Consider the following 55,521-nt stretch of genomic DNA (forward strand, 5'->3'; position numbering starts at 1 on the left):
TTCGATTGGTAATGGTTTCATTACTGCTACTGCTATACTTATTTTAAGTGTACTCTATTTACCTGCAATCTGCTGTAACTCAGTCAGGACTTACGCAGTGAGAATGATTTTTTGTCATTTCAATCCTTCACAAGGCTTCAGGACTGTGAAGAATTTCAAATCTTTATAATTTAGAGAGTATAGAGTAGAAAGAAGATCCCAGAGAAGTGGTTGATGAACTAATTTTTTTGGTAGCGAATGAAACAGTCAGTGACTTCAGGGAAAACTTGAATCTACATTAGTCCTCTTTCTACGAGAATCATGAATCGCAATCCGGTTTCAATACCTCCCTTGCCTCAGAGTCTTTCTTCACAAGAAACCTGGGGGTTTGGCTTTAGTGGGTTGCTTTTATGGTTAGGGACTGCGCCTGCGATGAATGCCGCACTAGGTCCGCAGGCGATCTGGGTTTGGTTGCCGGGAACAATCATTAGCATGATGCTCAACCTGCAAGTTAAGCGGTTAGGGACTTACTTCCCAGAGGTAGCTGGAGGCACCCCAAACTATACGACCCGCTTGCTCCACCGGTTGCCAAACTTGGCTCGCTATGGGGCGATTGGTTATATGTTCGGCTGGGCGTCTGTGCCAGCCATGAATGCGATCGTTCTGACCGATTTAATCAAAGCGAATCTGACGCCACTGGGGATTACCTGTCCAGAGATCCTATTCAGAATTGGGTTTACAGTGCTGCCGTTCATCGTTGCTTTTAGTGGAACTCGCACGCTAGGTATTTTGCACTCTTTCTTTATATTTCCAGCGATCGGGTTTCTTCTCACCTTCTGTATCCAAGGCATGGCTTGGTTAAGTTTTGCTCCCGCTAGCCCTGGGGTGCTGCCCGAGCTGGGAGCAGGCGTTTCTCCGATCGATTGGATGAAATGGTTCTTTATCGCCGTTTATGCGGTTTATGGCGGCGAAACGGCTTCTTCATTTGTGGCAGATAGCCGCCAACCCAGCGTTACCCTACGGTGCTTGCAAGTGACGACGGGATTGCTTCCGATCGTCTATCTCGGCGGATCGTGGGTTTTGATGCGGTTAGCCACAGATCCCGGCTTAGGGGATAGCGCCTACCTCAATCTAGTGGCAACAACCCAACCCTTCTGGGGCACATTCGCCCCCGCCCTCGTCACCTTTCTGATTGCGTCAGGATGTCTCCTCAGCTCTGCGACTGCTGTTTCTAACAGTCCCCGGATTTTGTATCAGTTAGCCAAAGATGGCTACTTACCACCCGTGTTTGCCGTGCTGTCTCGCCGGGGAGTGCTCGAACCCAGTTTGATTTCCACCCTCGGGCTGAGTCTCATTTGCCTGTGGTGGGGCGATGTCGCACGGGTTGTGATGGTGGGGGGCACCGGCTACCTGAGTTCGATGATGGCAATTCACTTAGGCGAGTGGGTCAGTCGGCGACGACCAGAAACCAGGTGGCCCTGGTGGTCGCTGGGCTTCTTTGGCCTTGAAGCGGCTGTTTTAGTAGTGGGTGGGTGGGCATGGAGCTGGCAGGACTTAGCCATTGGCTTACTGCTACCTTGGCTGATTGGCGTGGCAGGCACTCAATTACCGCGCCTGAACGTCCCCCTGTTCCATCCTGATGGGTGGATGCAACGGTATCACCAGCAACCCGATACCAGCAAAACAGATTGGTTGGCATTTCAGGTCACGATCTTAATTGGTTTAGTGTGCAGTGCGCTGAGTATTGGCTGGTGGGTGAGAGCGGGTTTAGAGCGGGTGGGTGTGGGGCAATATGTGGCGTTGTTTAGCATTTTGTTAGTGACGGTTGCCTTCGTGGGAGTGGCGATCGCCTGTTGGACCAGTTTGCCTCAAATTGCTGCCATTACTGAAGCCCGAGAGCAAGTCGAACGCACGCTGCTGGAGTTGCAACAGACCCAAACGCAACTCGTGCAGGCAGAAAAAATGTCAAGTTTAGGGCAATTAGTGGCAGGGGTCGCCCATGAAATCAATAACCCCGTTAATTTCATCCACGGCAATCTGACCCATTTGCGGGAGTACACGCAAAATCTGATGGATCTGATTGAACTTTACCAGCAGGAGAATCCTAATACGTCTCCAGATCTTCAAGCTATGGTGGATGACATCGATTTAGAATTTTTGCAGAAAGACCTACCGAAAACCCTGAATTCGATGGAGATTGGCACCGATCGCATTCGTCAGATCGTGCTGTCATTACGCAACTTTTCCCGTCTTGATGAAGCTGACTTTAAAACTGTCGATATTCACGCAGGGATTGACAGCACCCTCCTGATTTTGGGAAATCGCCTCAAAGCCAGAGCCGATTACCCAGAGATTAAAGTCACTAAGGACTACAGCCTCCTACACCACGTTGAGTGCTACCCCGGACAACTGAACCAGGTGGTGATGAATATTCTGGCAAATGCGATCGATGCGCTCGAAGAAAGCAGTAGCGGGAAAACCTATGCACAACTCCAAGCTAATCCGGGGCAGATTAGAATTCGCACGTCACCGATCGAAGCTGATTGGGTAGAAATTGCGATCGCTGACAACGGTGTTGGTATGTCCGAACAGATTCAGCAACGCATTTTCGATCCGTTCTTTACCACCAAGCCTGTGGGAAAAGGGACAGGCATGGGGATGTCCATAAGTTATCAAATCATCACGGAAAAACATCGTGGTAAGCTCAAGTGTTTTTCTACGATCGGGCAAGGAACTGAGTTCATAATTCAGATTCCCACCCGCCAACAATTTAGTAAAGCTGTATAGAAATAATTAATTTTGTACTCTCGGAGTGTTTAATGTCAGAAGAACAACCAAACGAATCAATTAGTTTTAGCCGCTTTGCCGACTGGTGCAGGCATATTGACAGTCTTTCAAAATCGGCAAGGCAAACAGTTAAAGTGTTGTTAAAAAAGGCTGGCACTTATGACCCACAAGCAGCCCAGCAGATACTTTCAAGCATGACAGAACTGGATCTCGGCCACAATGAAATTACCGACATCAGCGTCCTCGGCTCGCTCACCAATCTGACAACACTGTCTCTGCGCAGCAATCCAATTACCGACATCAGCGTCCTCGGCTCGCTCACCAATCTGACCACACTGGATCTGGGCTACAATAAAATTACCGACTTCAGCTTCCTCGGCTCGCTCACCAATCTGACCACACTGGATCTGTGCAGCAATCAAATTACCGACTTCAGCTCGCTCGGCTCGCTCACCAATCTGACCACACTGTCTCTGGACTACAATCACATTACCGACATCAGCTTCCTCGGCTCGCTCACCAATCTGACCACACTGGATCTGGGCAGAAATCAAATTACCGACTTCAGCTTCCTCGGCTCGCTCACCAATCTGACCACACTGTCTCTGCGCGACAATCACATTACCGACATCAGCTTCCTCGGCTCGCTCACCAATCTGACAACACTGTCTCTGCGCGGCAATGAAATTACCGACTTCAGCTTCCTCGGCTCGCTCACCAATCTGACAACACTGGATCTCCACTACAATAGAATTACCGACATCAGCTTCCTCGGCTCGCTCACCAATCTGACCACACTGTATCTCAACGACAATAAAATTACCGACATCAGCGCCTTGCGTGAGCTCACCAATCTGACAACACTGGATCTCGACATCAATCAAATTACCGACATCAGCTTCCTCGGCTCGCTCACCAATCTGACAACACTGGAGCTGGGTGGCAATCACATTCTCGACATCAGCTTCCTCGGCTCGCTCACCAATCTGACAACACTGGGTCTCGGCTACAGTCCAATTACCGACTTCAGCTCCCTCGGCTCGCTCACCAATCTGACAACACTGTCTCTCAACGACAATAGAATTACCGACATCAGCTTCCTCGGCTCGCTCACCAATCTGACAACACTGGGTCTGGGCGACAATCAAATTACCGACATCAGCTTCCTCGGCTCGCTCACCAATCTGACAGAACTGTATCTGTACGGCAATCAAATTACCGACATCAGCGCCTTGCGTGAGCTCACCAATCTGACAGAACTGGATCTGGGCGAAAATCAAATTACCGATATCAGCGCCTTGCGCGAGCTCACCAATCTGACAGAACTGGTTCTCCACTACAATCACATTACCGCTATGTGCGTGTTAGGCGAACTGGCACAGAAACGTCTTACTCTCTCAACTGGGCCAATTGATGGTCAAAAAGCCACAAAAGCCATCAAAGTTGCCTATGCCGCTATTGGTCTAGAAGAACCCTCCGTTATTATTTGCAGCAGTCCCCGCGACGCTTATCTCCAAATCTTCGACAGGCTCAAAGGCGACCATTCACAAAACTGCTCAGACGAATACAGCAATAGATTGGGGAAAAATCTAGACCACAAATGGAGGTCCCCTGTGGGAGAATTTGCAAGTCCGGCGGTGTGGAAGTATGAGCTCTCTTGCATGACGATGGAGCCCGAAGCAGACAGCACACTGAGTTCGCTAATGAACGAATTTGTTGACAGCTATGTGCGATCGGAACGAACGGTGGGGAAGGTTTTTCCCGATTATTTGGAGGGTCTGGAATACCCTAAAACTCCCACGACTTTGTTTAAGGAAATCTATTTGACCCAATGGTATATATCTTCATTAGGCATCAATCTTTCCCAAAAGGCACAAGAAATATTTCGCTGCCAAAAGCTGCTTTTCGAGCATTGCGGTTTGATATTTCCCTTTGAAAAGATTTGCCTGGTGTGCGATCGCCCCCGCCATCTTCGCTTTGAGAGTCAAAACCGCTTGCACGCTGAAGCAGAACCTGCGATCGAGTTTGCGGATGGATGGAATTTTTACTATTATCACGGCGTCAGATTGCCTGAAAAATACGGTCAAGTCCACCCAAATCAATGGCAATCCCAATGGCTTTTAACAGAAGACAATGCCGAACTGAGGCGAGTGTTAATTCAAGGAATTGGTTACGATCGCATTTGTCAAGAGTTGCAAGCAAAACAAATAGATAGTTGGCAGGAATATGCACTATTAACAATAGATAATGCCGATGTCGAGCTGATTTATTTGTTAAAAATGACTTGTCCGAGTACGGGATTCATTCACGCTTTGAGAGTGCCGCCTAACCTGACATCAGCTAGGGAGGCAATTCGCTGGGCAAATTGGGATATCGATCCAGAGGAATTTTCCGTGCAGACTTGATATAGCAGAAGGAAGAAGGAAGAGGGAAGAAGGAAGAAGGAAGAGTTAATATTAGCAAGGATTTCAGCGATCGATAATGTCTTTGTTTTAATTTCAGAAACGAGATGACAATTCCTGGAAGAACGAGCTAGGCTAGTTGTACACTTCTATTTCCATGCCAGGAATGCACCAATAAAACTTCATTCACCCTCCAAACATGGCAAAACAACTAGCAATAGAAACTCGCGGGCTGACGAAACAATTTGATCGCCATATAGCCCTCAATGACATCGATTTACAAGTAGCAGCCGGCGAAGTATGCGGACTCATCGGCCCCAACGGTGCCGGCAAAACTACTTTGCTGCGGATGTTGGCGGCGGCTGAGGAACCGACTACAGGGGAAATTTACATCAATGGAGATAGGTTGTTGCGCGATCGATCGCACCCGATTCTCAAACAGCGCATCGGCTTTCTTCCCGACGACTTTCCCCTCTACAACGACTTGACTGTTTGGGATTATTTAGACTATTTTGCCCGACTCTACAACCTCCAGCAACCGCGCCGCCGAGAGCGAATCAACTCCGTGTTAGAACTCGTGCAACTAACCAACAAGCGCAACAGCTTAATTTCCACCCTGTCGCGGGGGATGAAACAGCGCCTGAGTTTGGGGAGAACTATTATCCACGAACCGCTATTGTTGTTGTTAGACGAACCCGTTTCTGGCTTAGATCCGATCGCCCGAATGCAGTTCCGCGAAATTATCAAAGCTTTGCAAGAAGCCGGCATGACCGTAGTCATATCATCTCACGTCCTCAGCGACTTAGCCGAACTTTGTAGCTGGGTGGGTATCATGGAACTCGGATATCTGGTCGAAAGCGCACCCTTACAAGAACTTTACAAACGCCTCAGCCGCCAGCAAATTTTTATGTCGGTTGTAGGAAATAAATTAGAAGCGCTAACATCGGAATTAAAAAACTTTCCTTGGGTGGAAAATTGGGCAATAATCCCGGAAACTCAGCAGGTGTGCGTTGATTTTTCAGGAAGCCCGGAAGATGCGGCAAATTTATTACGCGAACTCGTCGCGGCCAACATTCCCCTAACCGAATTCCACTGCACTCAAGAAGACTTAGAAACCATCTTCCTCAAGATGGGACACCAGCAAGCATCTTAATTTGCTCGTTCCCTGTTTACCAGAATAAACAGTGAGTTATAACTGAGTCGTCACCCATTCCTCATCACCAATAACCAATGACACTCCACTTACTAGACAAAATAGGCAACTGGAATCCCCAGTTATTTCGAGAAATCAAAGGCCGCTTGAATACTGGCAATATGGCGATCGCCTCTGCCCTTTCCCTAAGCGGTCAACTGCTGCTATTGATGTATTTCAGCGCCCAGATACCCGTTCCCCCTGCTAATGGGGAGTACACTAACCCCATCTATCACAGATTTTGCACTTTAGATAATGCCAATTCCTATGAGACAAAGTGCGTCAGAGATGCCTTGGGCAACTTTGCCATTAACTGGCCGCAGTGGTGGCTGGAGATATTCATTTGGCTGAGCATATTGAGCGTGTTAGCTTTATTAGTAGCAGGGACTTATATGCTTGTCAGCGACTTAGACAAGGAGGAACGCCGCGGCACGCTCAACTTTATTCGCCTCAGTCCCCAGTCTGCCAAAACAATTTTTCTCGGCAAAATTCTGGGCGTCCCAATTTTACTGTATCTTGCAGCAATTCTGACCGTACCGCTGCACTTGTACGCTGGATTAGCTGCTCAAATACCTGTGAATGAAATTTTATGTTTCTACACAGCGGTTGCAGCTAGCTGTGCTTTATTTTACAGCGCTGCGATGCTATTTGGATTGACAACCAGTTGGTTGGGAGGATTTCAACCTTGGTTGGCTAGCGCTACGGTTTTTGTTGTGTTTGTGATGTCTGTGATCCAATTAACGCGAACTGCTTGGGATTTGCTAACATTTTTGTCTCCCATTTCTATCCTGAGATATCTCCTTTTTGGAGTTGTTGTTAATCCAAATCATGCTTTCCATTGGTTAGTTGCATCTTTAGACAATTTGCAATGGTTTTACTCGCCAGTGGGTACAAATATTGCGAGTGGTCTTGCTTTGTCTCTTTTGGTTTGTGGTACAGGAACCTATTGGATGTGGCAGGGATGGCAGCGCCGCTTTCCCAATCCCAGCGCTACAGTTTTGAGCAAGCGGCAAAGTTATTTGCTAGTTATCTGCTGTCAGACAATAATTTTAGGGTTTGCACTCCCATCAAACCCCATAGCAGGCAGTAGTCTCGCCGCCTTACTGCTCTTGAATTTGCTGATGTTCTTAGCTTTAATTGCAGCTTTAACATCTGACAGACAATCTTTGTACGATTGGGCGAGGTATCGTCAACAAATCGTTCCCAGCAGTCAGAAGTTGTGGCGGCGCTACCCGCTACTCGATTTAATTTGGAGCGAAAAAAGTCCTGCTGTAGTTGCGATTGCGATTAATCTCCTCAGCTCAGTCATAATTTTAACACCTTTTACGCTGTTTCAAAAAATTGAGGCAAAAGAATTTTGGGACGTAATTTGCTCCCTGAATCTCATCCTAATTTACGCAGCCATCACCCAACTATTCCTATTGACAAAAACCCGAAATCCGGAAATTTGGGCTGCAGGCACTGTCGGTAGCGCTATCTTGTTGCCGCCTCTGATTTTATCTATGCTCTTGCTAACCCCAGAAAAAGCTCCTATTTTCTGGTTGTCTTCAACATTTGTTAGCTTTTGGTCTTCGTCTTTCACAGCGTCAGGAAGTACGATTTTGTTCTCCATACTCAGTCAGTGGAGTGTCTTGGTGTTGTTGAACCTCAAATTGCGATCGCAACTGAGACTCGCAGGGCAATCAGCTTCTAAAGCACTGCTGAAAGCTTGAAAAAGCAGGGGTAGGGATCAAACGTGAAACTCCGATTCAGGCAGGGGCTTAAACCCCTGCCTGAAAACTTAAGTCGTCTTCAGACGACTGTTCGACTAACTTATTATGCCAATTCCGCATTTATACTCCACTTTATATTGAGCGCTGGTGGTCGCTGCTACACACAAAGCCCACCTTCGCAGGCTTTAAGATTAAATTTGAAAAATAATTTCTGACTGTACAGATCCAAAATTATAGAGTCAGCGTATATTACTAATGAACGCAGTACAAAGTTTCACAGGTTCGCACCGCTAAAAATTTCAGCTTGCCTGTTTTCAGTTGAGGTGCGATCGCGCTTGGCTACACACCAAACTATAAAATACGGCTAAGTGATATGTATTGAGGAGTGGGTTTATTTGAATCGGGGGGCAGGTTTATATATCGTTTTAGCTGCGTGTAATAGTTTTATGGCAACCCACCCCTAAAGCCGAAAATAATAAAAACTATCCTAAAAGTGCGAATTTGTGATATTTTGACTGAGAATACCGCCGCCGTTAGGCCACGAAAGTATCAAAATTAGAGGGTGATTAGAGCATGGCAGAAATTAGAGGCACCGCACAAGCAAACTTGCTAGCAGGAACTCCAGAAGATGACCTAATTTTTGGTTTGATGGGCAATGACACCATTGCGGGAATTTCCGGTAATGACAGCATTTTTGGAGGAAAGCAAAGCGATTTAATTGAGGGCAATTTAGGTCAAGATTCGATTTTTGGAGATTTAGAGAACGATACTATTAACGGCGGAGAAGGTAACGATTTTTTAGTGGGCGGGAAAGGCAGCGATTCCATATCGGGAAACTCCGGCAATGATGTTTTGTCGGGCGATCGAGATACTGATGTCCTGATAGGCGGAGACGGGGCAGACCTATTTGTTTTGAGGCGCTATGCTGATGCAGATCCTGGTCGTACCAGCGGCGGTGCTAATTTCGCAAATGCTGACGCGATCGCCGATTTTGCAGCCGGTACAGATTTAATCGGTTTGGCGGGAGGTCTTAGTTTTAGCGATTTGAATATTCAGGAAGCTGGAAACGATACTGTTATTCAAGACCGAGTGACTGGAGAATTTCTCGCTACTCTCAGAGGGGTGAGACAAAGTGCGATTAACCAGGCAAGTTTCACTAATAATATTGGCAGCGTTGTTCCCAATCCCCCGCCTCCAGCGCTGACAACGGCTTATGCTTTAACTGCTGCTAATCGGATTGTCGGTTTTAGTCTTTCCAATCCGGGAAGTGTGATCTCAGATTTCCCCGTGACAGGATTGCAAGCGGGAGAAAATTTGCTGGGAATTGATTATCGGCCGGCTAACGGTGTGCTTTACGGTGTGGGTTCTAGCAATCGCTTGTATACTATCAATCCGAGAACCGGGGAAGCCAGTCCAGTCGGTAGCGGGGAGTTTGCTGTTCCCCTAACTCCGGGGGCTGCGGGTTTTGATTTCAATCCGACGGTCGATCGAATTCGGTTTGTCAATGAAGCCGATCAAAACGCCCGCCTCAACCCGGATACGGGAGGAGTTGTCGATTCTGACACGCTGGCGGGGGGAATTCAACTCGACGGGAATTTGGCTTACCGGGCGGGCGATCGCAATTTTGGAAGTTCTCCAGGGGCTGCTGGGGCTGCGTATGTGAATAACTTTGCAGGGGGAACTTCGACAACGCTGTTTGTAATTGACAGCGATTTGGATGTTTTGGTGCGACAAGATCCGCCGAATAATGGAGTGTTGAATACGATCGGATCTTTGGGAGTTGATGCTACTAGCGTTCTCGGCTTTGATGTCAGGAGTATTGGCGGCCGCGAAGTGGCAGTGGCGGCACTGGAAGTTGGGGGCGTTTCGGGCTTGTACAATATCAATTTAAGTAGCGGTCAAGCTTCCTTTGTCGGTCAAATTGCCGACGGGAGACAGATTAACGGTTTGGCTTTGCCTTTGCCTACAGCTTACGCTTTAACTGTCAGAAATGGCGCCGAAACAATTGTCGGTTTTAATGAGGCGGCACCGCGGGCGATTCTCAGCGACGCAGCAGTTACGGGATTGCAGCAGGGAGAAAGTTTGCTGGGGATTGATTTTCGCCCCGCTAACGGTGTGCTTTACGGTGTGGGTTCTAGCAATCGCTTGTACGCCATCAATCCGGTGACTGGGGCTGCAACTGCTGTCGGTAGCGGGCAGTTTGCTGTTCCCCTAACTCCGGGGGCTGCGGGTTTTGATTTCAATCCGACAGTCGATCGAATTCGGTTTATCAATCAAGCCGGTCAAAACGCCCGCCTCAACCCAGATACCGGGGCAATTGTCGATTTTGACACGCTGACTGGGGGAATTCAACTCGACGGGAATTTGGCTTATGCTGCGGGCGATCGCAATTTTGGCAATCCTCCGGCGGGTGTGGGGGCTGCGTATGTGAATAACTTTGCAGGCGCAACTTCGACAAGGCTGTTTGCAATTGACACCAATTTAGACGTTCTGGTGCGGCAAGATCCGCCGAATAATGGGGTGTTGAATACGATCGGATCTTTGGGAATTGATGCTGGTACCGTTCTCGGCTTTGATGTCAGGAGTGTTGGCGGTAACGAGACGGCTTTGGCTGCGATCGAGGTTGGCGGAGTTTCGAGCCTGTACAATATCAATTTGACGACCGGTCAAGCTTCGATTGTCGGTCAAATTGGTGACGGGCGAGGGATTAAAGGCTTAGCACTGACTTTGATTTAACTGCTAGATTCCCAGGCATTTTAGATTGATTTTAGGCATCAATTATGTAGTTTTTAGGTAGAAAGTTGAAAAAAACTCAACTTTTCTACTATCTCAAATTGTCAGTCTAAAATCGTTTGGGCAATTCCCAATTCCCAATTTGAGGTAACATATTATTTTGACAACCAAGATAAGATGTTATCTCAAGTTTTTTACTTGCTACGTTCCCGCAGTGACGGCAAATATCTGTCCGCGAATCCCAATCCAGATGCGGCAGTGAGTTACCTGCTGATGTTTAGTGAAGACTATGACGCTTTGAGTTATCTCAACGCCCACGCTGCTGATGTTGCCGATCGATTCGGAGTAGAATCGATTTCCGGTTCTCAGGTAAAAAAGCTACTCGAACGTTGGGGATTTAACGGTGTGGGGGTTGTTCAAGACCCGCTGTTACCCAATATTGAGTTTTTATTGACAAAGGATTGACAATTCACAACATTTGCGCTTCACCCGGTTTCAAGAAGAAATCGGGTTTTTTGGTCAAGTTTTTAGGCGATAGCCCGATCGAGCTTGTAGAGTTATATGCCCCATATTTAGTGCAAATTGTCAAATATATTAACCTTTTACCCTAAATCTGAATCCTGTTGTATATTCGTAGTCTGTTGATTTATTCCGACACGTCAGTACACAACCTATGGTTCGAGAATTAGAGCGATCGAGTGCCAGCGAGAAACGCAACCTGTCCGATTTCCCCGAAACAGCACCCGCAGCCAATCCAGTTTTTTTCAGGACTTACAGTCGCCGTACCGAGACGGGAAGGGAGACTTGGGCCGAAGTGTGCGCAAGAACAGTCAAGGGGCTGCAAAAGCTTGGAAACCTCACCCCCGAAGAAACACAACTGCTGCACCGGATGCAAAACCAGCTCAAAACCCTCGCTTCAGGCCGCTGGCTGTGGGTAGGTGGCAGCAAATGGATTGAACAACCAGAGAATTTTTCCGGCGCATATAATTGCTCCTCAACAAATATTCTCGACTGGCGTTCCTTTGGTTTGTTGATGGATTTGGCAATGATGGGCTGCGGCACTGGGGCAGTCTTGGAACCACAATATATCAACCAACTGCCGCCGATTCGCAACCGCTTAACCCTAACCATGCAAGGCGAAATCGGCTCTACACCCGCCCAGTCGCGCCGTCAAGAAACCGAAATAAAAATAGCAGAAAAAACCGCAACTATTTATGTCGGAGATTCTCGCCAAGGTTGGGTAAACTCCTATCAAACTTTGCTGGAATTATCCACAGATGAAAGATTTGCAGGAGAAATTCAAGTATTCATCGATTTGAGCGACGTTCGCCCGGTGGGAGAACCTTTAAAAGGTTTTGGGGGAGTAGCAAATCCGGTGAAATTGCCAGATCTTTATCAGCGCTGCGCCGCAATTTTGAATAAAGCTTTAGGGCGGCAGTTAAATTCAGTTGAATGCTGCGTGTTGATAGATGAAGCTGCGGTGACAATTGTTGCGGGAAACATTAGAAGATCGGCCGGAATGCGTCAGTTTGATTCTGATGACGAACTAGGGGCAAATGCTAAAAATAATTTGTGGCAACAAGATGCAAGCGGCAACTGGAGAATAGATCCAGAACGCGATGCCCTTCGGATGGCCAACCATACGCGAGTTTTCCATACCAAACCTACACTAGAAGAATGTATTGATGCTGTCCGCAAACAGTATTACAGCGGCGAAGGTGCGATTCAATGGGCCGGCGAAGCTGTAGCTCGCTCTAACGTTGATTTACTTTCAACACCGAGTCTTAGAAGTGAGTTTTTGAAAGCTTACGACGAAGGAAAAGCTAAAGAGTGGTTGCAGGAACGCCATCCTAACATGACTGCTGGCGAGTTAGAGCATCGGTTAGTCCGTGTGGGCTTAAACCCGTGTGGTGAAATCATCGGCTCTAATTTTCATTGTGTCAGTGGCGACACTCTGCTAATTACTAGAGACGGACTGCATAAAATAAAGGACGTTCTTGGAACTGAAATTGAGATTTGGAATGGTAAAAGATGGAGCTGCGTCACACCATTTAAGACAGCGAGTGATAATTGTGGCGGGCGACGCAAACTTTATCGTGTAAAGTTTGGTGATGGTACTTATCTGGATGCCACAGAATATCATCGCTTTTTTGTCAAGGATCGCTTTGGTAAAGTTTACAGAGAAGTTCAAACCAAAGACTTGATGGATACAAGTCGGTATAGCATTCATACTGAACCTTTTACAATTCAGTATGAAGATGGCTTGAATATCGATTCAAGTTATGCTTACACTTTGGGAGTGGCTGTAGGAGATGGAACTACCGACAAAAATGACAATGCGAAAGTTCGACTTTACGAACACAAAATGGCATTATCATTAGCAGGAAATAAGTCTCCAGAAAGAAGCTATGACTATTTACCTGCTTTTACCGATGTAACTAACTTGAGCTTTTCTGGAGAGTTGCTGAAAAGTTTGAAAGTTAACCCAGAAGCACTAAATGTAATTGCGAGCTGGAATCGGCAAGCAATTTTACATTTTATTGCTGGATTAGCCGATACTGACGGCTCGAATACCCACAGTAATGGTATCAGAATTTATATTTCTGACCGCGATCGCGCTTTCAGAGTTCAGTTACTTTTGACCAAATGTGGTATTCGTTCGTCGCTAAATCTTTGCGCTCATCAAGGGTCAATTACTAATTACGGTGTCCGAAGTCGGGATTTGTACTACTTGCAAATTACTGACTGTGGTGAAATTCCTTGTCAGCGGTTAGATGTGAGCAAAGGGACGAATGCTAAACACAAAGGTAAATGGCAAGTGGTCAGAAGTGTCGAAGAATTACCAGGATTGCACGATACTTACTGCTTCAACGAACCAGAGTTTCATAAGGGAGTTTTCGGCAATACCCTAGCTGGAAACTGTAATCTTTCTGAGGTTCACCTCAATCAAATTGACCCTTACAATTTCAAAGAACAGGAGGAAGCTTTCAAGGCGGCGGCTCTATCTGTCGCGGTACTTCTCAATCACAAATTTCTTGAACCCCGCTATCAATACAGCCGCGAACTAGACCCGATTGTCGGCGTATCTTTCACCGGATTGTTCGATTTCTTCGTTCATGCTTTTGGCGTGGAGTGGCTGCGCTGGTGGGTGGAAGGTCGCCCGCAAACTCCGCAAGGAATCGCTTTTAAACAGCGGGAAGAAGAGTATTTGACTGGTTGGCGGGAGATTGTCAATCGGGTAGTTTGGGATTATTGCGATCGCCATTCCTTAAAACGCCCAAATCGCTGCACAACGGTTCAACCATCGGGTACTAAATCTCTGCTGACAGGTGCTTCTCCCGGCTGGCATCCGCCGAAAGCCCAGCGTTTCATTCGCCGAATCACTTTCGGCAAAAACGACCCCGTAGCCCTCGCCTGCATCGACTACGGATACAACGTGATTCCGTCTCAATCTGACAAGGATGAAAACGGCAATTTGCTGAACAATCCCTTCGATGAACGCTGCACAGAATGGCTGGTAGAAATACCTGTTGCAGTAAGTTGGGCTGATTTACCCGGTGCTGATGAAATTGACATCAACAAATTCTCGGCTGCGGCACAAATGGACTTTTATATGCAGGTGCAAAAGTTCTATGTCAGACATAACACTTCGGCCACGATTGAACTGCGCGAAAATGAAGTCGAAAGTTTGGGCACTCGGATTTATGAAGCCATTCGCGACGACGAAGGCTACATTTCCGCAGCGCTTTTAGCTCGGTTTGATGCTCTTGAAACTTTCCCGCGTCTGCCCTTTGAACCAGTGAGCAAGGAAACTTACACCAAGATGGTGGAAGAGACTTTAGCGCGTCGCCAAATAGATGTTTTTCATGCGGCACTGAGTCGCTATGATTTGGGTGAAATGATGGATTCGGGACCGGCAGGCTGCGATTCCGATAAGTGTTTGATGCCGGAAACTAAGGCTATGTAATAGCGTTGAATGAGATCCCCCAAACGGGGGATTTTTTTTATCTTTAAGTGCAGGTTCACCAAAAATATTAGGGGCGGGTTCACCAACCATAATTGCCTAAAATCAATAATCTCGTAAACCCGCCCCGGCCATATACTATATCCGTTGATTATTCGGCGGTTGAAACCGCGTCTTGTCAAACGATGTCCACCTGCGCGGACTAAGAAATGAGGGGGATATTTAAGCCGCATTTGGTTATCGTAGAGTAAAGTTGTGCTGAATTCAAAGGCAGAGGCTAAGGTTCAATGTCAAACCATCAAAAGGAACCTAGAGAATACGATGCCGTCCTCGGCGGTCAAAATTCAATTCCTGTCAATGTTGCGGTGCTTGGAGGCATTCCCGGCGTTAAAAGCCGCTTAGCCTCGCCCGCTGTCGAAGCTAGAATCGCCGCACTCTCTGAAGCGTTGAGATATGGAGAAGCAGGCTTAGATTTGATAATTAGAGGATTGCAAGATGAGTCAATGCAGGTGAAATTAGCTGCCTATTCACTGTTGAAAGATAGGGATGATTTAAAACTCAAACCACATTTCCCCCAAGACTATCTCCCTACATTTGACTTTGAGGTCATCACAGTAGATGTTACAGGAAAAGAAAACAGTCGCAGTAAGTCCTTTGCTCGCTTTTTTCCTGAAGACTTAGGTAACTCAATTGCACTGGAAATGGTTTACATTCCCGGTGGCACATTTATGATGGGTTCCCCCAACAGCGAAGCACATAGACGTGGTAGCGAAAGTCCGCAGCATCAAGTAACAGTACCCGCTTTTTATGCAGGAAAATACGCCATCACCCAAGCACAGTGGGAAGCAGTCATGGGAAACAACCCATCTTGGGCAAGAAAATACGCCATCGCCCAAGCACAGTGGGAAGCAGTCATGGGAAACAACCCATCCTATTACTTTGGTGAAAAACGTCCTGTAGAAAATGTATCGTGGAATGACGCAGTGGAATTCTGTAACAAACTATCGCAAAAAAGCTGTAAAAAATATCGCCTGCTGAGTGAAGCAGAATGGGAATACGCCTGTCGTGCGGGAACAACAACGCCATTTCATTTTGGAGAAACCATTACCCCAGAATTAGTCAACTACACAAAAACCCCATACGCCGAAGCCCACACAGGACTGTATCGCGAAGAAACAACCGATGTGGGAAGTTTTCCCCCCAATGCCTTTGGATTGTACGATATGCACGGGAATGTTTGGGAGTGGTGCAGCGATAAATGGCACGATAACTATAACGGCGCACCGACTGACGGAAGTTCCCGGGAAAGTGAAACATCTCATCATCGGCCGCTGCGCGGGGGTTCGTGGAAGTTCTTTCCGAGGAATTGCCGTTCGGCTTTTCGCAACTACTATGCGCCGGACTATCGCTTCGACGACCTTGGTTTTCGAGTGGTCTGTGTGGCTGCGTGAACTTCCTAGCACTTTACACTTTTGCCCTTTTGCCCTCTGCTGGGAAATCGCATTTACCTTACCAATACGAATTCCCAGCAGAGGGGGACGAAGAGAACACAACCATGTTCTGCGTTATTTAAAAATATCTTTCCGCTTCTGCAATAGCAAAGTTGCGGTCAAATAAACTGCTGCGTGCAAACCTAAAATTCCCCTATTCAAAGCCAAGTTTTGCCATGTTGTTTCGTAGACTGCACTTTTTTCAAATAGCTGCGGTAAGATTGTACGATCGCACAATCTTACCGCACTTCCCTCAACCGTTTATGTAATAATCCCGCGTTCCCTTCGCATTCATCGCTTCTCCGAGTCGATTTAACCCGTACACATAAGCAGCAGTTCTCATGGAAACTGACAATTCTTGAGATTTTTTCCAAATTGCCTCTGTTTCTTCGACCATTTTATGCTTCAACCGTTCGTTGACTTCCTCCAGCGTCCAATAAAGTCCGCTGCGGTTTTGCACCCACTCGAAATAACTAACCGTTACGCCTCCCGCATTGACTAAAATATCAGGAATTACGTGAATTCCCCGCGTTTCTAAAACCAAATCCGCAGCAGAATCAATCGGGCCGTTAGCTACTTCAAAAATAAACTTAGCCTTAACATCATTAACATTGGCTTCCGTTATTTGATTCTCCAAAGCGGCAGGAACTAGCACGTCTACATCTAATGCTAAAAGTTGCTCATTGGTCAAGATTTCGTGTTCTATAATATTGCAAACTGAACCTTCGCAGTAAATAGCTTTGATACCTTTGTTAGAGTCTTTAAAGCCTCGAATACTGGGGATGTCCAGACCTTGTTTAGCATAAATTCCCCCTTGGGAATCGCTGACAGCAACAACTTTGTAACCTGCTTTCCAGAGCAGTTCTGCTATTTCTGCACCGGCATTACCAAAACCTTGTACCGCTACAGTTGTATCTTGAGGAGTTAGCTCAAATTTGGGTAGAAGAGTTTGTACTACAAAAAAAGCACCCATTGCTGTTGCCGTATCTCTGCCCAAACTACCACCAATTGTCACTGGTTTACCAGTCACAACCGCTGGAGAAAGCTGCCGCTTAATAATATTGTACTGATCCATCATCCAACCCATAATCATGGGATTGGTGTAGACATCTGGCGCGGGAATATCGACATCGGGGCCGATGAAATCTGCGATCGCATCGACATAGCCCCGGCTCAACCGTTCCAATTCCAGTTTGGACAATTCCTTGGGATTGAGAGTAATTCCGCCCTTGGCTCCTCCAAAAGGCAAGTTCAAAACTGCACATTTAAAAGTCATCCAAAATGCTAAGGATTGCACTTCATCAAGGGATACTCCCGGATGATAGCGAACTCCTCCTTTAGACGGGCCTCTGGTATTGTCGTAGCGCACCCGATAACCTTGAAAAATTCGCAGGGAACCGTCGTCCATCCGCACGGGAATCGATACAATTAAACTGGATTTGGGGTGTTTCAGCCGTTCGATCGTATCCTCGGAAAGCGACACATATTTTAAGGCTCGTTCTAATCGGCGACTGGCATCGGCAAATAATGAATCAGACATAATAAGACGAAGGAAGAAGGAATAAGGAAGAGGTTGGAGGGAAGACAGGAGAAGAATTTGCCGGAAAGCTCTTGCTTAGCGGGCATCTTAAATTTAATTGTTTCGGATTACCTGCTGCTTTTGCGATACTTTCTAATTTAATCACAATCCCGCCTTAATTCTGCATAAGTGCCTTCTACATAAGTGCTCTCTACCTTGTGTCGATCGACAAGATCGCAGTGTCAAGCAGCGATTAAGCAGATACACTTACAATAGAAGGTGATATTTAAGCTGAAGCCGCAATTTGAGTTCGATCGCTCAAATCACAGCCAGCCATCAGGGGAATTAAATTCTGAAATAGATCGAGGCTTTAGCTGACGTTATCAACTGAATTATTATTATGGTTGGACTCCTAGCCGCACTCTCTGGGTCTGCGGCAGGGGGTATGAGAATTGCCCTGCCCCTGCTGTTAATTGGTTTGTTGCGGATTGATAAACTTTGGTCGGAAATACCTCTATTGTCGGGGGTTCACCCCCAAGTGGCTATCACCATCTTGGTGAGTTGGTCGCTGTTAGAATTATTTGCTTCTAAAACCTTTGTAGGACAGCGGGTACTGCAAGTTGTGCAAATTATTTTCAGTCCCATTGTAGGAGCAATTATGGGAATTGCGATCGCTCAGGTAAGTTCGATCGACGAAATTATTGTTCACCCTTGGATGCTGTGGATTATTGGTGTTGTCGGAGGTTTGTTGGCTTTAGTGCTGCAACTGGTACAAGCAGGATGGCTTTACCGACTGCGGGGTTTGCCGATTTGGGTGATTTTCCTCCAAGATGTTCTGTGCATTTCCTTGGTTTTGTTTGCCTTTGACGCTCCGCGGCAGGGAGGGCTAGTTGCTATGATGCTGCTGTGGCTGGCAATTCGCAGTTCTAAAGAGTGGTATCGCTGGTACAGAAGTCAGGGAATAACGGGCGATAGGGGAAATCCCCGCCGCCACAAGCGCGATCCAGATTAGTTAGTGATTAGTTATTTGTGATTAGTTATATCATTTACATTTGTTGCGGAATGATTTAAATGCAGAGACCGCAGAGGGCGCTGAGGAAGAGAACAGAGAGATGAATAATTCCGATCCCAACGGATTTGATATCATTAGTCATTTGTAACAGCGGTCAACAGTCAACTGTCAACAGTCAACTGTCAACTGTCAACTGTCAATTTAAAGCAATCCGATCGAGTGTAGCGGGCCCTGACCCGTAATTAACTCCAGCAATAGTGCCACAAAACCAATCATCGCCACACGACCGTTCCAGACTTCTGCCCCCGTGGTCAAACCCCACTCCCACTGCTCTTGAGGGTACATTTTCACTATCTTGGAAGGGCGTATAACATCAGAGAATTTAACGCTGGGAGATTCGATCGACTCGATGACTAAATCGGCCAAGGCTTCAATAAACACCGGATGAGTATTCAGGGCGGGCACTCGGTAGAAATTTTCAATCCCCGATTCTTCTGCTAATTCTCGATACTCCATGTCAATTTCTTGCAGAGTCTCGATGTGCTCGGAAACGAAACTAATCGGAACTACCAACAAATCTTGCACTCCATTTTCTGCCAATTCGGTAATGGCGTCTTCGGTGTAAGGCTTGAGCCATTCCACCGGGCCAACCCGACTTTGATAAGCTAGAGTGTGTTCGTTCGATCGGTTCAAATGTTCCATAATCAGACGAGTGCAATCTTGGATCTCGCGCTGATAGGGGTCTCCAGCCTCTTCTACATAGCTGAGGGGGACGCCGTGGGCGCTAAAAAAGATGTGAACTCGATCGGGATCGGGATTGTGGTCTAGTTCTTGGGCTATCAGTTCCGACATTGCCTGAATGTAGCCCGGCCGCTGATACCAAGAAGGAACAGCGGTATATTCTATATCTTTGAGGGCTGGATCTTTGCCCCACATTTCTTCTAGCTGCCGGAAGCTAGAACCGCTGGTGCTGATGGAAAATTGAGGATACAGCGGCAAGATTGTCAAGTGTTCGATGCGATCGCGCTTAATTTTGGCGATCGCCTCTTCAGTAAAAGGATGCCAGTAGCGCATCCCCACGTACACTCGAGCATCCTGTCCCTTTTTTTGCAAGAGTTCTTGCAGCGAAGCGGCTTGTTCCTCGGTAATCCGCCGCAAAGGAGAGCCGCCCCCGATTTGGCGGTAGTTTTCCTGGGATTTCTGAAAACGCAGGGTCGAAATCAACCAGGCGAGCGGTTTTTGCATCCACGGAAACGGAATGCGAATGATTTCCGGGTCAGCAAACAAGTTGAACAGGAAAGGACGGACATCCTCGATTTGATCTGGCCCGCCCAAGTTTAATAGCAATACTCCCACACGACCCATAGCGGTTACAGCTCTCCCATCGTCTCAGTTCTGTTATTTATCTTTATCATATAACTTAATAATCTCTTAAGTCGATAGCAAGGTATACATAATTTTGACTGTGGCAACAATTTTGAGAGATTTAAGTTATCGGTATCAGTGGCTCTACGATGCGATCGCGCGTCTTGCTGATTTGAGCGCAGGCGGCGAGGCTCGTTTGAGCCAACTAGCCTTGCAAAATTTGACCGTCAGCGCGGAAACTAAAGTTTTAGACCTTTGCAGCCGCAGCCGTCAAACTACGCAGTTTCTGGTGCAATATTCCCAGGCTCTTACAGGACTTGACGCTTCGCCATTATCTCTGCAACGGGCAAGAAAAAATGTACCATCAGCCAATTATGTAGAAGCTTTTGCTGAGTCGATGCCTTTTCCCTACAGTCTGTTTGACAGGAGTGCACAGCAGCATTGCGATGCACGAAATGCGATCGGCGCAGTTGCGAGAAATCTTTCTGGAAGTATACCGGGTGCTTAAGCCGGGTGGTCTATTCATTTTGGTAGATTTCCATCGACCCACAAATCCGGTAGTTCGGCCAAGGTTGGCTGTATTTTTGTGGTTGTTTGAGACTGAAACTGCTTGCAAGTTGCTCGAAACTGACTTGGGGAGTTTGTTGGCAGAGGTGGGATTGCGATCGTACAATTCCGAAGAAGCTCAGCAACCAAAACTTTATGCTGGCGACAGCATTCAAATAATCCAAGTTCAAAAGTCATTAGTCATTAGTCAGTAGTAGACAAGATTGCAAAACACACAAACAATGGGGAAAAGCATCTGCGTTTATCTATGTTTATCTGCAGTTTCCCTATCAATCAAAAAATCTGCAATAAGTCTACTAATGACTAATGACTAATGACTCCTAACTAAACAAACTTTTTCGCTTCTGCCAAAGCCGCCTCAAACTTGAGCAATACATCCTTTTCTGTGTGAATAACTTTCTCTTGTTCCAGCAGCGGGCGGCCAAAGCGAAAAATGCCGTCCTGTTCTACGTGCTCTACATAAGGTAGCGTTTCTGGATGCGGCAAAAATTTTCTGCCAATTGTGTACGGCGTGTGGAAAGAAAAACTAAAATCGGGGAACTTGTCGCTCTTGATTTCCAGGTAGTAAAGCGAGTAATAATCTTTGGTTTCGGAGTACACGCATTCGCGGCACTTATTTACCAATTTGCGGTTCTGATAGAAAAAATCCCACTTATCCCAATAGTAGCCATCTTTCATCATTTCCTCGTGGTCCTCGCACAGTTCGAGATATAATTTGTCAGCATCCGCCGGACGGTAGAAGTAAAGCATGGCGTAGGGCATTTCAATCAGTAACTTGACAGCTTGATTTTTTCGCTGATACCATTCTTGCTGGTGAGTTTCGTAGACTTCCTTATATTTAATTGCTTTAAAGCTGTTGAGCTGATTTTCTTTTGCCCACCGCGACGCCCAAACTGTCCAGTAAGCTAGCTGGAAGGTTGCTGAAATTTCCGCCGAACCTTGTTCTTTCCAGTCGGAAATGATTTTTTCCCACTCGGAACTAAAAGCTACTCGGGATTGTTCGTTTTCGGCGGGGTTTTCTGTATTGATTGGGGAGGCTGTTGGGCGATTATTTTGAATCAGCCCTTTGGGTTCTTGGCGCCAATTATTAATATCGGTTGGCGTTAAACTTAAGATGAATCTTCTTTCGTGAACGGGATATTCTAAATGGATTCCTGATTTGCGGAAAGAGCGGTATTCTAGAATAGGGAGTTTGCCTTGTTCAATCCACTGCTGGCGTTCTGCTGGCGAACACTTGAGTATTGCTTCTACTTCTACCGGATCGACGGCTAATTCACTTTTGAATGTCTCCCAAAATCTTTCTTGTTCCGCTGGGTTTACTTCCAGCACGGATACAATTCGGTTGACGAGGTGATCTGTTTTATCTTGGCAATTTTCGGGAAGTCCTAAAAAGTCGAGGAGTTTGGTCTTGAGTATGCGTCTGGCAGAGATTAGCTCGGCTAACATGAGAAGCTCCAGTAGAGTCATGACTTGCGCCCTTGAATTGGCAAGATTTGCACAAGTCTTATATATCTTAATAGATTCTCCTGGGTTGTTGACAATTGAAATGTCCGCGCCAGCGAAGCTATCCCGAACCCGCGTGCCTTCGAGAATGGTAGGGAATTGCCCAACCTCCGCTCCATGCTTAAGCCAAAATACTCAAAACAAGGCTAAAAGACCGATCGACCTTTTGGCCTTATTGGCTAAAATCGATAATTGCGATCGCGCACCCACAAACTCACAGGCACAGCATGGCCTGTTTTGTCAACCTTTACTTCTACCAAAAAAGATTGTCGCTGATTCCTTTGAGCTTCGCTAATCTCCTGATTGACTTTTTCCCTTTCATCCTCTGGCATATAATAAGTTTCTAAGCCGTATTCCATCCGCCAACTGTTATATTTGCCCTTAATTGCGATTTGATTGGCGGGCAAATTGGCGGGATTTTCCAGACTGACGCGGACGGGTTTCCAAGCTTGGGGGCGGCCGGGATTAGTCGCCGCTTTTGGCGCTTCTAAGATTACATAAAAACTGGTTTGTGGCTTGGGATTGTGCGTATTTTGCGGACAAGCAACCCCGGGCGGACAAGGTGTTTTTTCCGCAGGTAAATCTTTCCAGCCTGGGAGTTTTTCGAGATTTGTGCGATCGGAAATATCATAGCTCAAAACTTGGTAATATCCGCGCAGAAAATCGTAAGGATCTACTGGTGCTGTTTGCAGGACAACTGTTTTGCCAGTAATAAAAGTGTAAACTGCGGTGGCGGGTACGGCGGCAATTAGTCCGATTTGCAGGACCAAAGGAACCCACAGCCGCCACGCGGGAAGGCGTTTTGCCTCCCGAGGAAGGGTGAAGGATGGGGGATTAGCGCTGGTATCTGCTATTTCGGAACTTTGAGCTGTTAAATCTTGCTTTTCGGTGTTCATATTGGGAATTGGGAATTGGTTCGCAGAATAATATCGTTGACCTTTGAATCGGAATAATAATCTTCCGATTGCAGTGCAAGGGGGACGATCGCACTATAGTAGAATGCTCCTATTCATCGGGGATTTTTGCGAAGTGGCGCTCGAACCACAAACCCGCAGCAATTACGCCAATTCCGCACAAAACAAAGACAAAAGATTTGAGCAACAATCCTGTATTGTATTCAAACAGTCGGCTGATAATTTGCAGGGTGATTAATACCATGCCTCCCCAAAAAGTCTGGCGGTTTCCTAAAGCTAAACCTTCTCGGATTAAGCCGACAGCAAGCAAAAACAAGAAAACATTGAACAGAAAAGTCGCTAATTGAGGAATGGGAGTAAAACTCAGGTGAAAAAGCGGTATAAAGGCGCTGGCGAGGATTAAAATGCCGATCGCACCTGTGGTCAAATTCACTTTTTTTTGTTTCGGCCGCCGGAGTTCCAAACGTCCCAAACGCAGCCATTCAAACACCGTGAAACCGCCCAAAACAGCCACATTTGCCAGCAAAACCCAATCGGGATCGGTTGGCGCAGGATTCGGCGAATCTTGCCAAAACCCGTAGAAAGAAAGAAGATAAAACAAACCGGCGAGAAACAGCAGTGCTAAACTGCGGGCGGTAGGTTGAAACAGCCTGCTGTGTACCTTCGGCCACATTGCATCGTCGTATCCCCACAGCAAAGCGGGCGGTAGGGCGCAAAAAATTGCAACACCCCAAGTTGAATTTAACCCTTGGGCAATTGAAACTTGTAGGGAAAAAATTATCGCGATCGCACCTATGGCAAAAATAGCACGCGATCGACACCAATAAGCCAGCGGCACAAACATTATACTGGCTGCGATCGGCATTTGCCGCACCAAAACTTCCAGCCAAGAAAACTCGACTTTGGAAGACCAATCTAACACGGCAAGCCCATAGCCCAAACCGATCAAAAGTGCGGACAAAACGCCCAAGGAAGTCAACCGCAAACTGTAAGCCATTCCGAGCACGCCGATTCCCCAAGCCAGGAAAAGTCCGTAGGAAGAACCGCCAATGTGGAACATTTGCGCCATCAATGCCATATTTGCTCCCAAAATCAGAGATCCTAACAGCAACAATCCTTCACCTAGGAGTTTGTTTCGCCCTTTTGTTGCGGGCATATTTGGATGGGAGTTTTGGCTTCGGGATGGGGGAATTCGCCACAGATAGAAACCCGCTGCATTGACTGCTACGAAAAGACTTAGCAGCATTGCGACTCTCACTTCTCGCGACCAAACTTGCCAGTTGGCGGCTACAAAGGTGATGACTCCTATACCGAGGAGAATGCCGCCGAGACTCATCAGAATGCTGAGGAATCGGTTGCGGGAGGCGGTTTCGAGTGTGTTGAATTGGTAGCGTTCCGAAAGTTGTTGGTAGAATGAAGTGTCGATGAGTCCTTCTGCTTGCCAGAGTTTGGCTTCTTCCCGCAACTCGCGCCGAAATTTATCTGAAATCATTGTTTATATTCCAGAGGATTTGAACTCAATACGCTTGGGCCCGAGCCCGATCCCCCCTAGCCCCCCTTAAGAAGGGGGGGACAAGAAGTTACTCAAAGTCCCCCTTTTTAAGGGGGATTTAGGGGGATCTCCGGGGAATAAACAGTTTTAACCCAAGCGTATTTGATTTGAACTGTGATAGTTTTTAATATGTCACTTGTGGGGCGATCGTCGGTGGAGGCTGGGACACCTGCTGAACTAGCACAGCAGTTTTGATTGATATCCTTCGGCTGTTGAAACCGTTTCTACACAAACAAACTCCCAGCAGAAAGGAACGAATAAATCAAGGAATGTAATATTATGGTACAAGCTCAATCTAAAAAATTAACTTTTGACGAGTACCTTAATTACTCAAATGATACGGGTCAACGCTATGAGTTAATTGATGGGAAGTTAATAGCTTTGCCACCAGAATCTGAACCTAATAATTTCATTGCTAACTATCTATTTTTCTATCTTGCTAGCAGCGGGCTAGTGCCACTCAGGCTGATTAAAACGCATAATTGCGAGGTTCAAGTTGCCGTTTTGCGATCGGGAGATGCGGCCAACCGCTACCCCGATTTGATAATTCTGGAACCTGAACATATTCCGCTGACAGCAACCAGGCTAACTATCACTTTCGATATGCTGCCTCCTCGGTTTGTTGTGGAGGTAGTGAGTCCGGGTAGAGTGGGCAGCGATCGGGATTACGATCGCAAACGAGCTCAGTACGCAGCGCGGGGCATCGCAGAGTATTGGGTTATCGATCCAATAGAAGAAGTGGTGACGGTTTTGCGGCTTGAGGAGGGGCAATATGTTGAGGTTGGGGTATTTCGAGATGGAGAGGCGATCGTATCTCCGATGTTTCCACAGCTAAATTTGACGGTTCAACAGATTTTGAGTGGATAGGTTTAAGGGCGGATCAACAGCTAATTGGTTAGCATTCATCTAACCAGTCACTTTTCCTAGTAACGCAGAATTTTGTTTCAATCGCCGATCGCAATTTAGCTTGATTGCAACTATGAATCATTTGTTGTCGAGGATTACAATCCTCGATGTTTCAATGCCTCATAGGGTTTTATGGTAATTGCAACCGGAATTACTTCCTGCTGTCGATCGCACTGGCGATCGCCTGCGGACTGGAAATGTGATATCAATTCTGGCTGCGCCGGAATGATATAGAGGACACGGCAGTGCCGTTTCCCTACAATAAATCTGGCGTAGGGAAACGGCCAGGCGCGGTGTCCTGATTGCGGGTTATATTAATTCCGATGCTACCGGATTTGATATGAGAGGGGTTGGCGATCGGTGAAGCAAGTGCTGGCAAAATAGCCGTACTAGCCACAATCACCGCAATACTGTTTGGCGATCGGCAAAGGTGGCCCATCAGCTTGTGGTGTTAACTGATGTTTAACCCAGTTCTAAGGTTGTCACCCCAAACACTTGATTTAGGGGTAAAATTGGTGGCGTTAATGTGTACATTCGTGCAGTTTCAAAAACTGGTTTCATTCCGTACTTTTCAGCCAGATTAATACCTTCTAAATTGGTATCAGGCACATCTAAAAATACAGTAACATCAGGTACTTTTGCCATTAACCCTTGCAATAATAATTCGGCAAAATAGACATTATCGGCAAATAACGGCCCAATTTTATACCCCTGACTGCAAACTCTTAAAACGCCATAACCGCTTAGTTTTCCCTGATGTTTGACACCGAAAGCGATTATTTCAGGTTGTTGAATCCAATGCTTTAAAAAAACCGGACGGGGAACAGGAAAATGTTGAGAATCATAGGCTAGAATTTCTTCCCAAGGAACGGTTGAAAGTGGAATCAGATCGTCAGGAATAACTCCAAATCCTCGACCTTGATAACGAATGTGACGGTTAGCTAATTTAAAACCAGATTTTTGATAATTTTCCTGTTGGGCAATAACGCCATCCAAACCAATATTTCGCGTTCCTAAATATTCGATCGCGGCTTGCCACAATTTTAATCCCCATCCCTGGCCCCGAAAGGAAGGTTTGACAATATAAAAACCAATAAAACCAAAACTGGAGTCATAGGCAACGGCAGAAATTGAAGCAATAGGTTCATCATTCAAATAACCCATGAAAAATCCTTGAGGATCGGTTTGAAAAAAACATTCGGCATCATAATATCCGGGGTTCCAACCTTCTGCGGCTGCCCAATCTACTGCTAAATTAAGTTCCGATATCGTCATCCGGCTAATCATCCATTGTTTTTGGGTCATATTTTTTTACTTAAAGTTATTGGATATGGGGTTTTTGGTGGTTGCAACATCCGCTACCAGTTCCTGCGCTGTTACTGCCACCATTTTTCAATCCCTAATAGGGGTTTAGTTTGATTGCGGCGTCCTGTTTTTAGGGCGATTCCCAGCGCTCCGAAGCTGTTTCAATCCCTAATAGGGGTTTAGTTTGATTGTGGCCTGACGAACAAGGTCGCGGCGGGTGTTATCAATACGTGTTTCAATCCCTAATAGGGGTTTAGTTTGATTGTGGCTCGACCTGCACACCTGCGATTATCCGGCGCGGGGTTTCAATCCCTAATAGGGGTTTAGTTTGATTGCGGCATAGCTCAGGGCGACGCGTTCTCTTGGGATGCCTACAGTTTCAATCCCTAATAGGGGTTTAGTTTGATTGCGGCACGGATACTGTGCGCTTATTCCAGCTACGACGAACTGTTGTTTCAATCCCTGATAGGGATTTAGGTTGATTGCAACATTACAACCAAGGCTAATGCCTGTGGGTTTGTGCGCGTGTTTCAATCCCTGATTGGGATTTAGGTTGATTGCAACCTTTGGTGACGCCATTGAGGGAATCCTTGACCAACTCATAGTTTCAATCCCTGATAGGGATTTAGGTTGATTGCAACAAAACTTAAGAAGTTGCTGAAATAGATAAAAGAGCGTTTCAATCCCTGATAGGGATTTAGGTTGATTGCAACCTCGCACAGGCGATCGAACTCCCAGAGGAAGAAGGGTTTCAATCCCTGATAGGGATTTAGGTTGATTGCAACCCTACTCAACTTTTCCCAGGTTACACCAGCGACGGGTTTCAATCCCTGATAGGGATTTAGGTTCATTACAACCGACCGGGCGACGAATGGGTGCGAGGCAAAGGCCCTATTCCGTTTCAATCCCTGATAGGGATTTAGGTTGATTGCAACAGCATCACCAAGAAAAATAGCCGCTTCATCAAGAAGGTTTCAATCCCTGATAGGGATTTAGGTTGATTGCAACCCTACGAATCTCCCAAAAGCAAATTAATGCTTACTTGTTTCAATCCCTGATAGGGATTTAGGTTGATTGCAACTCGATCCTAAACTTCGAGGCAATTTTACTTGATGGGTTTCAATCCCTGATAGGGATTTAGGTTGATTGCAACGGAATTAAATTTATCCAAGTAAAAGATATTCCTGAGTTTCAATCCCTGATAGGGATTTAGGTTGATTGCAACAACTTCTTATTATTTAGGCAAAAGCTTTTATCTAGAGTTTCAATCCCTGATAGGGATTTAGGTTGATTGCAACGTGAGATAACTTATATGGCGAGCTACGTTTCTATATTTCAATCCCTGATAGGGATTTAGGTTGATTGCAACCTTAATAATTGCGGATGGGGTTCATTCACAAAAAGTGCGTTTCAATCCCTGATAGGGATTTAGGTTGATTGCAACAATAAATGCGTTATACATCCCAGAGAATAAATCGCTGTTTCAATCCCTGATAGGGATTTAGGTTGATTGCAACCATACTTGTCTTGAGATTGTACCCGCAAAATGTACAGGTTTCAATCCCTGATAGGGATTTAGGTTGATTGCAACATTCGGCATCAGGGCTAGTATCTTGATTTTCCCAGTTTCAATCCCTGATAGGGATTTAGGTTGATTGCAACGTAATGCTAAAGGTAATCTTCCTGGATTTCTCTATAAGTTTCAATCCCTGATAGGGATTTAGGTTGATTGCAACAGTTAGTTTCTGAAACTCTTACTGTATTTAGTTTTCAAGGTTCGTTTGCGTCTGTACATATTAAAAGTACCATTTCAATACCGACCTGTCAAGAGGCCAAATTTTCAACAAACCTCAAAACCTTTCACAGCAAGCAATACAGCATTTGCGTCGGATTTTTCATAAAGAGCCTTAAACCCATACTACGCAACTGATACAGCCGAAAAAAATTACCCCCTCAAAAAAACACCTACCATAGACGCAAAACTCAACCATCAGCCCGATTCAAATTCCAGTCGTAAGGCAAAAAAACGATCGCCCATCCATCACCCACAGCCGCCTCCGCCCCCAAATAACCGCCCACATACTCAGCCACCGAACCCGTCGCCTTTACAAAATCCTCGCCGTACCACTTAAAAATCTTGCTCAAATAAAGCGTCTTTTTCTCGGCATCATATCGCACCTTATCAGGATTGTGAATAAAACGGCTGGCATCCGCTTCTAGTTGAGTCCGTACCGACTCCGGGAAATAAGCCCCCCGGCGCAGCAGAGGGCACCCGACTGAAGCGCAAACTAATGCAAAATGGATGCGCGGTTCGGCAAATTCCGGCCGCAAAATTGCGTGTTCGATTTGATTGAGACTGTACTTTTTGCCGCCAATAATCGAATTTGAACGGGTGAAAAAATCCAAAAAACTCAACCAGTTGGGAATTCCCAAAACTTTGGGACGGATGGACGCGATCGGATATACTTCGAGAACTTGAGAAATTGCGATCGCATTGTACGCATTCAGCCACAGCGCCAGCCGCGCACCCGCATCGGTACATTCCGCCAAATCCAAATCGGCCAAACTTTCCAGCCACGCCTTCAAAATATCCGCCCCCTCAGCTTTCCAGCGCCGATAATTGACGCGGCCGAAATCGTCAACGTAGCGTTGCAGCAACTCGTCCCAAATCCTAAAGTCGATCGTACCGATCATTTATTACTATCCATATGATAAGGCGGGCATTGCTTTAGCTTCTGCTTCTATTTAATACTACCGTCAATCGATTTGAGATTTGAGATTTGAGATTTTAGATTGACCCCACGGATAAATGCGGGGGCTTGAGGATTTTCGATTTGAGATTTTCGATTGATTCCACGGATAAATGCGCGGGCTTGTACCATCAAGAAATTCTTGGTCAACCGAAATAACACCTGCAACGGTAGCATTTTTTAGATTAGCCCCGTCAAACGGGATCGGGTTAAATTAGCATCGCTCAAATTAGCACCTTGTAAATTAGCTTGCCGCCAAGAAGCCCCGCTCAAATTTGCCCCCGATAAATTAGCTTCCCTAAAATTTCCTCCTCTCAAATCTGCCCCTGGCAAATCCGCATTTGCTAAACTCGCCTGCGCTAGGGGAATGCCGATCAAATCGCAGCCCGGAGACTGGTTAGCTTGCCGCAACTAATAGACTTGCTGGGGGTTAGCTGCAATCACCGGTGCAGCCAACCCGAACATCTGTCCCCATGAAACTGCTCCCAAATTTACAGATTTCCTGCTCTTTACCTTCTACAATCTTAAAAGATTCTTAATTTCAACTTCTACAGGGATCGGTTTCTTCCGGCACAACACCAATCCCACTTTGAGCGGCAATTTTTTAAATTCCCCTTACCTCCCTAACAAACTATGACGGATCGAACCAACTTTTTCGATAAACTGTTAGCGGCTGTTGAAAACAATCAAAGTTTGCTGTATTTAGCTCTCGACCCCGACCCGGAAACCTTGCCCGCGCTGGTTTCGATGACTGGGGAGGAAACTCAAACTTTTGTAACTGATTTGTTGTCAAAGCTAAAAAGTGCGATCGACCAAACAGCCGATTTAATCTGTGCCTGCAAAATCACCCTCGGTTTTTACCAATCTCTCGGTATTCCCGGTTGGGCATTGCTGCAAGAAATTTTAACAATTATTCCCCCTCACCTGCCAGTAATTTTAGATGCCAAACACTGCGATTTAAATACCAGCACAGTGTTTGCCAAAATTGTATTTCAAGATTGGCGAGTTGACGCTATTACTTTAAGTCCCTATCCCGGATTCGACCAAGTAGCGCCATTTTTGTTATACGCTGGAAAAACTGTTTTTGTCCTCTGTGCCACCGCCAACCCGTCAGCGGCGGCTGTGCAAGAATACCCGACGCCAAACAACCCTTTTTACTTGCAATTAGTCCGACTCTCTCAAACTTGGGGAACTCCCGAAAAAGTCGGTTTAGAAGTAGGAGTAATGCCGGATATGTTAGCCCGCATCCGCAAAGAGGCTCCTGAACGCCTGATTTTAGTCGAAGGAGACATCCCGGTAGAAAATGACCTCACAGAAGAAAACGACCTCGCACAACTGCTGGCGGCCGGTTTAAGCAAGAATGGTGAAGATTTATTGCTGCCAGTCCCCCCGAGTTTATTAGCGGGGAAAGAGCCGCGCCGAGAAATTGAGAAATTGCGGGATAGTATAAATCAACAGAGGCTGCGGGCGATCGAAGGTAGTCCCACTTGCGAACTGTGGCTGCCCGATGTTTGCTTTTTACAACCGGAACCTCACCGCGATTTAATCTTGCAACTTTATGACATCGGCTGCGTAGTTTTTGGCGACCACGTACAAGCATCGGGAGCCGTATTTCCATATTACATCGACTTGCGGAAAATTATCTCAATTCCGCAGATATTCCATCAAATTGTCAGCGCTTATGCAGACATTCTTAAAAACTTAAAATTCGATCGCATTGCCGGAATTCCCTACGGTTCTTTACCCACAGCAACCGGTTTAGCCTTGCGGATGGAACGCCCGATGATTTTCCCGCGCAAGGAGGTGAAAACTTACGGTGCAGGTAAGTTGATTGAAGGGCATTTTCAGGCAGGAGAAACGATTGTCGTAGTCGATGATATTTTGATTAGCGGCAAAAGCGTGATGGAAGGCGCGGCTAAGTTAAAATCGGCTGGCTTGAATGTGGAAGACATTGTAGTATTAATCGACCACGAACAGGGAGTCAAAGATAAGATGCAGGTCAACGGTTATCGCGCACATTCTGTGTTAGCGCTTTCGGAAATAGCTGAAATTTTGTATCGAGCAAATCGCATTGATACCGAGCAATTCAATCTTTTGACTGCGGAACATTAAATTATAAAATTTCTAGTTACCAGGCAGAGCCTGGTAATTAATACCCGGAGGCTGTGCCTCCTTTATTTATGTCTCATTTGCCTTGTTTTAGTGGAGGCAGAGCCTCCTGAAAGGCGTTTCCAGGCAGAGCCTGGAAACGAGTAAAGGTAAATAGATCAACCTTGCAAAACTTCAATTAAAGCATTGCCCATTGCCCGACAGCCGACGAGTTTCATGCCTTCTGACATGATATCACCAGTGCGATAACATCGATCCAAAACTTCGACAACTGCTTGCTCGATTTTATTAGCAGCTTCCGGCTGATTTAAGGCGTAGCGCAGCATCATTGCCGCACTCAAAACTTGCGCGATGGGATTAGCTTTATCTTGTCCCGCGATGTCCGGTGCGGAACCGTGCACGGGTTCAAAAACCCCCGGCCCGTTTGCTCCCAAACTAGCAGAAGGCAGCATCCCAATGCTACCAGTTAGCATCGCCGCCGCATCGGAAAGAATGTCGCCGAATAAATTGCCGGTGACAATTGTATCGAACTGTTTCGGCCAGCGAATTAACTGCATTGCTGCGTTGTCAACGTAAATGTGAGAAAGTTCGACATCAGGGTATTCTGAAGAAAGGGCAATAATGCGATCGCGCCACAGTTGCGAAACATCCAAAACATTCGCTTTATCAACGGAACACAGCCTTTTCCCCCGCTTCCTGGCCGTCTCAAAAGCGACTCGCCCGATTCTGTCAATTTCTGACTCGGTGTAAGCCATCGTATTAACACCGCGTTTTTCGCCTGTTTCCGTCTCAAAAATACCTTTCGGTTTGCCGAAGTAAATGCCGCCGGTGAGTTCGCGGATGACCATAATATCCACGCCTTCGACAACTTCCCGTTTCAAACTAGAAGCATTAACCAATTGCGGTAAAATAGTCGCAGGACGCAAATTTGCAAACAATCCCAATCCGGCGCGCAGTCCTAATAATCCTGTTTCCGGGCGCTGTTCGCGGGGCAAATTATCCCACTTGTAACCGCCAATTGCTGCCAACAATACTGCATCGCAGTTGCGGCATTTTTCCAGTGTTTCTTCGGGTAGCGGATTGCCTGTTGCATCAATAGCAGCGCCGCCCATTAAAGCTTCTTGAAATTCAAAGCCGATGTCCAATTGTTGACCGACAAGTTTCAGGACATCTACCGCCACAGCGATAATTTCAGGGCCGATGCCGTCTCCTGGTAAAAGAGTGATGCGGTAGTTTTGAGTCATATCGATTTTGGAGTTTTGATTTGAGATTTGAGATTGAGAGTTAATGGGAATTCTTTGGAAATGCAAGACATTCTCACAAGGTTATAATCATATCAGGATAAGCAACCTCAGAATTCATTATGACATTCCCGACTTACCCGCCTGCTCAAGCTGAACCGCCTTTAGACCCCCGGCAGAGTTTGCCAACAATGTATGATTTACCTAGCGAAGACCCAAAGGAGCCCGGTTTGCCAGATACATTTCATTTAGATCAGCCGCAACTCTTGGAATTCACGTTTTTGCCGCCGGGATGGGATGCCGAACAAGTCTTTACAGCCAGTGACCTAAATTTGTATTACGATGCAACACAACCGCGCTGGCATAAACGCCCGGATTGGTTTGCTGCGGTGGGTGTGCCAAGGCTTTATCAAGGGCGCGATATGCGTTTGAGTTATGTAGTTTGGCAAGAACGGGTAAATCCGTTTGTGGTGGTGGAATTGCTATCGCCGGGCACTGAAGATGAAGATTTAGGGCGGACTGTTCAGCAAGCTGGGGAACCGCCGACTAAGTGGCAAGTTTATGAACAAATTTTGCGGATTCCTTACTATTTTATTTTCAGTCGCTACACGGATGAATTGCGAGCTTTTCATCTTGTAGGAGGCCACTATGAACCTGCAGAATTAATTGATGGGCGGTTATTTATTCCTGAGTTGCAGTTGAGTTTAGGTTGGTGGCAAGGCACTTATAAGAGTATGAATCGGTTGTGGTTGCGGTGGTTTACGGCCCAAGGAGGGTTGATTTTGAGTCCGGGTGAAAGAGCAACGGCGGCGGAACGGCAACTGATAGAATCTCAACAGCAACTGACAGAATCTCAACAGCAACTGACAGAATCTCAACAGCGAGAGGAAAGACTAGCGGCGCGGTTGCGGGAGTTAGGCATCGATCCTGAAGAGTTGGTTTAATAGTTCTCGCACCCAGGCCTGGTGAAACCCGGTTTCTTCCTTCTATTTCTCGTGACCACGAATTTCTTGATGGTACCCGCCACGTGATTTAATCCGTGGAATCAATCCAAAATCTAAAATCTAAAATTCTCAAGCCCCCGCATTTATCCGTGGGGTCAATCCAAAATCTAAAATCTAAAATCTAAAATCGAATGACTCGTCCCAAAACTCGTAGAAACCGGGTTTCTAGCCCCCATGCGTAACTCTTGCTTGAGTGTTCCAAAAGCCCGTGAAGCGCAGCTATCCCGTAGGGAATCGTCCAACCCCTTTTCAACTCCTCGAATCCGCGCAACAGGAGTGAAATAAGATAACAATAGTTCGATCGCACGCACGTACAAAAACATCGGCAAGGAGTCGCGCAGTGGCAGAGGGCGAAGGCATACCAACATCAGCACAGATTGATTCTCGGGACTATTCTTGGGCTTTTTGGCCGGTCGTCCCCCTCTATCCCTACAGCAAGCGGCGCACCATCCGCAAGGAAATAGTCAAGGACACAATCTGGACTTTTGACCAGCTACAAGGCATTTTCTACGTTGTCGTCCCGATTCGGATGACAGTAATTAAATTAGAACCCGAAGGCCTTCTCGTCTACGCCCCCGTTGCACCGACTCCTGAGTGCATCCGCTTGGTAAAGGAGTTAGTAGCAGAGCACGGCGAAGTTAAGTACATCTTGCTGACAACGGTTTCGGGCCTCGAACACAAAGTTTTTGTCGGCCCCTTTGCGAGGAGTTTTCCCGAAGCGCAGGTGTTTGTCGCCCCGCAGCAGTGGAGTTTCCCCGTGAATTTGCCGCTGAGTTGGCTGGGTTTGCCCGCCAAACGCACTTCTGTACTGCCTTTTGACAGCAGCAACACGCCGTTAGCCGATCAATTTGACTGGGCAATTCTCGGCCCGCTGGATCTCGGTTTGGGCAGATTTGCAGAAGTTGCGTTATTTCACAGACGATCGCGCACGCTGATGCTAACAGATTCCATAGTTTCCATTCCCGAAAATCCGCCCGCGATCGTCCAACTCGACTCCTACCCGCTGCTGTTTCACGCCAAAGACAGCGCCTCGGACACGGTGGCAGATACCCACGAAAATCGCCGCAAAGGGTGGCAGAGAATCGCCTTATTTGCCATGTATTTTACGCCTAGCGTGCTGGAAGTGCCGCCGTGGTCGGAGGTATTTGCCAAGGCACGAGAAGCGCCAGAACGCTCTATAAAAGCTTATTTCGGGTTATATCCGTTCAAGTGGAAAAAACATTGGGAGCGATCGTTTGAGGCTTTGCGGGGAGGGGGGCGGTTGTTTGTCGCGCCGATTTTGCAGACTTTGATTCTCAACCGCGCGCCCAGGGAAACTCTCGATTGGGTGGATAAAGTGGCGAGTTGGGACTTTCAAAGGATTGTACCTTGTCACTTCGATAGTGCGATCGACTCCCGGCCGCGTGAATTTCGGCAAGCATTCTCGTTTCTGGAAAAACACTCGCCTGTTAATTCTTTACCCGAAGATGATTTTAAATTGCTCAGGCAGATTGATGTGGGTTTGAATAAAACTGGTTTGGTTCCGCCTGCGAAAGACAAGGTTTAATCTTACATCTTGCACCTTTGTTAAGAACAGGCAAGATGCCTGTTCCACAAAACTTAATTTTCTTGTGGAACGGGCATCTTGCCCGTTCCTAAACAGCTAATTGATAATAGTGCAACATCTCAGTTTAATCTTATACCATTTTTTCAAAGATGTGATAGACTTGTGTAAAAAGTAAAGGCGAGAATTACAATGTCTGGTCGTCCTCATATAAAAATTACAGAATCTGTAGAAGATTTACGAGAAATCCTCAAGCAACAAAAAAGAATACTAGCTTATAATAAAGTTCAAATGCTTTATTTATTTCAGTCAAAACAAGTAGAAACTGTTCGGGAAGTATCCACAGTTTTAGGTAAAAGTGAGCCAACGATTCATCGCTGGCTCTCCCAATATAGAAAGGGCGGTCTGGAAAATTTGTTAAAAAATAGGCAGGTTTTCGGTCGCCCAAAAAAGTTCTCAGTTGAAGTAGCAGCTTCATTGCAACAAGAGTTGCGAGACCCCGAAGGGTTTCAGAGTTATAAAGAAGTTCATCTCTGGCTCTGGTTGATTAAAGGAATAGCCAGTAGTTACTCGGCTGTATATTCTTTAGTAAGAGGGGAATTTAAAAGTAAATTAAAAATTCCAAGACCTCGCAGTATTTCTCAGAAATCTACGGCAATTAATGAATTTAAAAATAACTTGCATCAACAGATAAAAGCTTTACTACAAAAAGCTTTACCTCAAGTAAACAAATATAAAAAAGTCATGTTTTGGTGCAGTGATGAAACTCGACTAGGACTGCATACAATAAAGTCGGCGCAAGCTGACGCTTTCAGGCGTAAAGCCTGTCGGGAAGCATCAATGGAAATTTGAGTGCTTTTGGCTGTATGGGGCAGTATCGAGCGCTACTGGAAAAAGTTTTTTTTGGGAGTTTTCGCATTTAGACAAAGTTTGTTTTGAAGCATATTTACAACTTTTGTCAATACAATATCCTGCTGAATTACACATCATTCAAGTTGATAACGCACCCGCTCATAATTTAGGCTCATCTGAATTACCAGACAATATTATTTTACTATTTCAGCCTCCGGCTTGTCCCGAAGTAAATCCCACCGAAAGAGTGTGGGAATATCTCAAAGATTCTTTAGCTTGGTCGGTGTTTAGTAATCTTGACGAACTCCGCACAAAAGTCCAGGAAATTTTGGCATCTTTCACCGATCGCGTCATTGGTTTTCTCACCGGATGGTCTTGGATTTTACATTCTTTATCTCTATCACATCTTTAAAAAAATGGTATTACATCTTCCACTCTTCTCAAGAACAGGCATCTTGCCTGTTCCACAAAGAATGAATTTCTTTATTGTGGAACGGGCATCTTGCCCGTTGCTAAACAGGTAATTGAGAATGGTGCAACATCTCAGTTCACTCAGATATCTGTAGGGACAGGGCATTGCCGTGCCCTTACCTTTCGCACTTAAACTCATCAAACTTCACCACTTCCGACTCTGGTTTCCGCGTATCAAAATAGTAGCTGCTAACCGTACCCTTCCCCGTATCAAAAATAGTAAAAGCCGTAATATCGTTACTCTCAATATACGGCAGCGGCCGCCCGTCTTCTCCCAACAAAGGCGCAACAGTCGGCACCACAGGTTCCAATCCGTTCGGGTCTCCAATAGCGCTGTAATCTTCCCGATATCCCGGCGGCACAAATCGGCGCTTTTCCCCCGCAAAAGCACCGTAACTGTTGCCCACATTAGAAGTCTCCAAAAAGTGCATTCCGCTGGAACTTACAAATCGATTCCACAAGTGCGAATGTCCGTAAAATACTAACTGCACCCCCGCTGTTTCTAGTAGTGGCACTACATCCCGAATCAGATAATCTTGCTGTTTCGGATACTCGTAACGCACCATTTTAATCTCGCCATCAAGAGCGCGATCGACTATTTGCACAGGGTCAGTATAAGCAGGTACAATATTGTCACCCAGAGAATGCGGCGGGTGGTGAAACATCACAATTTTATATTTTGCCTGCTGGAATTCCGAACTTTTTAACTCTTGTTGCAGCCAAGTATATTGAGCGCTACCCTTGACAATCGGCTCAAAAATATGCTGTCCGTATCCCCATTTTTCGGGATTATTAAAATCTTCGTTTCGTTCCCGATACCTTCCCCTGGCACCCGGCTCTAAATTCGGAGTTCGCCAGATATTGGTAACATACAAAGTTACTAACCGCACGTCCCCAAAAGTCACAGCATAGTAATTTTTGCGTCCAGAAAAGTTGAAAATTTCCTCATAGGTATCGCTATTAAAACTATTGTTTTTCCGCCATATTTCCCGCACTGAAGGGTCATTATTGGGATTCACAAATGCAGCTCGTTGAGCGTAGAATTTATCGGCAGTGGCGCGGGGAAAAGGATCGTTAAATTGGTCGCCGAGTGTGCTGTTGGTTGCAAACCTGCCCATGATTTCGTGATTGCCAATGGCGGGGAATAAAGGCGCGTGTTGGATCAGTTCGCCGCCGCTGTAAACTGTTTTGATGCCGTTTTTGTCCAGTTCGGAAAATGCGCGACCTTGCAGAGCTGGAAAGAAGGCGCGGCCTCGGTAGTCGTCAAACCATTCGGAAGCGCGATCGGGTATATTAATTAAATCTCCTGCCATAAAAACCGCGTCAACTCTCCCAATTGTTTCGGCTACTTTCTGGAGATTTGCTGCTGTCATAGGCATCAATTGATGGTCGGAAGTGAGGAGAATTTTGAGCGGGATTCCTGCTGCTGGTGTCGGAGAAAGAGTGAAAACCTTGCTGCTGACAGATGCGCCGTCTTCTCTTTCGCTGGTGACTCGATAAGGAATGCGAACACCGGGCTTTAAATTGGGGACTTCTGCTTCGTGCCGCCAGATGTCGCGGACAATTGGATTGCTGTCAATTATGCTTTGTTTGATTTCATCGGAGATGTGCGAGTCTTTGTCTTCGCGAGTGCGGCTTAGCTTAGTAGTATTGGCGGCCGTAATTTGATTCAAATTTTCGCCGTAATCAACCGTGTGGCGAGTACCGGCAAACTCGGTAAACCAAACAACTCGTACAGAGCTTGCTGTTGGGAGTTGCAGAAACGGATCGGTTAAAAGTTGAGGTTCGTTGAGGTAAGATTGCATCATGAAACCTAGCAAGAAAACAATCAAAATCAAAACAGCAAAAAACCAGGGAGTGCGGGGCAAATCTCTATGGTTTTCTAATTTATCAGGCAATGGTGTCAACATAAGTCATTAGCCATTAGTTGGTAGCGGCGGGTTTCACCAGCCAAATAGAACTCTCCACCCAAATACATATAAACCCGCCCCCGCCAACTTTAAATTTTAAACTACCAACCTTATCAAAAAGTTAAGAAATTAGTAAAATATCTCACATCTAACAAACTTCAACCATTTTTTCACATCTTCTGATCTCTCCATTCTCTTTCTCTGCGCCCTCTGCGCCCTCTGCGGTTAATTTTTTAAAAAAATCTTTCTCAAAAATGATTGAGACTTGCGATATAACATTCTTAACACCGTTCCTTCAATCTAAAATCTAAAATCTAAAATCTAAAATCCCATGACCCGCCACCTTCTCAAGGCTAACTGCAAAACCGTACACTTGGGCGGTTTTTCTCCGAATATCGAACCTGCTTTAAGGGTGGATTCGGGCGATCGCATCGATATCGAAACCTATTCAGGATATTATGTTGCTGACAAAGCGCCGCGCGAATTTCTGACGCCGGAATTTTTAGATATTTGTCAGAATTTGTCGAGCAACCGCAAAGTTGGCCCCGGGCCCCACTTGCTAACAGGCCCGATTTATGTTAATGATGCCGAAGCGGGAGACGTTTTAGAAATTCACATTGAGGATGTTTACCCGAGTTTACCAGTAGGATTTAATGCAATTCGCGCCGGATGGGGAGCTTTGCCTGAGTATTTTCCCGAATCGAAATTGCGGTTTATTCCGCTAGATTTAGAGCAAAAAATTGCTGAATTTCCCGCAGGTAGCGGCATTCTGATTCCCCTGCATCCTTTTTTTGGAATTATCGGCGTTGCCAATGCAGAAATCAACCGTTCTTCTATTCCTCCAGAGCGCTACGGCGGCAATATGGACAATCAGGAACTCCAACCAGGAACGCGGTTATTTTTACCTATTTTTCTGCGCGGCGGTTTATTGTCCATCGGCGACGGACATTCGGCACAAGGAGACGGTGAAGTTGACGGTACTGCAATTGAAACTTCGATGAACGGGACTATTAAAATTATCTTACGCAAGGATTTATTTCTGATATTTCCGTTTGCTGAAACGCCCACTCATATTGTGATTATGGGATTTGGTAAAACATTAGATGAAGCGTTTGAGATGGCGGTAAAACAGACAGTTTATTGGCTCCAAAATTTTGCGGCTTTCAAAGAAGAAGATGCTTATGTTTTGTGTTCCATTGCGGTAAATTTTCGGATTACGCAGGCTGTCAACAATCCCCAAAAAGGAGTTCACGGAATGATGCCCAAGTGTATTTTGCCGGAGGTGAAAATTATTGGTCACAGAGTTTGAGGTAGTATGATAACACGCGATCGACAAAAAAATTAAGATCGCGATCGCACAATCTACACAAATTTGTCACTGCTGTGGCCGATCGGGATCGCCATGCTGTTGACAATTAAGCTTAAAATGAGATAAGTTACAATATCTACCTAAATCGAACTCAACATGAAAAACCAGACTGACGATGTTGCCAAAAAAGATTTAGTCGATCGAGCTTTTGAGAGTGCAGAAATACCAGATCCGACAGCGTGGGTGCACGAACATTATTTTCTGGCTAATTTCGCCTATACTCTGGCCAACATTCAAGAACATTTGTCTGATGAGAGTTGCGAAATCGGCGAGAATGGCGAATCTGGCGAGGGGATATTATCGATCGATGCCAAAATTAGAGATATGTTGAGAGCTACTTTTAGCGACGACGGCTGGCAGTATGTCGAAAGTTTATTGTGAGTTTGGTAAAATCGATAACAATTTGTACGTTCATAACTTTAGAGCGTCCATTCTACCAGTTTAAAAAAAGAATGTAACTGTAGGCTCGTGCTCCCAACCCTGATATCGTCACTCATTCCTAATTCTTCAATTCTTTAATCTCAAACCTCAAATAGTATCAGTTTCCTCCCCCAACATTGACTAGCAAGTCAGAGGGCAGGGGTGCATTTCCACCACAATTTGACCCCGCCCAAAAACGGATACTTGCGAAGGACTCCTCTCGTGGATAGCTCAATATTTTAGACTAAGGTTCAAGATTTCAAATTCACCTGTCGAATCAATCAAAAATTTCAAATTTCAAATTTCAAATCGACTGACGTATTGTGATGTAGGATACTCTACGTCAACCCCAAATTACTGTCGCTAGGAATTTCGATGGATCGCACAAATTCCGCACTTTCTTCCGGCAAAGCAGTATTGATAAACATCCCGCTGCCCAACTCAAATCCAGCTTGCTTGGTGACTCTGGGAATAATTGCCATATACCAGTGAAAGTATTTTGTTGCCCGTTGGGCGATCGGCACCGATCGAATATTATAGTTGTAATCGGGATTGTTCAATCCGTAATAAAACTTAGCTAGTACAGTTTTAACAGTCTCAGCAAGATCCGTAATTTCCGCATCAGTAATCTCATCAAACGAAGAGGAATGCCGGCGCGGAAAAATCCAAGTGTGGAAGGGTGAAAGTGCAGCGTAAGGGATAAACGCTACAAAATGTTCACTCTCAAAAATTACTCTTTCTCCTGCGGCTAATTCATCTTCCAAAGTCCGGCAAAACAGACATTCTCCCGTGTCGTCAAAATATCTAATAGCTTCGTCGATGCGGCTGCGAAATTGACTTGGTACAACGGGCGTAGCTGCTATCTGCGAGTGAGGGTGTTCGAGAGAAGTTCCGGCAGTTTCACCGTGATTTTTGAAGATAATAATTGTTTCAATGTGGGGATTTTTTCTAATTTCTACATACCGCTGGCGGTATACTAAAAGTATGTTGGCAATTTCTTCAACCCTCAACAAAGCGGTCGTCAAATCGTGTCGCGGGTGTTCGACAATTACTTCGTGAACGCCGATTCCCGCCATTGTGCGGTGAATTCCCGATGATATCCTCATCCATTCTGCTGTCGGGGAGAGTGCGGGATATTTGTTGTGAATTGCCCGGACTTTCCAGCCAGTGCGATCGCCCAAACGGCAAGTTTCTAAGGTTCCGTCTTCCTCATTTCCCACGCAAAACGGGCAATCGGCACGGTGCGGTGGCACTACTGCTGCCCACTGTTTTTTGTTAGCGAATTGATCCGGTCTTGTCGCCCGTTCGGTGGCGATGATTACCCAATCTCTGGTAATTAGGTTTTGTCTAAGTTCAGACATTTTCTTACCTTCAGTTTCCGGGTCAAATTGTCTCTTATTTTAGATACATGATTTGTGATTTGTCATCGCTTTTTTGTAATATCTTAATAAATCTTGATTTTTAAATTGCCGCCTTGTAGTCGGCTAGATGCCCGAATTATTCAATAATTCTGGTGTCTAAAGTGGGTAAAGCTAATAGCAGTTTGAAGAAGTGAAAAAGAATCGTAAAATCGCATCTCTTGTCGGGCTAAAACTGACACTATTTACCGAGTTATTATGTCCGGTGAATGTTACCAAGCAGTTACCCAGCAAATATTTCCGAAAAAAAAATGTTGACATTAGTTCTGTTATTTGTTAGTAGTTATTGGTTATTTGATGACTTCGGTCGGAGTTTGGGCGATGCTCTACGGGATAGCTGCGCTTCACGGGCTTATTTGAAAAAACCAGGGTCGATTTATCTGAAAAGCAATATGAGAGAAATTATGTCGATTTCAGGAACAGAATGTCTGCCACTTTCAACCCTGGGTTGCATCTGTTCAATTGGGATTTCTGGAGATTGCAGCCAGATGTAAATCAGGTTGATTGTCTAGCCTTGAGTTTTACAGTTTCTCAAGAATCGAGCAAATTTATGAGGCGCTAAAGTTGTCTCGAAGGCGGAATCGGTGCCAGAGTATGATAAACTTCGCAGTCTTTGTATCATTAAGCGTCCTGCGAGGATGGCGACTGACTCTGAATTAAATTGGGACATTCCGGCCGCGATCGCATCTGGATTTACATATCCCAAACCTTCTAAAAATTTGGGTAATAATCCCAGAAAAACTATATTTTTGCCTGAACCGTTAGGGCCGCCAACCATGTAAATATTTAACCTAATAGTAATATTAATTTTATCGCTTGTCTCTTAGTCCCCCTCGGCTGGGACGAGAGTTTGTGTAGGATTGGTTTCAACCGCCGAACACTCAAAGGGATAACTAACTATTCCTTCTCTCCAAATGATATCTGAACCCAGCGGCGGAATAGTTCCACAGTAATACTGTAGCAACCATCAATTTCTCGAACCACATCGTGGCGTTCGAGAGTTTTTAGTGCTTCCTGTAAACTTGTCTCATCCATCCCTGTTTCTTGACTCAGCCTGTCGAGATTCATTCCTTCTAAGTGAGGTGCTAAGGCTTTTAAAATCTCCTGTTGTCCCGATGCGCCTTGCGCTGCTTGACCCCAAACTCCTGTAAAATAATAGCGACCTCTGCTGAAGAATTCCGGGTCGTTGATGACAGTTGCTACGTCTTCTAGTGTAAACATTGGATCGCGGGGGCGTCCGATTTCAAATACTTGGTCGTTGTAGAGGCGGACTAACAGAAATCCTACCAATTGCGTGAGGTAGGGTTGGCCGTGAGTTAGTTCATAAATGCGATCGAGTGCTTCAGGTTTGTAGTCGAGGAGAAAATCATCATCGGGATTGGCTAAAACTTGGCGAGTTGCACCTAGACTCAGGAAACCTACTCGGATGGGGGGGATAATGCTAGCAAAAAAAGGATTGAAATAATCCTCGGTCATTTCATCCAAGGTGTGCAATCCGGCAAAAACAAAGGCTACTTTAGAACTCATTTGCAGCATCCCTCGCAAAAAACCGATAAAATCTTGATTGATGTTCCCAGCGTCTATCAATTCTTCTATTTTTTCAAACTCGTCTAAAGCAACGATCAATCCACTTTCTACATTTGCTATTACTTGTTCGATGTAGCGTCCAAAAGTGAGATAGGGTAAATCGAGTAAATCGCGATCGGCAGGAGGTGCAATATTGACTGTTTTGGCAATGGCATCGGTGATGAATATTAGCAGTTCGCCGACTCCTTGAGAACAATCTCCTACCCGCAGCAAATTCACATAAGCTACCTGTACTTTTGAGCCTAAGCAGTTGCTAGCATTCAACAAAATCGAAGTTTTTCCCATCCGCCGATGACCGTAGAGAGCCACAGATTGAAGCGGATTGCCTTTTACCCACAACTCCTCTAGCTGTCTGATGATGTCTTCGCGGCCGACAAATAGATTGCCTTGGACTGGATCGCCAATTATATAGGGGATAGTAACAGGTTGAGTAATCGAAATATCTCCGATTTTCCCGGTCACTTGCAGTAATATTTTTTGCCATTTTTGGGCAGTTTGAATAATTAAAATCCGTTCACATTGTGGTATAATATCTGGACGATCGAGGATAGTTTCAAGCTCACCTAATGCTCGGTTGAGGGCAAGGGAACGGACCGAACGAGATACGCTATACTGGACGAGTTGAACGTCGGCGATTACCCGCTGTAGAGAAGCAATTGCTTGCCAAGTAGTTTCGCGCAGCAGAGGTGGATTTGGGGAAGATGGCAGTTTCAGCGAGGTAATTTCGGCTAGTTCTCGTGTTTGGTAAAATGTGAGAATTTGCGCTAAGGTAAACATCTGGTCTCCATACAGCAACTCTCGAACTACATCGAAAGCTTCTGTAGCTTTGTCAGGTTGTTGCTCGTGGAGATACCAGAAACCAGCTGCAGAGGCGCGGGCCGGAGTATTTAAACGAATTTCTGTTTGAAAAAAAGCTTTAATTTGTTGTCGCCAAGGTGTGAGGATAAAAAACCATGCTACTGCTTCTGACTTCATTACTCCGCTGAGAGAAGCTGAGGCAAAACGCACTAACTTCCAATCATAAGGATCTTCTGATAATTGAGCGACGCGATAGATGAGTTGGTCTTTTGGTGTCTCTGCTAGCACGCGATTTACAGCTTTAACAACAGGGATAAACTGAAGGGTAAATCGTAGTAATTGGTTAATGTTGTGCAATCCTGTTTCCCAATCCCGCCTCAGCCAATTAGCTATTTGAGAAGACAGGTAGGGAAGGGGAAGTGGGGTAATGTGGGGAAATTGTCTATTTTGCTGTTGACGCTGGAGTAGGGTAAACGGTAAAGCGAAAAGCCAATTTTCAGGACGTGCGAACGCCACGCCGAACGCCACGCCGAACGCCACGCCAAACACCACGCCCAATGCCAAGCCGTTGGCCACGCCAAACCCCAGGCTAAACCCCAGGCCAAACAACACGCCAAACCCCACGCCCAACGCCACGCCCGACGCCACGCCCGACGCCACGCCCAACGCCACGCCTAACGCCACGCCCAACGCCACGCCCAACGCCACGCCCGACGCCACGCCCAACGCCACGCCCAACGCCACGCGCAACCCCACGCCCCACACCAGGCAGAACGCCACGCGCAACCCCACGCCCCACACCACGCCGAACCCCACGCCGACCCCCACGCCGACCCCCACGCCAAACCCCACGCCAAACCCCACGCCCAACGCCACGCCCGACGCCACGCCGAACCCCACGCCCAACGCCACGCCGAACCCCACGCCCAACGCCACGCCGAACCCCACGCCCAACGCCACCCCGGACCAATCGATAGAAACGCCTATTTCCTCGAAAAATTTACTCAAGCCTACGGGGATAACAATGATTAACATCAAGGCTTGTAGAATTAACTGACGCTGGACGGAATTTTGACGCAACCACTCCCACTTTTCTCGCCAGGTTTTGGCGTCTTTTAAATTAGATTCACCCCCAAAAGTAGACTCATACCACCGCAAAGCTTGAGGAAAGAAAAACACCCAATATAACAATCGCAGGTAATCTAAAGGATTCCACAAAGAAAGAAGGCGCTTCAGTTTGGGAGCTAAATCTAACCGAGGAACAGGGCGATCTTTTTGACTCATAAATAGGTGGGAATGAATAAACAGAACTTACGCACGGCTGGTGAGAAACCGGGTTTTTTACCGAATCTGCGATTCTCTAACGAAATATTTTCATAAAAAACCCGGTTTCTGGGCCCCCATGTGTAAGTCCTAGTTGATATAACCAGCATAAGTTTGATAGCACAACTGCATCAATTTCTGAGGATAGCCGCCACTTTCAGCAATTAACCCCGCAATTTCTGCCTCAGTAAAAGTCACGGGTTTGGCAACAAGTATTAACCATTCAGCGTGGAGGCGACTAGCAATAAATTCACGGCAGATTTTTTCATCCCATTGCTTCAGAGTTTCCTCAATGCAAATTCCTTTAAAAGGAGATGTCATATTTTTGTCTTGACTGTCAGGAAACAGCGTATCCAGAGAGGTGCAGGCGGCGACAACTAGACGCAAAGGTGCGTTATTTCCCTCCGCCAAACCCCGCAATTGGCCGCGTACTTGGTTAGTAAATCCATCCCAGGTCATTTTCTCGACTTCATCTAAAAGCAACAGCAATCGGTGCGATTCTAAAGCCCGTTCTAGTAAATATCCCTTCACTGTCTCGATACCCGCTTTGTGGCATAAAGCACCGTAAAAGTCATTTTCATCGCAAACATTTTTTAAATCGAGGTAAATGGGTTGGCGCGGATGATGGAGTTGATGTGGTGCTTCTCGGTAAATGGCTTGTAGCACAGAACTTTTGCCGATCGCTCTTTCACCAATGATTGCTACGCTACTGCCACAATTCAGCGTCTGGAACACCCACCGAATTTCCCTTTCTCTGCCAAAGAAAAATCGCGGATCGTCTATCTTGCCATGCTGGGGAATAAAGGGATTATTATGGTTGATATTTAGCTGTTCTAATTCTGCTATTGGATTGTCATTTGGTAAGGATGTTTGGGGCGATGTAGTTGTATTAAGCTTTTTAATTTCTTGCCAATCCAATCCTAAAGCCTTGCAAATTCCAACAAAATACTGGCGTTTGACTCTGTTGCCGGTGAAAAAATTATTAACTGTTTGAAGACTAATGCTTTTCTGGAGAGTTTTGCCTTCCACCACGACGTAATCGGCTAAGTCTTCGCGACTCCAGCTTTTGCCTGTGAGAGCAATTGTTGCTTTTGCGATTCCGGCCTTAGATGCTGTGAGCGTTGGTTGTGGCATACCTAAATTACAGACCTTTTAAGTATTATAGCGAGCGATCGCCAACCAAACGCATCCTAAACGCATATCAAACTCATAGTATTTGAAACCCATACACACCTTGGCTTTCAAGGTTTTGCCCTTTATGATTAAAACATCACCAATCAAAAGGTAGCAATTATGAAAGCTCAACCAAATATGACACCTGCTAAACCTAAATCTCCTAAAATGACTCCTAAAAACACTTCTCCTAAATCTCTCTCTCCTTTCGAGTACGTCTTCGCAACTGTTGTCTGTATTACCTTTTTTTCTGGAGGGATGTCTTTTTGGATTAGTACAGAAGTTCAGCTATCTCCCCAACGAGAACGCATTTTCGAGAATTGCAATCGCACTTGGAATATGGGTGTGGGTGCGATTTTCGGAATTTTAGGTAGTAAGGTAGTTCAAGATGATGATGATGATGATAATGAGTAATTTCTGATAGTTTATTTGCAAAAAGGCGATCGCCCGACCTGTCCAAAAGTGCGATCGCTCTTTTAAAAATCCTAACTCCTGCTCAGACAGTTGACGTGCTACAGTCAGAGTATCGTCACAGCCACAAACAGAATGCAAACCATTACCGTCACAATTCCAGACGATCGCCTGCACAAGCTCCAAGAAATCGCCAACCGCCTCGGCGTTTCCCTAGAAGCATTACTGCTTGCCGGCGCTGAAAACTTGCTCGCACCACCAGAAACATCGTTCCAGAATGCTATGGAATACGTCCTCAAAAAGAATGCTGAACTTTACCAAAAGCTCGCGTAATGCGCTATCTAACTTTAACTGAAGTCTTAGAAATTTATCGGCGCATTATTGAGCAGTCTGGCTGCGCTGTCATATTGTTCCTAATTCTATTTGAGAAATTCGGGCTCTGAAAACTAAACTTTATTATGCCACAGTGCGATCGCCCTTCATCTCCAAAACTCCGTGAAGCGTAGCTATACCGTAGGGAATCGCCCTTAATCTCACTTCCCTTAATTACAGAACAAACTCGGCTCTACATGAAAAAAACTTCCCAGAATCAATGCCAGCTCTTTACCAATATCTCGATCGCCGTTAACCACTTCATACACTCTTTTTTCAGAGCCAATCACTCCCACCAAATCCGCAGGCTGTAACTCTCTTTGTTCTATCAAAAACAGCAATATTGAATGAGGCGTTGCTGTGAGTCCTGGTGCATAGTATTCTTGCTCAAATTTTTCAATTAATGCAATTAGCAATTCATATAACTCGTCTTCTTCAGGAGTGCGATCGCCCCGGTGCATTAACTCTTCCACCATAGCCAGAGCCTTCTCATTATCCGCTTCATTTCTAATTATTTTTGGCTGATACTGAGACAATAACTCTTTGTATTTATCTGGATTAAAAGTAAGGGTCATTTTTCCATTTCTCCTTATCATACTCAGCATGGGTGAGAATATATTTGATATAAATTAATTGGCTTTCATAATCCATACTAACGATTAATCGATAATTATTACCTTTGATATTAAAAACTGTAAACCCCCCAACTGCTTCGGCTTTAGGAAAAACAGATTGTACCTCAATTAAGTTAGACCATTTAGCCTTGCTAGCAATTTTAAACCAGTTATCCAAAGCTTCCCCACAATCAGCATGAGTTTGGCTGTATTCACGCACCCGTTTGTAGCTGATTATGTGCATCTACTATACGCAATTTAAACTAAATTTTAGTTTAGCTCAAGCAATTTCTTTGGTCAAGAGCGATCGCCCTTAATCTGCAAAAGGTAGAATAGGCCGGAAAGCCTGTTCCTAGAACCCCATTTGTGGAACAGACCGGAAAGCCTGTTCCTAGAACCGACAAAAAAACAGACTCTTTGTGGAACAGACCGGAAAGCCTGTTCCTGACAAAAAGCCACACAGATTACGAATCCCGATCGAGCTTCAGCACAGCCATAAAAGCCTCTTGCGGCACATCCACAGTACCCACAGACTTCATCCGCTTCTTACCCTTCGCCTGCTTTTGCAGCAACTTCTTCTTCCGCGAAATATCACCGCCGTAACACTTCGCCAACACATCCTTCCGCAAAGCCGGAATGTGTTCCGAAGCAATCACCTTAGCGCCAATTGTCGCTTGAATCGGCACCTTAAACTGGTGGCGGGGAATCAACTCCTTGAGTTTTTCCGTCAACCCGCGGCCCACATTATAAGCCTTATCGCGGTGTACGATCATCGCCAAAGCGTCAACCGGATCGCCATTAATTAAAATGTCCAATTTCACCAACGGATTTTCGCGGTAGCCAATTATGTGATACTCCATGCTCGCATAACCGCGCGATCGCGATTTCATCTGGTCAAAAAAGTCCGTCACCACCTCCGCCAAAGGCAACTCGTAAACCAGCGTAGTTCTGCCTTGACTCAGATACTTCATATCCATAAAAATGCCCCGCCGACTTTGAGACAGTTCCATCAGCGCCCCCACATAAGTTTCCGGCGACAGCATTTCTACCCGCACATAAGGTTCCTCAATTTTCTCCCGATACTGAGGATCTGGCAAGTGGCTGGGATTATCAATTGTTAAGAGTTCTCCTTTAATTGTTGTGACTTGATAAACCACAGAAGGAGCCGTAACAATTAAATCCAAATTGTATTCTCTCTCCAGTCGTTCTTGCACAATTTCCATGTGCAGCAAACCCAAGAAACCGCAGCGGAAACCAAATCCCATCGCACTCGAAGTTTCCGGTTCGTAAGAAAGCGCCGCATCGTTGAGTTCGAGTTTTTCTAAAGCTTCCCGCAAATCTGGAAATTGGTCAGCATCGATCGGGAACAAGCCGCAAAAAACCATCGGCTTTGCCTCTGTATAACCCGGCCAAGGCTCCGATGCAGGCTTTTTGACCAAAGTAATCGTATCGCCGACGCGAGCATCAGCTACCGCTTTAATTGCCGCGCCCAGATAACCAACTTCCCCCGCGTGCAGTTCGTCTACTGGAACTTGAGTCGGTGAAAGGATGCCTAATTCATCGATGACATATTCCTTACCCGAAACCATCAATAAAACTCGATCGCCCTTTTTGACACTTCCGTCCATCACCCGGAAATACACAATTACCCCGCGATAAGCGTCGTAATAACTGTCAAAAATTAGCGCCCGCAGCGGTTTGTCAACAGTATCCTGCGGCGGCGGCACCAATTCGACGATCGACTCCAAAATCTCATTTATACCAATTCCTTCCTTAGCCGAAGCCTCAATCGCCCCGCTACAGTCCAGACCGATAATTTCTTCAATTTCCCCTTTTACCCGTTCCGGTTCTGCCCCCGGCAGGTCAATTTTATTTAAAACAGGAATAATTTCCAAATTGTTTCCCAAGGCAAGGTAGACATTTGCCAGGGTTTGTGCTTCCACGCCTTGAGATGCGTCTACCACCAGCAGCGCCCCTTCGCAAGCAGCGAGCGATCGCGACACCTCGTAAGAAAAGTCCACGTGTCCGGGAGTGTCGATCAGATTGAGTACGTACTCCTGACCGTCCTTGGCAGTGTAATTCATCCGAGCCGCCTGCAGCTTAATCGTAATGCCGCGTTCGCGCTCGATATCCATATTGTCTAAAAACTGCTCCTTCATCTCCCGTGGCTGCACAGTCCCAGTCGCCTGCAACAGGCGATCGGCCAAGGTGGATTTTCCGTGGTCGATGTGAGCAATAATCGAAAAATTGCGAATGCGAGATACAGGGACGTTAGTCATGTTTTTTGTCAAAGAGCTAATCGGCAAAGGATACTTTTTGTTGTATGATTACACAAGCAAGAGTAGAGTGCTTACTTCCACCTCTTACTGGGGATTGAGTTCAAACCACAACTGAGGCAAACCTCAAGAGTATCAGTTATTACCCTTTCAAGTGTCCGACCGAGCCCGGACACCCAAAAGGAAAAAACTTTTCTCTCTCTCATTGTACAGAAAGCGGTTAAGCGGTTGAGGAAAGGTTGGGTGCAAATCAGGGACTTCAAATATCTAGTCCAGTCGGTTGTCATCAAAAGAATTGAAACTTAAGAATTAAAACTAGGATTTTTTAACTATGAGCGAATCAAGAATACCATCCCACAGTTCCTCAGAAAAAGTCGAACTGTCCATCCATATCGATCCTGAACTGCTAGACCAAATTAAGCACTTGACGAATGACCCCAGCAAAGTCATTGAAACAGCAATCAAGCAGTGGCTCAGAGGCGAGCGCCGCGAAGACGAGCTGGCTCTGAATTTGCGCCGCAACCCCCCAGTCCCGCCGCGCGGCGAGTGGAACGACTGAGGTTCTCCTGCCCCAGACGGCACGCGCAAATCTGCGGGCTGTAAAATTTAGATCGCCCCGGCGATCTCCGGCAGATTTCGCCGCGAAAGCTACAGGTTGTTCGGAGCGAACTGCGCTAACTCACAACCTCGTAACTCTTCAAGGTGACGGAAAAAATGCGCGATCCAGTCCCCGACTTGAGTTGTTCGCAGCCTTAGATTTTGGCGTAATTTTCAAACTCGATCGTTAATCGGTGCAGATTCCTAACTCCTAAATCTTAATTGTTATTTTTAAATTACCCAAAACGGCTGACAACAAAGAGTTTTGAGCTTTGAGTTAAGTTCAGAATTAAATAATCAATTTTTTTTGATTTCATTGATTGCTAAAAAATCAATGGTAGAAGCATAAAATTGTTGCGATTTGTGAGTTTTGATAGGTTAATTTTTAACTAAAAAGTCAACAACTTTTTAGTGGATTAATAACTCACAACTTAACGGTCGAAGCCCAAAACAATTTGGAGTCGTGAGTTTTTAATTAAAAACTCACGACTCCAAAATCAGAACTACTTTCATCCTCTACTCTGATGGACTCTAACACAGATTTCCGGCGATCGAGCCTCGCCTCTACAGCCTTTTTTCAAGAGTTAGGGGCAGAATTAGTATTTACCCAAGACGCCTCTGGTCGATATCTATCTTTTTACTGGCAAAAAGCCGAGCAGTACAACCTCACAGCAGAACAAATTGTCGATCGCCCTCTCAGCGAAACCCTGCAACCCATCGCCCCTGAGCCTTATCTCGATATCCTGCAGCGGGCGCTCGAAACCCTCGTACCGCAACGGTTCAGCTATCCATTTTGCCACGCCGGACAATATTTTCTCTTCGATTTGACACTAACTCCGGCGATTGACTCAAACGGCAAAGCTGCAAAAGTCTTAGTTATGGGAAGGCTGCTGTCTGACAAACCCACAGACAGACCGCCAGATTCACCAGAATTCATGCTCTATCGAGCTTTGCCATCCCCGTCGGACGCCCACCAACAAATGATGCTTTCCGCGAGCCGCATCCCCGGTCGATCGCTCCCTCCGTACTCGGAAATCGACCGCAAAACCATCTCCCAAATCGCTCAAAACCTGCATAAAACCCTCGACTTAGAGACAATTTGGCAGCAAACTGTTAACAGTTTGGGTCAAGTCTTGAACGCGAGTCGCTGCATCATCTGTTCCTACACAAAAGACAGCGAAAATCTCGAATCATCCCCGTTCCTAGCCTCGGAAAATCAACAAAATTATTCAGCCGCAGCAGCCGAATTACAACACTCAATTGCCAGCGACCGCTCGCCCCCGCTTTCCCCAGCTCAAATCGAAAATCTCCAATCGAAAACTTTTAAAGTAGTAGCTGAGTACCGCCAAGAACCTTACTCTTCTATGCTGGGATTAGAACTGCGCGCAGCGGAACAGCAGGGGTGGATTCAAACTTTAGCCACCCTAAAACCAGTAGCAGTAGATTACGCTTCCCCCCTCGCCGATCCCTTCCACCGTCATTCCGTACTCGTAGCAGCTACTTCCCATGAAGACCAACCCAATGCACTGATATGTTTGCACCGCTGCGGCAGTTCCCCGAAATGGAGTCCTGTCGAACTCGAATTCGCCCGCGAGTTAGTCGCTCAAGTCGGCAGTGCGATCGCCCACGCTACACTTTACCAAGAATTAGAACAGGCCCGCGCCGAAGCCGTAGCTCTTTCTCAACTTAAAAGTCAATTTCTTGCCAATACTTCTCACGAACTCCGCACCCCCCTCAACGGCATCCTCGGTTTCCTGAAACTGCTTGTGGACGGCATGGCAGATGACCCCGAAGAAGCGCACCAATTTATCGAAGAAGCTTACCGCTCGGCAGTACATTTGTTCAATGTTATTAACGATATTTTGGATGTCGCTAAAATCGAAGCTGGCAAAATGGAGTTAGACCTCGCTCCCGTCCAACTCGGCGAACTCTTGCAACAAGTTGAGAATTTCACACGGGTTCAAGTCGAGCAAAAGCGATTGCAATTTCAAATCCAAAAACCCGCTGTGGAAGACGAGATTATTGTATATGGCAACTACCAACGCCTGCTTCAAGTAATCTTGAACCTAACGGGCAATGCAATTAAATTTACCGGGGAAGGGGGAATTCGCATCAGTGCCGAAGTTATTAAGAAAAAGGTGACTGTTGACAACCAGCAGTTCCCCGGAATGGTAAAAATTCGAGTCGCTGATACTGGCATTGGGGTCTCTCTCGACAAGCAAGATAAATTATTTGAGTCGTTTTTTCAGGTGGACGGCGATCGTACCAGGCAATACGGTGGCACCGGTTTGGGATTGGCTATTTCTCAAAAACTGGTAGAAGCAATGGGGGGTACAGTAAATTTTTACAGTATGGGGGAAGGACTGGGATCGACTGTTACTTTTACTGTGCCGCTTTATCAAGAACCACTATTGAAAAATTAATCACTTGTAATCAATCATTGGTAATCGATCGTCGGGACTTTGAAGTAATCAGGAGTCAGCAAGAGGGAATTAGGAATTAGGAATCAGGAAAAAAACAGCTATACCAGTTCTCAATTTTCGTGCGGTACTCGCCAGCTTTCTTACCAATTAGCAATTAGCAATTACCAATTATCCAACTGTACCTCACTCACTTAAAAACTGCCTGAAGAATTGCTATATTCGTGTATCCGTGAGTTCCATTTCGTCAATAAAGGTCATCGATAATTAGTAATTATCCTACCAACACAATTCGATCGCCAGTGTATCAATTTTAACTTTTCTCCGTCGCCAAGCTCCCTCCTTGGGATTTTGAAACTCAGATCGATCGCCCCCGCCGCTTCCGGGATCTACCCAGAATTCGCATCAATGGAATCCGGGGGTACGGATAACAAAGCTGATCTTTATCTGTCCGCTGGGAGCTAACATCTCCGAGTAAACCCCCGTAAACCGCCAACTTTACAAGAACTTAATCCCAGCTTGTATCACAGATTCAGCTTCTCAAACCCCTACATTAAAGGATTATTTAGAATACTGGATACTCTCTGTGTTCTGTAAAAATCATAAAGATCTTGTAAAGACACCGAAACTACTTAGTAATGTTTGACGGCGTGTGGCAAAATTTAAGTATAATTACGTAATTCCTAAATCGGACAGCGACAGGCTGGTAAATTCGGTAAATTCCTGCTCTGTTGGCCCAGTGGTACACTTTTGCCAGTGTAGTAGAACAAGGGTTGCTATGAATCAGCAAATATCAGCTCAATCGCAAAAACTTTTACTCCAAATTGGCAGAAAGATTCGTCGAACCTTGGATCTTGATACCATCTGGCAGCAAACAGTTAACAGTCTGGGAGAAACACTAGGCGTCAGCCGCTGCATCATTTGTCCTTATGAAAGTTCTAGCCTGCAAGTCAAAGTAGCTGCTGAATACTGCCAAGAACCATTTTTACCCATGCTGGGAATGGAAATCTCCCTCACAGCAACACCTCATTTCATTCAAGCTCTAGCCACCCTCGAACCGGTGGTAGTAGAGTCCTTTGCAGCCAATGACCATTTTGGGCCGCAGTCGCTGCTAGTGCTGGCTACCGCTTATCAAGACCAACCTAACGGCATAATTAGCTTGCATCGGTGCGAGAGCCGATCGTCGCGGAAGGGTAAGACCGATCGACTTTGGACTCAATGCCAAATCGAATTTGCACAAGAACTTGCCGATCAAGTAGGAAGTGCGATCGCCCTCGCCACCCTCTACCAAGAGCGCAGCAAGCGAGTACAAGGACTATCCCAGCTCAAAAAGCAATTTTTGTTGAAGGCGTCCCACGAGCTGCGCACTCCCCTAAATCACATCATCGGCTATCTACAACTAACCATAGACGATCAAGCTGACGATCCGATCGAGGAGAGAGATTTTATCCAAGAAGCTCACCGTTCCGCTATCCACCTTTCTAAGGTAATTTCCAATATCTTAGATTACATTGAATTAAGTGAATCTTGCCAGACTCACGGAGAGTTAGCCGCTTTCAGGAGCCAGGAGGAATCTGGGAACGAGTAAAGATTCGAGCGGCGTATTCAAAAAGTCGAATATTTACCGTGCAGACAAGTCTTCCGCCTGACAAATCGGACACTTTATAGATAGATTCCTTCAATAAATTCCGTAGCTGGTTAATCTATTATTTTTAGGTAATTAGAGTTTTATACAGCGCAGAAGACCAACTACTACACCTAGCAGCCTGGTGTATTTATCATATTATGTCCGCTCGATCTACTGCCATCGAATAGCAGGGTAAGAGCATCTCAATCAGTCTTGACAAAAGGATTTGAGAAGAAGCATCATGTATTCATCATTCATTGCAGCCCGTTTCCTTTTCTGTCGCAAACTACGATTGAGAGTAGTTTCTTGATTTACAGCATTCAGGGACATCCGT

General features: G+C 45.9%; 39 protein-coding genes, 4 pseudogenes and 1 CRISPR repeat array. Of the genes and pseudogenes, 25 read left to right on the forward strand and 18 right to left on the reverse strand.

Going from position 1 to position 55,521, the window contains the following annotated elements; genetic code table 11:
• Positions 1-300 precede the first annotated feature (300 nt).
• The 9 genes and pseudogenes from QUA13_RS16635 (at position 301) to QUA13_RS16670 (ending at position 16,220) form a co-directional block, all read left to right on the forward strand.
• Positions 301-2,766: an amino acid permease gene (locus QUA13_RS16635; RefSeq protein WP_333200185.1), complete on the forward strand. Its 2,466-nt coding sequence runs from the start codon at positions 301-303 to the stop codon at positions 2,764-2,766.
• A 194-nt stretch (positions 2,767-2,960) separates the two neighbouring features.
• A pseudogene (locus QUA13_RS32795) lies at positions 2,961-4,109 on the forward strand (leucine-rich repeat domain-containing protein); the annotation flags it as partial.
• A 498-nt stretch (positions 4,110-4,607) separates the two neighbouring features.
• Positions 4,608-5,171: pseudogene (locus QUA13_RS32800) on the forward strand (DUF6745 domain-containing protein); the annotation flags it as partial.
• Between the two features lie 196 nt (positions 5,172-5,367).
• Positions 5,368-6,321, forward strand: a complete 954-nt coding sequence (locus QUA13_RS16645) for an ABC transporter ATP-binding protein (RefSeq protein WP_333200190.1) — start codon at positions 5,368-5,370, stop codon at positions 6,319-6,321.
• A gap of 77 nt (positions 6,322-6,398) precedes the next feature.
• Positions 6,399-8,072 carry a hypothetical protein gene (locus QUA13_RS16650; protein WP_333200192.1) on the forward strand — a complete coding sequence of 558 codons (1,674 nt, stop codon included), beginning with the start codon at positions 6,399-6,401 and terminating at the stop codon, positions 8,070-8,072.
• Between the two features lie 573 nt (positions 8,073-8,645).
• On the forward strand, positions 8,646-10,808 hold the full coding sequence (locus tag QUA13_RS16655) for a DUF4394 domain-containing protein (protein WP_333200194.1): 2,163 nt from the start codon (positions 8,646-8,648) through the stop codon (positions 10,806-10,808).
• A 174-nt stretch (positions 10,809-10,982) separates the two neighbouring features.
• Complete coding sequence (locus QUA13_RS16660) at positions 10,983-11,270, forward strand: hypothetical protein (protein WP_172192262.1); 288 nt, start codon at positions 10,983-10,985, stop codon at positions 11,268-11,270.
• Between the two features lie 208 nt (positions 11,271-11,478).
• A complete protein-coding gene (gene nrdJ, locus QUA13_RS16665; RefSeq protein ID WP_333200196.1) occupies positions 11,479-14,772 on the forward strand; it encodes a ribonucleoside-triphosphate reductase, adenosylcobalamin-dependent in 3,294 nt (1,097 codons plus the stop codon).
• 284 nt (positions 14,773-15,056) lie between these two features.
• Entirely contained in the window at positions 15,057-16,220 is a 1,164-nt protein-coding gene (locus QUA13_RS16670) for a formylglycine-generating enzyme family protein (RefSeq protein WP_333200198.1), read from the forward strand.
• 114 nt (positions 16,221-16,334) lie between these two features.
• On the opposite strand, the gene QUA13_RS16675 is transcribed toward QUA13_RS16670, so the two are convergent.
• Together QUA13_RS16675 and QUA13_RS16680 are read right to left on the reverse strand one after the other, a co-directional pair.
• A complete protein-coding gene (locus QUA13_RS16675) occupies positions 16,335-16,496 on the reverse strand; it encodes a hypothetical protein (RefSeq protein WP_333200200.1) in 162 nt (53 codons plus the stop codon).
• A 16-nt stretch (positions 16,497-16,512) separates the two neighbouring features.
• Positions 16,513-17,799: a Glu/Leu/Phe/Val dehydrogenase gene (locus QUA13_RS16680; protein WP_333200202.1), complete on the reverse strand. Its 1,287-nt coding sequence runs from the start codon at positions 17,797-17,799 to the stop codon at positions 16,513-16,515.
• A gap of 379 nt (positions 17,800-18,178) precedes the next feature.
• Here QUA13_RS16680 and QUA13_RS16685 point away from each other — a divergent pair, with 379 nt between their 5' ends.
• Positions 18,179-18,790: a DUF4126 domain-containing protein gene (locus tag QUA13_RS16685; protein WP_172192268.1), complete on the forward strand. Its 612-nt coding sequence runs from the start codon at positions 18,179-18,181 to the stop codon at positions 18,788-18,790.
• Between the two features lie 201 nt (positions 18,791-18,991).
• Here QUA13_RS16685 and hemH read toward each other — a convergent pair whose 3' ends face one another.
• Positions 18,992-20,155: a ferrochelatase gene (gene hemH / locus QUA13_RS16690; protein WP_333200205.1), complete on the reverse strand. Its 1,164-nt coding sequence runs from the start codon at positions 20,153-20,155 to the stop codon at positions 18,992-18,994.
• A gap of 100 nt (positions 20,156-20,255) precedes the next feature.
• Here hemH and QUA13_RS16695 point away from each other — a divergent pair.
• Positions 20,256-20,916 (forward strand): annotated as a pseudogene (locus QUA13_RS16695) (class I SAM-dependent methyltransferase).
• A gap of 130 nt (positions 20,917-21,046) precedes the next feature.
• Here the strand turns inward: QUA13_RS16695 and QUA13_RS16700 are convergent.
• From QUA13_RS16700 to QUA13_RS16710, 3 genes are all read right to left on the reverse strand, one after another.
• Positions 21,047-22,189, reverse strand: coding sequence for a hypothetical protein (locus QUA13_RS16700; RefSeq protein ID WP_333200207.1), 1,143 nt, complete (start codon positions 22,187-22,189; stop codon positions 21,047-21,049).
• 215 nt (positions 22,190-22,404) lie between these two features.
• Positions 22,405-23,121 (reverse strand): GDYXXLXY domain-containing protein, encoded by a 717-nt coding sequence (locus QUA13_RS16705; protein WP_333200209.1) that lies wholly within the window; start codon positions 23,119-23,121, stop codon positions 22,405-22,407.
• A 109-nt stretch (positions 23,122-23,230) separates the two neighbouring features.
• The gene (locus QUA13_RS16710; RefSeq protein ID WP_333200211.1) at positions 23,231-24,631 is read right to left on the reverse strand and encodes a DUF2157 domain-containing protein; all 1,401 of its coding nucleotides are present in this window, start codon (positions 24,629-24,631) and stop codon (positions 23,231-23,233) included.
• 339 nt (positions 24,632-24,970) lie between these two features.
• Here QUA13_RS16710 and QUA13_RS16715 point away from each other — a divergent pair, with 339 nt between their 5' ends.
• Positions 24,971-25,558, forward strand: a complete 588-nt coding sequence (locus QUA13_RS16715; RefSeq protein ID WP_333200213.1) for a Uma2 family endonuclease — start codon at positions 24,971-24,973, stop codon at positions 25,556-25,558.
• Between the two features lie 295 nt (positions 25,559-25,853).
• On the opposite strand, the gene QUA13_RS16720 is transcribed toward QUA13_RS16715, so the two are convergent.
• From QUA13_RS16720 to QUA13_RS16735, 4 genes are all read right to left on the reverse strand, one after another.
• Positions 25,854-26,036 carry a hypothetical protein gene (locus QUA13_RS16720; RefSeq protein WP_333200215.1) on the reverse strand — a complete coding sequence of 61 codons (183 nt, stop codon included), beginning with the start codon at positions 26,034-26,036 and terminating at the stop codon, positions 25,854-25,856.
• A gap of 23 nt (positions 26,037-26,059) precedes the next feature.
• The gene (locus QUA13_RS16725) at positions 26,060-26,902 is read right to left on the reverse strand and encodes a GNAT family N-acetyltransferase (protein WP_333200217.1); all 843 of its coding nucleotides are present in this window, start codon (positions 26,900-26,902) and stop codon (positions 26,060-26,062) included.
• An 84-nt stretch (positions 26,903-26,986) separates the two neighbouring features.
• Positions 26,987-28,638: direct repeats of the CRISPR family, unit length 37 nt; unit sequence GTTTCAATCCCTGATAGGGATTTAGGTTGATTGCAAC.
• A gap of 247 nt (positions 28,639-28,885) precedes the next feature.
• Positions 28,886-29,596, reverse strand: coding sequence for a DUF547 domain-containing protein (locus QUA13_RS16730; RefSeq protein ID WP_333200218.1), 711 nt, complete (start codon positions 29,594-29,596; stop codon positions 28,886-28,888).
• Between the two features lie 236 nt (positions 29,597-29,832).
• Entirely contained in the window at positions 29,833-30,063 is a 231-nt protein-coding gene (locus QUA13_RS16735; protein ID WP_333200220.1) for a pentapeptide repeat-containing protein, read from the reverse strand.
• Between the two features lie 222 nt (positions 30,064-30,285).
• Here QUA13_RS16735 and QUA13_RS16740 point away from each other — a divergent pair, with 222 nt between their 5' ends.
• Entirely contained in the window at positions 30,286-31,764 is a 1,479-nt protein-coding gene (locus QUA13_RS16740) for a bifunctional orotidine-5'-phosphate decarboxylase/orotate phosphoribosyltransferase (RefSeq protein WP_333200222.1), read from the forward strand.
• 155 nt (positions 31,765-31,919) lie between these two features.
• Here the strand turns inward: QUA13_RS16740 and leuB are convergent, their stop codons facing one another.
• Positions 31,920-33,005, reverse strand: coding sequence for a 3-isopropylmalate dehydrogenase (leuB, locus tag QUA13_RS16745; RefSeq protein ID WP_333200224.1), 1,086 nt, complete (start codon positions 33,003-33,005; stop codon positions 31,920-31,922).
• Between the two features lie 119 nt (positions 33,006-33,124).
• On the opposite strand from leuB, the gene QUA13_RS16750 reads away from it, so the two are divergent.
• The 3 genes and pseudogenes from QUA13_RS16750 (at position 33,125) to QUA13_RS16760 (ending at position 36,813) form a co-directional block, all read left to right on the forward strand.
• Positions 33,125-33,946 carry a Uma2 family endonuclease gene (locus tag QUA13_RS16750; RefSeq protein WP_333200226.1) on the forward strand — a complete coding sequence of 274 codons (822 nt, stop codon included), beginning with the start codon at positions 33,125-33,127 and terminating at the stop codon, positions 33,944-33,946.
• A gap of 400 nt (positions 33,947-34,346) precedes the next feature.
• On the forward strand, positions 34,347-35,552 hold the full coding sequence (locus QUA13_RS16755) for a DUF4336 domain-containing protein (RefSeq protein WP_333200228.1): 1,206 nt from the start codon (positions 34,347-34,349) through the stop codon (positions 35,550-35,552).
• A gap of 189 nt (positions 35,553-35,741) precedes the next feature.
• Positions 35,742-36,813, forward strand: a pseudogene (locus QUA13_RS16760) (IS630 family transposase).
• A gap of 175 nt (positions 36,814-36,988) precedes the next feature.
• Here QUA13_RS16760 and QUA13_RS16765 read toward each other — a convergent pair.
• Positions 36,989-38,782 carry a metallophosphoesterase family protein gene (locus QUA13_RS16765; RefSeq protein WP_333200230.1) on the reverse strand — a complete coding sequence of 598 codons (1,794 nt, stop codon included), beginning with the start codon at positions 38,780-38,782 and terminating at the stop codon, positions 36,989-36,991.
• 331 nt (positions 38,783-39,113) lie between these two features.
• Here QUA13_RS16765 and QUA13_RS16770 point away from each other — a divergent pair, with 331 nt between their 5' ends.
• The gene (locus tag QUA13_RS16770; RefSeq protein WP_333200232.1) at positions 39,114-40,091 is read left to right on the forward strand and encodes an acetamidase/formamidase family protein; all 978 of its coding nucleotides are present in this window, start codon (positions 39,114-39,116) and stop codon (positions 40,089-40,091) included.
• A 156-nt stretch (positions 40,092-40,247) separates the two neighbouring features.
• Entirely contained in the window at positions 40,248-40,532 is a 285-nt protein-coding gene (locus QUA13_RS16775) for a hypothetical protein (RefSeq protein ID WP_333192215.1), read from the forward strand.
• A gap of 377 nt (positions 40,533-40,909) precedes the next feature.
• Here QUA13_RS16775 and galT read toward each other — a convergent pair whose 3' ends face one another.
• A complete protein-coding gene (gene galT, locus QUA13_RS16780; protein ID WP_333200234.1) occupies positions 40,910-41,932 on the reverse strand; it encodes a galactose-1-phosphate uridylyltransferase in 1,023 nt (340 codons plus the stop codon).
• 308 nt (positions 41,933-42,240) lie between these two features.
• Here galT and QUA13_RS16785 point away from each other — a divergent pair, with 308 nt between their 5' ends.
• Complete coding sequence (locus QUA13_RS16785) at positions 42,241-42,483, forward strand: hypothetical protein (protein ID WP_333200236.1); 243 nt, start codon at positions 42,241-42,243, stop codon at positions 42,481-42,483.
• A gap of 144 nt (positions 42,484-42,627) precedes the next feature.
• Positions 42,628-42,771, forward strand: a complete 144-nt coding sequence (locus QUA13_RS16790) for a hypothetical protein (protein WP_333200238.1) — start codon at positions 42,628-42,630, stop codon at positions 42,769-42,771.
• Between the two features lie 115 nt (positions 42,772-42,886).
• Here QUA13_RS16790 and QUA13_RS16795 read toward each other — a convergent pair whose 3' ends face one another.
• Together QUA13_RS16795 and QUA13_RS16800 are read right to left on the reverse strand one after the other, a co-directional pair.
• On the reverse strand, positions 42,887-45,658 hold the full coding sequence (locus QUA13_RS16795; protein ID WP_333200240.1) for a helix-turn-helix domain-containing protein: 2,772 nt from the start codon (positions 45,656-45,658) through the stop codon (positions 42,887-42,889).
• A 129-nt stretch (positions 45,659-45,787) separates the two neighbouring features.
• The gene (locus QUA13_RS16800) at positions 45,788-46,831 is read right to left on the reverse strand and encodes an ATP-binding protein (protein ID WP_333200242.1); all 1,044 of its coding nucleotides are present in this window, start codon (positions 46,829-46,831) and stop codon (positions 45,788-45,790) included.
• A 159-nt stretch (positions 46,832-46,990) separates the two neighbouring features.
• Between QUA13_RS16800 and QUA13_RS16805 the strand changes: the two genes are divergently transcribed.
• Positions 46,991-47,284, forward strand: coding sequence for a hypothetical protein (locus QUA13_RS16805; protein WP_333200244.1), 294 nt, complete (start codon positions 46,991-46,993; stop codon positions 47,282-47,284).
• A gap of 132 nt (positions 47,285-47,416) precedes the next feature.
• On the forward strand, positions 47,417-47,614 hold the full coding sequence (locus QUA13_RS16810) for a DNA-binding protein (protein ID WP_333200246.1): 198 nt from the start codon (positions 47,417-47,419) through the stop codon (positions 47,612-47,614).
• Positions 47,615-47,823: 209 nt separating this feature from the next.
• Here the strand turns inward: QUA13_RS16810 and QUA13_RS16815 are convergent, their stop codons facing one another.
• The 3 genes from QUA13_RS16815 to lepA all read right to left on the reverse strand — a co-directional run bounded on the left by QUA13_RS16815 (position 47,824) and on the right by lepA (position 50,546).
• Complete coding sequence (locus QUA13_RS16815) at positions 47,824-48,228, reverse strand: transcriptional regulator (RefSeq protein ID WP_333200248.1); 405 nt, start codon at positions 48,226-48,228, stop codon at positions 47,824-47,826.
• Positions 48,212-48,511, reverse strand: coding sequence for a type II toxin-antitoxin system HigB family toxin (locus QUA13_RS16820; protein WP_333192195.1), 300 nt, complete (start codon positions 48,509-48,511; stop codon positions 48,212-48,214). Before QUA13_RS16820 ends, QUA13_RS16815 begins: the two co-directional genes overlap by 17 nt.
• A gap of 220 nt (positions 48,512-48,731) precedes the next feature.
• Positions 48,732-50,546 carry a translation elongation factor 4 gene (gene lepA, locus QUA13_RS16825; RefSeq protein WP_333200249.1) on the reverse strand — a complete coding sequence of 605 codons (1,815 nt, stop codon included), beginning with the start codon at positions 50,544-50,546 and terminating at the stop codon, positions 48,732-48,734.
• 328 nt (positions 50,547-50,874) lie between these two features.
• Here lepA and QUA13_RS16830 point away from each other — a divergent pair, with 328 nt between their 5' ends.
• From QUA13_RS16830 to QUA13_RS16840, 3 genes are all read left to right on the forward strand, one after another.
• A complete protein-coding gene (locus QUA13_RS16830) occupies positions 50,875-51,102 on the forward strand; it encodes a type II toxin-antitoxin system CcdA family antitoxin (RefSeq protein WP_172191156.1) in 228 nt (75 codons plus the stop codon).
• A gap of 562 nt (positions 51,103-51,664) precedes the next feature.
• The gene (locus tag QUA13_RS16835; RefSeq protein ID WP_333200251.1) at positions 51,665-53,563 is read left to right on the forward strand and encodes an ATP-binding protein; all 1,899 of its coding nucleotides are present in this window, start codon (positions 51,665-51,667) and stop codon (positions 53,561-53,563) included.
• A gap of 775 nt (positions 53,564-54,338) precedes the next feature.
• Complete coding sequence (locus tag QUA13_RS16840) at positions 54,339-55,148, forward strand: GAF domain-containing protein (RefSeq protein WP_333200253.1); 810 nt, start codon at positions 54,339-54,341, stop codon at positions 55,146-55,148.
• The last annotated feature ends 373 nt before the right edge of the window (positions 55,149-55,521 follow it).

This window comes from Microcoleus sp. S28C3 (assembly GCF_036700785.1).
Taxonomy (GTDB): Bacteria; Cyanobacteriota; Cyanobacteriia; order Cyanobacteriales; family Microcoleaceae; genus Microcoleus; species Microcoleus asticus.

Bases quoted from the DNA above. Each gene is read 5' to 3' on its own strand.
- QUA13_RS16655 (WP_333200194.1), top strand. From the start codon at position 8,646: ATGGCAGAAATTAGAGGCACCGCACAAGCAAACTTGCTAGCAGGAACT.
- QUA13_RS16720 (WP_333200215.1), bottom strand. From the start codon at position 26,036: ATGGGCCACCTTTGCCGATCGCCAAACAGTATTGCGGTGATTGTGGCT.
- lepA (WP_333200249.1), bottom strand. From the start codon at position 50,546: ATGACTAACGTCCCTGTATCTCGCATTCGCAATTTTTCGATTATTGCT.
- QUA13_RS16660 (WP_172192262.1), top strand. From the start codon at position 10,983: ATGTTATCTCAAGTTTTTTACTTGCTACGTTCCCGCAGTGACGGCAAA.
- QUA13_RS16635 (WP_333200185.1), top strand. From the start codon at position 301: ATGAATCGCAATCCGGTTTCAATACCTCCCTTGCCTCAGAGTCTTTCT.
- QUA13_RS16645 (WP_333200190.1), top strand. From the start codon at position 5,368: ATGGCAAAACAACTAGCAATAGAAACTCGCGGGCTGACGAAACAATTT.
- QUA13_RS16815 (WP_333200248.1), bottom strand. From the start codon at position 48,228: ATGACCCTTACTTTTAATCCAGATAAATACAAAGAGTTATTGTCTCAG.
- QUA13_RS16725 (WP_333200217.1), bottom strand. From the start codon at position 26,902: ATGACCCAAAAACAATGGATGATTAGCCGGATGACGATATCGGAACTT.
- QUA13_RS16795 (WP_333200240.1), bottom strand. From the start codon at position 45,658: ATGAGTCAAAAAGATCGCCCTGTTCCTCGGTTAGATTTAGCTCCCAAA.
- QUA13_RS16770 (WP_333200232.1), top strand. From the start codon at position 39,114: ATGACCCGCCACCTTCTCAAGGCTAACTGCAAAACCGTACACTTGGGC.
- QUA13_RS16840 (WP_333200253.1), top strand. From the start codon at position 54,339: ATGAATCAGCAAATATCAGCTCAATCGCAAAAACTTTTACTCCAAATT.
- galT (WP_333200234.1), bottom strand. From the start codon at position 41,932: ATGTCTGAACTTAGACAAAACCTAATTACCAGAGATTGGGTAATCATC.
- QUA13_RS16700 (WP_333200207.1), bottom strand. From the start codon at position 22,189: ATGACTCTACTGGAGCTTCTCATGTTAGCCGAGCTAATCTCTGCCAGA.
- QUA13_RS16820 (WP_333192195.1), bottom strand. From the start codon at position 48,511: ATGCACATAATCAGCTACAAACGGGTGCGTGAATACAGCCAAACTCAT.
- QUA13_RS16800 (WP_333200242.1), bottom strand. From the start codon at position 46,831: ATGCCACAACCAACGCTCACAGCATCTAAGGCCGGAATCGCAAAAGCA.
- QUA13_RS16835 (WP_333200251.1), top strand. From the start codon at position 51,665: ATGGACTCTAACACAGATTTCCGGCGATCGAGCCTCGCCTCTACAGCC.
- QUA13_RS16710 (WP_333200211.1), bottom strand. From the start codon at position 24,631: ATGATTTCAGATAAATTTCGGCGCGAGTTGCGGGAAGAAGCCAAACTC.
- QUA13_RS16790 (WP_333200238.1), top strand. From the start codon at position 42,628: ATGGCGACTGACTCTGAATTAAATTGGGACATTCCGGCCGCGATCGCA.
- hemH (WP_333200205.1), bottom strand. From the start codon at position 20,155: ATGGGTCGTGTGGGAGTATTGCTATTAAACTTGGGCGGGCCAGATCAA.
- QUA13_RS16680 (WP_333200202.1), bottom strand. From the start codon at position 17,799: ATGTCTGATTCATTATTTGCCGATGCCAGTCGCCGATTAGAACGAGCC.
- leuB (WP_333200224.1), bottom strand. From the start codon at position 33,005: ATGACTCAAAACTACCGCATCACTCTTTTACCAGGAGACGGCATCGGC.
- QUA13_RS16705 (WP_333200209.1), bottom strand. From the start codon at position 23,121: ATGAACACCGAAAAGCAAGATTTAACAGCTCAAAGTTCCGAAATAGCA.
- QUA13_RS16785 (WP_333200236.1), top strand. From the start codon at position 42,241: ATGTTGACATTAGTTCTGTTATTTGTTAGTAGTTATTGGTTATTTGAT.
- QUA13_RS16650 (WP_333200192.1), top strand. From the start codon at position 6,399: ATGACACTCCACTTACTAGACAAAATAGGCAACTGGAATCCCCAGTTA.
- QUA13_RS16765 (WP_333200230.1), bottom strand. From the start codon at position 38,782: ATGTTGACACCATTGCCTGATAAATTAGAAAACCATAGAGATTTGCCC.
- QUA13_RS16740 (WP_333200222.1), top strand. From the start codon at position 30,286: ATGACGGATCGAACCAACTTTTTCGATAAACTGTTAGCGGCTGTTGAA.
- QUA13_RS16775 (WP_333192215.1), top strand. From the start codon at position 40,248: ATGAAAAACCAGACTGACGATGTTGCCAAAAAAGATTTAGTCGATCGA.
- QUA13_RS16810 (WP_333200246.1), top strand. From the start codon at position 47,417: ATGCAAACCATTACCGTCACAATTCCAGACGATCGCCTGCACAAGCTC.
- QUA13_RS16715 (WP_333200213.1), top strand. From the start codon at position 24,971: ATGGTACAAGCTCAATCTAAAAAATTAACTTTTGACGAGTACCTTAAT.
- QUA13_RS16805 (WP_333200244.1), top strand. From the start codon at position 46,991: ATGAAAGCTCAACCAAATATGACACCTGCTAAACCTAAATCTCCTAAA.
- QUA13_RS16730 (WP_333200218.1), bottom strand. From the start codon at position 29,596: ATGATCGGTACGATCGACTTTAGGATTTGGGACGAGTTGCTGCAACGC.
- QUA13_RS16750 (WP_333200226.1), top strand. From the start codon at position 33,125: ATGACATTCCCGACTTACCCGCCTGCTCAAGCTGAACCGCCTTTAGAC.
- QUA13_RS16685 (WP_172192268.1), top strand. From the start codon at position 18,179: ATGGTTGGACTCCTAGCCGCACTCTCTGGGTCTGCGGCAGGGGGTATG.
- QUA13_RS16670 (WP_333200198.1), top strand. From the start codon at position 15,057: ATGTCAAACCATCAAAAGGAACCTAGAGAATACGATGCCGTCCTCGGC.
- QUA13_RS16830 (WP_172191156.1), top strand. From the start codon at position 50,875: ATGAGCGAATCAAGAATACCATCCCACAGTTCCTCAGAAAAAGTCGAA.
- nrdJ (WP_333200196.1), top strand. From the start codon at position 11,479: ATGGTTCGAGAATTAGAGCGATCGAGTGCCAGCGAGAAACGCAACCTG.